We start from the raw sequence: 57,671 nt of genomic DNA, 5'->3' as shown, positions 1-57,671 counted from the left end.
AGCAATTTTAATTAATTTATCTGAAGTATTTGCTGGAAATCCTTTAGCTGCAGGACCAATAATAAAAGCAATTTCTTCTATTTTCTGATTCACAACAGAGGTAATATCCTCGACTAAACGCTGTACAATTGGTTTCCCTGCAATTACTGTTAAAGGTTTAGGAACTGTTAAAGTATGTGGTCTTAAACGAGACCCAATCCCTGCCATTGGCACTATTATTTTCATAAGTTTTTTTATCTATAAATATATAATACGCAATATAGTATTAAATAAGAATACCAAGAAATTAGAACATAATAAAAAATAATTCACACCTCACTGAAAACAGTGAGACTTCTAACCATTTTCAGTGATACAAAAATTTCACTGTTTTCAGTGATTGCGATATTGATAATAAAAACATATTTTTGTAAAGAATAATTCACTCAATTAACATTATTTAACTTTAAAATAAAATATTTTATAATTATAACCTTAAAATTATCAAGCAATTTATTGGTTCTAAATTATAACTCACACATCATTTAAGTCTCATCGTTTTGACTTTTCAAAAAAAAATCGATAAAAAATAATTCAAATAATCAATAATTAAAAACCACAAAAAAAATGAAAAAAAGTTACCTCAACAAACTTCTTATTATAGGAGTTTTTTTCGCATTCAACTTTAACTTACATGCCCAAAAGAAAACCGAGTTAAAAAAAATTCGTGGCAAGTACAATCAAGAAAAATTAACTACTTTAAAGAAGAATTTCAAAGAAAAAGCTTCATTTGAAAAACTAAATGCAACCAATATTGCAAAAGAAAAAGGATGGAAGGTTAAATTCACAAACAAAAAAGGACAATTACTAGAACTACAGAAAGTAGTAAACGGAAAACCAATTTATTATACAACATTTAATGTTGCTGCTGCAAAATCTACTAGAGTAGATCATGTAAACTCTGGTGGCTCTCTAGGTTTAAACTTAGATGGACAAAATATGACTGCTTATGTTTGGGATGGAGGAATTGCAAGAGCATCTCATCAAGAATATGATGGAGCTGGAGGAAATAATAGGTTTTCTTCTGGAGATTCAGGTTCTTTAAATTACCACTCTGCTCATGTAACAGGAACAATTATAGCTTCTGGAGTAGTTGCCAATGCAAAAGGTATGGCTTCTCACGCTCAAGCAATAGGATATGACTGGAACAGTGACCTTGCTGAAGCTACTACAGCTGCTGCAAATGGTATGCTAATTTCCAATCACTCTTATGGTTATGCCGCAAGAAACAGTGCTGGTCAAGTACAATTACCTCAATATTATTTTGGTGGTTACATAGAAGACTCTAGAGACTGGGACGAAATTATGTTTAATGCACCAAATTATTTAATGGTAGTTGCAGCTGGTAATGACGGTACAGATGACACAGCGAATACAAACCCAACAGGAGGTTCTGGATTTGATAAATTAACAGGTCATTCAACATCAAAAAATAACTTAGTAGTTGCAGCAGCAAATGATGCAAATGTAGATGCAAATGGAAACTTAATAAGCACTACAATTGCTACTTTTAGTAGTGAAGGACCAACTGATGACTTCCGTATTAAGCCAGATATTGCTGGTAATGGCGTTTCTGTATATTCTACATATGAGTCTAGTAACACCGAATACGCTTCAATTTCAGGTACATCAATGGCTTCTCCAAATGTAGCTGGATCATTAATATTATTGCAACAACACGCTAATAATATAAATGGCTCTTTTATGAAAGCAGCAACTTTAAAAGGATTAGCACTTCACACTGCTGATGACTCTGGAGTTTCTGGCCCTGATGCAGTCTTTGGATGGGGATTAATGAATACTAAAGCTGCAGCTGAAGCAATTACCCAAAATGGAAATGAAGCTAAAATTGAAGAATTAACATTAACATCAGGTCAAACTTATACAATTACTGTAGATTCTGATGGTGTTAATGATTTATTAGCATCTATTTCTTGGACAGATAGAGCTGGAACAGCTAATACAGGAACTGTAAATTTAACAACACCTGTTTTAGTAAATGATTTAGATATAAGAGTTTCTAAAGGTAGTTCAACATATTTCCCTTATAGATTAACAGGAGCTACAACAAGTGCTCAACAAGACAATGAAGTAGATCCTTATGAAAGAGTAGATATCTCTGGAGCTTCAGGAACATATACAATTACCGTAACTCACAAAGGAACTTTAACCGGAGGAAGTCAAAACTTTTCTTTAATAGTAACTGGTTTGTCATCAACTCCTGTAGTTTGTAACGCTACAACTCCAACAAATTTAGTGGCTACTAATGTATCTGATACAGAAGCGACTATTTCTTGGGATACTGTTCCTGCTGCAACTTATGACGTGAGATATAGGGTTTCAGGAACAACTTCTTGGACAACTAATACTGTTACTGGAAGTTCTACTGTTTTAAGTGGATTATCGCTAACTACTTCATACGAAGTTCAAGTTCGTAGTAAATGTACCTCAAGCAACTCTGCTTATAGTTCTACTGCAAACTTTACAACTACAGAACTTCAATTAAACTATTGTGATTCTAATAGCAATAGTGTTGCTGATGAATATATTAGTAATGTAACAATGGGAAGTATTAACAATACAACAGGTGCATCTAGCAGTGGATATGCAGATTACACATCTCAATCTACAAATCTTACAAAAGGTGTTTCAGAAACTATTATAATTACTCCAACTTGGACAGGAACTCAATATGATGAAGGATATGCTGTGTTTATTGATTATAATAAAGATGGAGATTTTGCTGATAGTGGAGAAACTGTTTGGACAAATACAGCTTCACAAACTACACCAGTAAGTGGAACTTTTACTGTACCTACTTCTGCAATTTCAGGAGCAACCACAATGCGTGTTGTTATGCAATACAATACAATACCTTCTTCATGTGGCTCATATGATTATGGAGAAACAGAAGATTATACAGTTGTAATTGCATCTTCAGGACCAGATACAATAGCACCAGTAATCACATTAAATGGAGCGTCAATAATAAATTTAAATGTTGGTGATACATACAATGAATTAGGAGCAACTGCAACTGATAATGTAGATGGAAATTTAACTTCAAGTATTGTTATAACAGGATCTGTAAACACAACTTTAGCAGGAACATATGTTATAAACTACAATGTAAGTGATACTGCAGGAAACCCAGCAACCCAAGTTTCAAGAACTGTAAATGTAAATAATGTTAGTACAAGTGGCTGTACAAATGGTGTTTCAACTTTTCCTTATAATGAAGGTTTTGAAAATACTTTAGGAGCATGGACTCAATCAGCAGCAGATGATATTGATTGGACAATAAATTCAGGTACAACCCCTTCTAGTAGTACTGGACCTAGTTCTGCAAACCAAGGCACTTATTATATTTTTGTAGAAGCTTCTGGAGATGGAACAGGTTACCCTACAAAACAAGCAATTATTAATTCTCCTTGTTATGATTTATCTAACGAAACAGAAGCTACTTTTTCTTTCAACTATCATATGTACGGGGCTACAGACATGGGAACTATTGCCTTAGAAATCAGTTCAGATAATGGTACTTCTTGGGCTAGCATCTGGAATGAATCTGGAAATAAAGGTAATTCTTGGTTAACTGCAAGTGTTAATTTAAATGCATATGTTGGAGGTAGCATACAATTACGTTTTAATAGAGTTACTGGAAGCACTTGGCAAGCAGATATTGCTTTAGACAATATTCAAATTACAAACGGAGGTAGCACAGGAAATGGATGTACAGCAGAAATAACTTCATTCCCTTATACACAAGGTTTTGAAAACACATTTGGTTCTTGGAGTCAATCTTCATCAGATGATATTGATTGGTCTGTAAACTCAAGTGGAACTCCTTCTAGCAATACTGGTCCTGATTCTGCTAATCAAGGAACTTACTACATTTTTGTTGAAGCTTCTGGAAACGGAACAGGTTATCCTACAAAACAAGCCATTATTAACTCTCCTTGTTTTGATTTATCTGGATTAACAGTAGCATCTTTTAATTTTGATTATCATATGTATGGAGCTACAGACATGGGAACTATAGCTTTAGAAGCTAGTAATGATAATGGAGCAACATGGACAAGTATATGGAGTCAATCTGGAAACCTAGGAAACTCTTGGTTATCTGCAAGTGTAGATCTTTCTTCATACTTAGGTAGCACTGTTCAGTTAAGATTTAATAGAGTTACAGGAAGTACTTGGCAAGCAGATATTGCATTAGATAACATTAGTCTTACAAATACGGTTGCAAATAACACTAATTTATATACTACTTATTCTGTTAATACTATTAACACTTTTAAAATGTATCCTAATCCTGCTAAAGACTTATTAAATGTAAGATTAGCTACAGAAGGAGATAATAGTTTTAGAATTATAGATATTACAGGTAAAACTATAAAATCTGGTAGTATTTCTAAACAATCTATTAATATTGCTAATTTAAAAACAGGAATTTATTTGATAGAAATTAATGATGGAGAAGAAATTATTATAGAAAAATTTGTAAAACTATAAAATTATTTAAATTACTCAACATTAAAACCCAAGCTTTTGCTTGGGTTTTTTCATTTTTAATCACTGTTTTCAGTGAATATTCTCACGGTTTTCAGTGAGGTAAAAATTTCACTGTTTTCAGGGATTGACTAGTATTTGTATTTGTAGTATTTTTACAACATCATAGTAAGGTTTAATTTAAATCCCCCTTAGAATTTATTCTAATTAAATTAAATACCATCAAAAACCCAAGTTAACACTTGGGTTTTTTGTTTCTTTGCAAAAACTAAAATTATTTCTGTGAATTACTTATCAGTAGAAAATATTTCTAAAGCTTATGGAGAACGCATCTTATTTGAAGATATCTCTTTTGGAATTAATAAAGATCAAAAAGTTGCTTTTGTAGCTAAAAACGGAAGTGGAAAAACTTCTATCTTAAATATTATTGCAGGTTTAGATGTCCCTGATTCTGGACAAGTAGTTAGTAGAAAAGATATTTCTATTGCTTATTTAGCTCAAAAAGATAATATTGACTCGAATTTAACTATCGAAGAAACCATTTTTGCTACTGATAACAAAATTTTATCAATTGTTAATCAATATGAAAATGCGTTAAAAAACCCTGATGATTCAGATGCTTATCAAACTGCTTTTGATTTAATGGACCAATACAATGCATGGGATTTTGAAACACAATACAAACAAATTTTATCAAAATTAAAATTAGACGATTTAACATTAAAAGTTGGATCTCTTTCTGGTGGACAAAGAAAACGTCTTTCTTTAGCAATTGTTTTAATTAATAAACCAGATTTATTAATTTTAGATGAACCAACTAATCATTTAGATTTAGAAATGATTGAATGGCTAGAAGCTTTCTTTGCAAAAGAAAAAATTACCTTATTTATGGTTACTCACGATCGTTATTTCTTAGAACGTGTTTGTAATGAGATTTTAGAATTAGATGAAGGAAAAATTTATAAATACAAAGGCAATTACTCTTATTATTTACAAAATAAAGAAGAACGCTTAGCATTAGAAGCAACTAACTTAAGTAAGGCAAAAAGTTTATTTAAAAAGGAACTAGATTGGATGCGTAAGCAACCAAAAGCAAGAACTACAAAGTCTAAATCTAGAACCGATGATTTTTATAAGATTAAAGAAAAAGCACATCAACGTAGAAAAGACCATCAAGTTCAATTAGAAATTAATATGGAGCGTTTAGGAAGTAAAATTCTTGAACTACATAAAGTGTACAAATCATTTGGAAATAAAAAGATTTTAGACGGATTTGACTATGTGTTTAAACGTGGTGAACGTGTTGGTATTATTGGTAAAAACGGAACAGGAAAATCTTCTTTTTTAAATATTATTACACAAACTGCACCAGTAGATGCTGGTAAAGTTATTCTTGGTGAAACTGTAAAATATGGATACTACACACAGGCTGGAATTAATATTAAAGAAGGACAAAAAGTAATTGAAGTTGTAAAAGAATTTGGAGAAGAAATACCTTTAACAAAAGGGCGAAGAATTTCTGCATCACAACTTTTAGAACGTTTTTTGTTTGACAAAAAGAAACAATATGATTTTATTGAAAAACTTTCTGGAGGAGAACAAAAACGTTTGTATTTATGTGCCGTTTTAATTCAGAATCCAAATTTTTTAATTCTTGATGAGCCAACAAACGATCTAGATGTAGTTACTTTAAATGTCTTAGAAAACTTCTTACTAGATTACCCTGGAAACCTTTTAGTTGTTTCTCATGACAGGTATTTTATGGATAAAATTGTAGATGCTTTATTTGTTTTTAGAGGAGAAGGTGTTGTAGAAAACTTTCCAGGAAATTACTCAGACTTTAGAGCTTATGATGCTTCTGCTTTAAAAGAAACTAAACAAGAAAAGACAATAGAAAAAGTAATTACAAAAAACACTAAAAATGCTCTGAGTTTTAATGAAAAAAGAGAATTTGGTGCATTAGAAGCAGATATAGAAAGGTTACAAAGAAGAAAAGAGATTATTGAAAAACAATTTTTAAATGTAGAAATTGCACCAGAAGATATTGCAAAAAAATCTGAAGAGTTGCAAGAAATTATTTCTTCTCTAGAGCAAAAAGAAGAGCGTTGGTTAGAACTTTCTATGAAATTAGAAGATTAATCTATACTTACAATATTTTCCCTTTTTAATAACTCTTGATTATTAAAACGTAATAAAATTTGAGCCACAGCTATGGTGTCTTTTTCACAATAATCTACAATTCTTTGTATATTTTTTTCTTTGTAATAAACATTAGCAACTTCACTGCCATCAATATCATCTTTTGGAGATGGAATGCCTAATATAGATGTTAAGAGTTTTAATGATGTGTAATGTTTATAGTCTCCAAACTTCCACAATTCTAAAGTATCAAGATGTGGAACTTCCCATGGTTTTTTTCCAAATAAATTGAGTTTTTTAGGCAATTCTATTTGATGAACAATCATTCTTCTTGCAATAAAAGGAAAATCGAATTCTTTACCATTATGAGCACACAAAATATTATTCTTTTTAACAAAATGTGTATCTAATAAAACTTTAAAATCAGTTAAAAGTTGATGCTCATCATCACCAAAAAAAGAGGTTAAACGCAATTGTTTACTTTTATCTACATCAACAAAATAACCAACAGAAATACATATTATTTTACCAAACTCTGCCCAAATTCCTGCTCGTTCGTAAAAGGCTGAGGCAGTAAATTCTTCTTTACGTTGATATTTTGTTTTTTTTTGATAAAGTTCTTGAGTTTCTTTAGAAAGTTGATTCCAACTTTCTTTTTGAGGCACAGTTTCAATATCCAGAAATAGGATATCATTTAATTTGATAGTCAAATTCATAGCAAAATACTTTTCTTTTTCTTGACTAAAGATAGTAAAAATAAAAAACTCCGAAATAAATTCGGAGCTTTTCTAAAAATTTTTAATCTGACAAAACTATCTGATAACTAATTTTTTTGTTGCTGTTTTTCCTGCTTCTATTACTTTTAATATATATACTCCAGAAGTTATAGTAGATACATCAATATCTTTCTTTAAACCAGAAAAACTAGTTGAAAACACTTTTTTTCCAAGTACATTAAAAATAGCTAATTGCTTGCTTTCTGAACTAGCAGTAGATATTGTAAATCTTTTATTTGTAATTGGGTTTGGATATGTTGCAAAACCTGCAACTTCTGTATTTCCAACTGATAAAGTTGTTTCTGAAAAAGTAGTTCCAATTCTCAGGTTATCAACCAATATACCTTCATTTAAGTTAGAATCTGATTGTCTAAGTGCAAAAGATACAATAGAACGACCTGGATCATCAAGGTCCGCTCCTGTAATTGAAGTCTCAGTTTCTAGAGTTGCATCTATCCATAGTTGAGCAATATTTTTATCTTGGTCATATTTAACTGTTGCTCTGTACTTAACATCATATGAAAGATCTGTTGCCCATACTGAGTCTGCAGTAGATGCATCTGTAGCGATACCAACTGAAAAATCTCCTGTATTCGTTGGAGGAACAATGTCTAAACGTCCTGTAAATCCGAAACCACTATCTTTAAACATTGCAAAATATTCATTATCTGTACCCGGTATTGGGCTCTTTGGATCTACTACTGTAAAGTCAATAGCATAATAAATACTTCCAGAAACTGCTGTAAATTGTATTTGTGCATCTTCACTAGGTGTACCATGTTGAACTAAAACCTGATTAGAAGACACCATTAAATCTCCAGACGTTCCGCTAAAATTATTCCATAATGGGTTATTTATTAGACTTCCATCTGTATATGTAAAATCTTCAGATATAGGTAAAGGGTAACATGCAGGGCTATATAAAGTTCTTGTTAAATCACATGAACTATTTGCACCTCCAACAATTTTAATTTCCGCATTTGTCCCTTCAGTCATTCCTGAAAAAGTAATAGTTCCTGTAGCCATAGAATCTGGGTTATCACCCCCAATAGTGACTCCTGCTGGTACAGTAATTGTATAAGTAGTTCCTGTATCTCCACCTGTAAAAGCTATTGTTCCTGTATAACCATCCAAACCACTAGTTGAAGCATTACATGTAGTAGAAATACTGCCTAATTCTAAATCACATGGATGTGATACAGAAAATGTTACAGTTTCACTAACTACAGTACTTAAAGATGCTCCAGCATTATCAACTAATTCTAAAGTTAATGTATAAGTATTCCCAGGAGCAACAGTAATAGCAGGTAAAGTAGTACTAAAGAAGTCAGCGTTTTCTGTTGAACCGCCTTGAGTTTCAAAAGTAGATTTAATATATCCATCTCCTGCATTATCACTCGCTCCAGAACCATTGTCACCTGAAAGTGTAAAGTTTTCTATTGTAATTGTAGGAGTTACAGAAGTTGTACTTGCTAAATCTCCTGCATTAGGTGAGTTAATTGTTAAAGTAGTAGTAGTTGAAGCTGCAACTGTATATGTTCCAACTCCTCCAATTAATGTTTCAAAACTATCTGAACCTCCTTGACATACACCTAAAGTATTTAAAGCACTTACACCTCCAAAAGTCCAATTAGATTCATTAAATCCAGCATCAGGTCCTGTTCCATTTTTCCTTTTTGCATAAGAATCTTTATATTCCCATGTAGAACCATCTCCATCAGTTCCTTCGACACCATATTGATCAATAACCGATGAATCAGACGAAAGAATGATTCTAATCCTATCATCACCATTAAGATTCATTGTACCAGTTTCCAATACAGATTTTATAGAAGGAAAATCTGAAGCTAGCCCAACTGAACTACCTGAAGTTGAAACATAAACAAAAGCATCTGTAACTGTACCAAAAGAAGACAAATCTTGTGTATTGCCCCAAGTTGTATTAGCATTTGTTTGATTTTCTAAAGAGTATAATGTAAAATCTACAGTACCTTTAGCATAAATTTCTAATAATTTTGGGTTTCCCCCTGTACAATCACCATCCACAATAGCTGTGATAATTGGGGATTGTCCAAACCCTAAACCAGTAAACAGCAAGGTCAATAATAAAGTAAAAAAGTAATTTTTTTTCATAAAATAAATATTAAGTGAATTAATTACGTAAATATAAGAAATTATTAGGTGGCTAATTAACTAACTCAGCATTAAGAAATTGTTAAAATCGAAAAACTTTGATTTTACTTTAAGTTATTTTAATGTTAACTATTGATAAAAACATTAAATGATTGTTAAGTGTTTGTCATTCTAGTATAATAATCACTATTTTTGATACTCAAAAGTACTTAAATCTATTATGAATAAAAGTGATATTAAGATTTTATTGGTTGATGATGAACCAGATATTTTAGAAATTGTAGGATATAATTTAAAAAATGAAGGATATCAAATATTTACAGCTTCTAACGGGCAAGAAGCCATTAAATCTGCTAAAAAAAATGTACCGCAATTAATTCTCTTAGATATAATGATGCCAGAAATGGATGGTATTGAGGCTTGTGAAAAAATTAGAAAAATAAAATCTTTAGAAAATGTAATTGTCTCATTTTTATCTGCAAGAGGAGAAGATTATTCTCAGGTTGCAGGTTTTGAAGCAGGAGCAGATGATTATATTACTAAACCAATAAAACCTAAAGTACTAATTAGCAAAGTAAAATCTTTACTAAGAAGATTAAAAACTGAGCAAGAAAGTGAAGAAACCTTTAAAATTGGTGATATTGTTATTGATAGAGATGAATATGTAGTTTATAAAGCTGGTAAAAAAATAGCACTTCCCAGAAAAGAATTTGAATTGTTTTCTTTACTAACATCTAAATCAGGTAAAGTCTTTAAAAGAGACGTTATTTTAGACACTGTTTGGGGTAATGAAGTTGTAGTTGGCGGAAGAACAATAGATGTTCATATTAGAAAATTAAGAGAAAAAATAGGTGACCATCATTTTAAAACAGTAAAGGGAGTAGGTTATAAATTTGTTTTGGAAGATTCAGATAAATAAATTTTCCGAAATGAAAATTAAAAAAACATATTCTTATGCACTTTGGTCTGCATTATTTTTAACAACACTTTCTGCTATCATTTTTATAGCAGCCTATTTTATTTTAGTTAAACATATAGGCATCTTAGCTATTGTTTTATCATTTATTTTATTTTTTGGCCTATCATTTTTAATTATACAGTACAGAACTGAACACTTTATATACAGACGTCTTAAAAAACTTTACGAAGAAATTTCTGTTTTGAATGTAGACAATTTGCGTATAAAAACTGCTACAACAGATATAGACAAAATATCTGAAAGCATGAGAAAGTTTGTAGAAGGAAAAAGACTAGAGATCAAGAATTTAACAGAAATAGATTCTTTTAGAAGAGATTTTTTAGGAAATGTTGCTCATGAATTAAAAACACCATTATTTACGGTTCAGGGTTATATTTTAACTCTCTTAGAAGGTGCTGTAAATGATAAACAAATTAGAACCAAATATTTAGAAAGAGCAAATAAAGGCGTAGAAAGATTAGTTGCAGTTACAAAAGACTTAGACATGATTGCCAAGTTAGAAAATGATGGTTTAAAACTAGATTTTAAAGTTTTTAACATTATAGAGTTAGTGCAAAATGTCTTTGATTTGTTAGAAATGAAAGCTAAAAAAAGAAACATTACACTTAAACTAGACAAAGTATATAAATCTCCTGTTTTTGTTAGAGGAGATATAGAAAAAATTGAGCAAGTTTTAATAAACCTCATTGTAAATTCTATTAAATACGGTAAACCAAATGGTGCTACTACAATTGCCATTAATAATTACAATGGCAAATACATGATAAAAGTTATTGATGATGGAGAAGGAATACAACAACAACATTTATCTCGACTTTTTGAGCGATTTTACAGAGTAGATCAAAGTAGATCTAGAGAGCAAGGTGGCTCTGGCTTAGGTTTATCTATTGTAAAACATATTGTTGAAGCTCATAATGAAACTATTCATTTAAAAAGCACTTATAGAGAAGGTTCAGAATTTTCTTTTACCATGGAAAAGGCTAAATAATTTTGAATTTAACTTAGTTTCTTTTACACTTAAGCCTTTAGATATTGCTATTGTTGATAATTTATCAGCCTTAAAATCTTCTAATTTACAAGAAGGAGCAATATTACTTTCTTTTAAAAATTTTGCCAAATATTCTTGTTCTGGTTGATCTTTTGTAGGTATAAAAAATGCTTTTTTATTTAAAACAGCTAAATCCATAATTGACGAATAACCAGACCTACAAACAACAATTTTACTGGAATTTATTATTTTTTGAAGCTCATGAGACAATAAATAATTATAAAAAATAATATTTTCTGATTTCCATTCTTTTTGCTCATCTTCAACTTTTCCTAAAACAAAAACTATTTTTCTAACATCGTTTTTAAACGCTGTAATTAGCTTTTCTTGCAAAAAAGTTCTATTAGGTTCTACACCCGAAATGATGACTAAAACATCTATATTTTCTGGGAATATCTCTTTTTTAAACCTACTTAAAACTCCAATAAATTTTGCAGTTATTTTTGTTTTGGAAATTGATAATTTTCCTGAAAACTCAGAATGTTTAGTGTCAGGAATCCAACATTCATCAAAATTTTTGATAATTTTTTGATGAAAAAAAGTAGTTAAAAAAGTAGTTAAACCAGATAAAACATTTATTTGATGTGTTATATAAACTGATGGAACTAAACTACTACTAACACCAAATCTGTTATCTGATATTACACCTACAATCTCTTTATTCTTTTTAATAAAACTGTTGATTAGCTTTTTCTCTTCTTTTACAGCTTTTAAAATTTTAGGAAACTGCAAAAATAATCCCAACTGTAAATTTCTATGATAAGAAATATTATAAGCTGGGAGTTTTATGTATTCTAAATTTGGAAATTCTATTCTTAAAAAATTGAAAGCATTTCCATCTGAAGCTATAATTGGTGTAAAGTTATTGTCTAACAACGCATTTATAATAGGCACACAACGTGTTGCATGACCTAAACCCCAATTTAAGGGTGCAATTATTATTTTTTTATTAGTAGTCTTCATTTTTAATTCAATTTAAATCTACCAATTTTTTAAACAATAATTGAAATTTCTGGCTAAAAAATATGTTTTTAAGTGAGTGCGTTAAGGATTGAGCGCGTGTTTGAGCTCTTTTTGTTTTTTCAACAAAAAAGCGAGTAGCGAAAGCCTGTTAAAACGCCCAAAAAAAATATGCTTACACTAAATCGAAACCAATATCTTTTCTGTAATTGATTTTATTGAAATGAATCTTGTTGATGCTTTTATAGCTTTTTTCTAGAGCTTCTTCAATGGTGTTTCCGAAAGAAGTTACCGCAATAACTCTACCTCCACTTGTTACCACTTTGTTATCTTTAATGGTTGTACCTGCATGAAAAACAATAGATTCATCTACAGTATCAAAACCTGTAATTTCTTTTCCTTTTTCATACGCTTCTGGATATCCGCCAGAAACCAACATTACAGTTGTTGCTGTTTTATCGGTTACAGAAAAAGATTTTTTACCTAAATTTTGATTGGCAACACCCTCAAACAAATCAAATAAATCTGACTCGATTCTTGGTAAAACAACCTCTGTTTCTGGATCTCCCATTCTTACATTATACTCAACTACAGATGGATTTCCATTATCATTCATCAATCCAATAAAGATAAAACCTCTGTAATCAATTCCGTCTTTTTGCAAACCATTAATTGTTGGTTTTACTACTAACTCTTCAACCTTATCTAAAAATGCTTTATCTGCAAAAGGCACAGGAGAAATTGCGCCCATTCCGCCAGTATTTAAACCTGTATCACCTTCGCCAATTCTTTTATAATCTTTTGCCGAAGGTAAAATTTTATAATTTTTTCCGTCTGTTAACACAAAAACAGATAATTCTATTCCTTTTAAAAACTCTTCAATTACAACTGTTGATGACGCTTCGCCGAATTTATTATTAGAAACCATTTCTTCTAACTCAGCTTTAGCTTCTTCTAAAGAATTTAAAATTAACACTCCTTTACCTGCTGCTAAACCATCTGCTTTTAAAACAAAAGGTGGTTCTAAGGTCTCTAAGAAAGTAAAACCTTCATGTAAATTTTCTTTTGTAAATGATTTGTAACGTGCTGTAGGAACTCCATGTTTTTGCATGAATTGCTTTGAGAAATCTTTAGATCCTTCTAACAATGCTCCGTCTTTTTTAGGACCAATTACTGGGATATTTTTCAATTCTTGATCAGCCAAAAAGAAATCATGAACGCCTTCTACTAAAGGAGCTTCTGGACCAACTACTACCATTTTAATGTCATTTTCTAAAACAGTTTTTTTCACTGCTTCAAAATCTGTTGGATTGATTGCTATGTTTTTAGCAATTTTATCGGTTCCTGCGTTTCCTGGAGCTACAAAAAGTTGATTAATTTTTTTGCTTTCTTTTAATTTTAAAGCAAAAGCATGTTCTCTTCCTCCAGAACCTAAAATAAGTACATTCATGTTTGTTGTGTTGTTGTGTTGTCTTTGCAAATATATTTTAAAAAATTAAGGTAATTAGATTCCCCACTTAAAAAAATATTTTATAGCAGACGTAGTATGTTTAAAAAATAGATTTAAGTCTTTAGAAGAACCTTGTTTTAAAACATGAGTAATTTCTTCTTTAGGATAATATAGCTTCTGCTTATCTGAAGAACTTATCTTTTTACAGATATCTACATCCTCCATATATAAAAAATATCGGTCATCAAACCCCTTCAACTCAACAAAATCTTTAGTTTTATATAGATGAAAACATCCAGCTATGTACTCTGCAAAAAAAGAAGAATTTAGGTTCTTATCTTTATATTCTCCTTTAAATATTATAGATTTAAATATAGGTGCTATAAAAGTAAACCTTCTTGCCAACAACTCAGAAACTCTTGGATATCTTCTACATGAATATTGGTGTTTACCATTTGGAAATAATACTTTTGGAGCTATCATCGAAACAATTTCATGCCTTTTTAATTTTGCTATTAAATTAGGTATTACTGTTGAATTAAAGCTAACATCTGGGTTTAGAACTAAGTGATAATTTGAAAAATTTTTAATTTTATTTAAAATAATATTATGGCCTGCTCCAAAGCCAATATTTTTACCTACTGCAATATATTCAACATCTTTTTGATCGAATACACCTTCAAACTGCTTATTTAACGTATTGTCAATTAAAAACAACCGTTTGTTTATAGGCGTATTTAAAAAACATTGTATCGTTTTAGATAGTTCATCTATTTCTTCTTTGTAAACAACGATAGATGCTGATATGTCTATTTTTTCTTTCATTATTAACTAATAAGCACTTTCTTGTCCTTTAATTATATTTAATGCAGTTTGCGAAATAATTTTAACATCTAAAAAGAAAGACCAATTTTCGATATAAAAAATATCTAAACGTACCCTATTTTCAATATCAGATTTCTTTTTCACTTCACCTCTATAACCGGAAACCTGAGCCAAACCGGTAATTCCAGGTTTCACAGAATTTCTCATCAAATAGTTATCAATTTCCTTTAAGTATTTTTCAGTTTGAATATTCATATGTGGTCTAGGACCAACTACGCTCATGTTTCCTATTAAAACATTAAAAAACTGAGGTAATTCATCTAAACTTGTTTTTCTTAAAAACATTCCAACCGAGGTAACTCTATCATCATTTTTTGAAGCTGAAACTAAATCTGACAAATGATTTGCTTTCATCGATCTAATTTTATAACAATAAAATTGTTGCCCATTTATTCCATCTCTTTTTTGCTTAAAGAAAAAATCACCTTTTGAGTTGACTTTAACGATTACCCATAATATAGGCAACAACCATGATAACAAAAAAATGCATACAAACAAAGAAAACAATACATCAAAAGACCGTTTCAATATATGGGTTTCAATTCTCTCAAAAGGTAATTGTTTGGGTTTTAATACAGGTATTGTTCCATAATGCTCAAGAATGAAGTCTTTGCTATAAATTGCTTTATTTTCTGGAATTAAGCTAAACTCAATCTTATTTTCATTACAAAACTTTCTTATTTCTTTTAATTTTAAACTTAAGACAGAATTAATCTCGCAATAAATTTCATCTATATTTTCTTTTTTTGTGTACTCTAAACCATCTTTTATAGAACCCAAGAAACTTTTAGAACTACTTTGTTTATCTGAAAAAAAGCCACAGAATCGATACCCTAAATCTTTCCTTTTCAAAAATAATGCCGCAACATTTTGAGCAGACTTACTTCCACCAAAAACAACAACATTTCTATAATTATTACCTTTTAACCTATATTTTTTTAACAGAAAAAAGAAAAAAAACTTAAAAGAAGTAATTGTTGCCATAAAAGAAAAAACAACATTAGATTGCTTACTAACAATTACTCCCTCCTCAAAAATGGTGAAATATGCAAAGAAAGCTAACAAAAAGACAAAAAACTGAGAGAATAGTAATGTTATTAATTTTAAAACATGAGTATATCTATAAACATTATAAAACTTTGTATAATACGCTATTGACAGCCAAAAGAAAATTATATAAAAAATAAATTGCATATTCCAATAATTGCTATCGGAGAGAGAGAAAATAATACTATTTATGATTAATAAATCAAATAATATTATTAATGGTCTAATTAATTTTGAATATTTTTTAATTTTTAATATCACTATTTAAATTAATTTTTCAAATGTGTCCATAAATTGATTCAAAATTTTGGTTTTAGAGAAGTTTTCTTTAACATATTTTCTAGCATTAGTTCCATATTCTAAACATAGAGTCTGGTTTTCTTTTAATTCTAAAATAAATTCTAAAATTTCTTCAATATTTTTTGTTTCAAAATATTTACCACTTTTAGAGTTATTAATAATAGAGGCAACTTCTGATTTTAAATTCCCTGTAATTAAGGATGGTCTTTGACTAGACATCATTGCTAATATTTTAGATGGCATTACTGTATCTATTACATCAATTTTTTGAAACAATACATGTAAATTTGCACTACACAATAAGTTAGATAATTCCAAATATTCTACAGGGCTGTAAAACATTATATTATCAAAATCTAGTAGTTTTTCCTCTAACCACACTCTTTTACTACCATTACCAACAACCACAATTTCAATATCTTTATATTTTTTTAGTGCTTCAACTAATTTAATAAAAAAATCCCAATCTTGTTTCTCTCCTATATTACCAGAATATAATATTTTAAAACTAGTATTAGTTAAATATTTATGAGTTTTGTAATTGTCTGGCTTTATAAAATTTGAATCTACCCAATTTGGTAAAAGAACTCTCTCTTTTTCTAAATCAACTTTTTTATCTAATTTTAAAATCATTAACGAACTTATAGTACTAATTATATCTGCAGAATTTAAAAACTTTTTTTCTACCCAAAATAAGATTCTAAAAACAAAACTTTTATTACTTTTAGCCCCAACTATTTTAGAGTCTGTAACTGCATCAAATTCAAAGTCTTGTATATGAACCCAAAGTTTTGCCTTTTTAATTTTTGATAAAATTTTACCTAAATAAACAGATCCTATAAATGGAACAATACATAGCACTACATCTGTATTTTTTACTTTAAAGATATTAATAAAGGTTCCAAAAGAAAAATCAATTAAATGTAAAATTCTCTTAAAAAAAGTTGGATTTTTAGGCACATATTGTTTGTATCTATAAACAGTAACATCATTTATTATCTCTTTATAAAAAGTTTTTTTGAGCCTATAATTTTTAGATATTCTCCAAGCAGGGTAATAAGGAAAACCAGTTAGAACTTCTACCTCTATTTCTTGGTCTTTATAAAATTCTGCCAACTGAGAAGTATACAAACCAATGGCAGTATCTTCTGGATAATAGTTAACACCTATAATAGTAATTGTTTTAGTCAATTCTTTTCTTTAGTGGTTTTGCAGGGTTTCCATAACATACCCAACCTTTTGGCATATCTTTATATACACTACTTCTTGCTCCAACAACAACTCCTTTTCCAATAGTAACCCCTGGTGCAATATAAACATCAGTGGCTAACCAGCAATCATCTTCTATTATATTTCTTTTAGAAAAAATTGGAAAATCTACTTTTGTGTAATCATGTGATGCTGAACAAATATAAGATTTCTGAGAAATAACAACATTATTTCCGATATCAATTTCACCTAAAGAATACAAAACTACATCATCTCCAATCCAAGAATAATCCCCAATAGAAATTTTCCAAGGATAAGTGACTTTCACAGAGGGTCTAATGATAACCTTTTTACCAATTTTTGCACCAAATATTCTTAACAAAAATCTTCTAAAACCATATAAAAACTGAGGAGAAGTATTAAAAAATATAGCCTGTACAAACCACCATAATTGTACAATAAAAGCATTTCTACCTCTAAAGTTTTCTGGCAATTTAAATTTATTTAATTGTTGATTATGCATTAATTATATTTTTTAATTCTCTGCCAAATTTATCAATAGTAAAGTTATTTATAAAGTACTTTTTGTTTCTATTTGCAAAAGTTTCAATTTCATCTAAATTATCATTCAAATATTTTAAATTTTCGAATATGCTATTTGAATTTTTTGGTTTGACTAAAAATCCATTTAATCCGTTTTCTATAATATCTGGAATACCTGCATGATTTGTTGTGATAATGATATTATTAGTAGCTAAAGCTTCAATAATAGAAATTGGCTGACCTTCCATTTTATAAAACGTTGGTAAAATAAATATATTACTCCATTCTAAAAGTTGTTTTTTATCCTGACCTTTAACAACTCCTAAATAATTAGTATTATCTAGTTTATTTAATTTATTATATATTTTTTCCTTTAAGCTTTCATCTATATTGCCTGCAATTTTAGCTTCATAAGTAATGTTTTGCATTTCTAGAATAGCAAGTGCATCTAACAAAAATAGAATACCTTTTTCTTCCATTAAATTGCTTAAGTATGTTATTTTGAGTGATGAGTTATCAACATCTACATTTTCTTCAAACAAATAATCTTCAGCAAAATTATATAGAATATATATTTTCTCTTGGGGTAGAAATGGTGTTAAATTACTTTTTAATGATTCTGACAACACAATACCTTTATTGAATTTAGAAACCAAATAATGAAATATTCTTTTTTTAAATCCTTTTAAAATTGAATATTCTTTCCCTAAATGATTACCATGAACGTGTATTATTAACTCCTTTTTAAATATAGAACCTATGAAGATAAAAAGAGCATATTTTAAAATACCAAAAAAGGTTTGACCAGTGGTAAAATATATAACATCATTCTTTAAAATTTCATAAAACTTAAAATTCAATCCTAAGAAAAATAAAAATTTTTTAAATGAAAAAGCACCTATATCTTCTTGAAAAACTGGATATGAAGTATCAATTTTACTAACCTTAAACTTTTTACTTTGAGAAAGTATATTATAAGCAACTTCATTGGCTAATGAAACTCCTGAAATAGGGTTTGGAAATGGACCAATGATTAATACATTTTTTATCATTATTCTTGTGCTTTTTTTAAACTAAAAAAAATAATAAAAAAAGCAAAAAATATTACTCCATTTTCTCTTTCCAAAATATTTTCGAACAACATAGCTACTCCATAAAAAACGATTACTGTAAGTAATAAATAGTTATTCATTAACAAAGCATTTGCAATTTTAGTATAATAAAAATATAGAAACAAACAAATAAGAGGTAAACCTCCAATTAATAAAAAACTTAAATATTGATTGTGTGTATTATAGTTTTTGCCAATAAAAAATTTATCTCTAGACTCTGATTTATTTTTCAATTCATCATTATAATCACCTATTCCATAGCCAAATATTGGAGATTCTTTAAACAACTCAAAACCATCAAATAATAACGTGAATCTTATATTTGAAGAAGTTGTTACAGTACCTTTTTCTATTTTTTTAAGCGTTAACAATTCTTTGAATTTATTTTTAGTTTTAGGTAGCACAACTAAAAAAGAAATTGACAATAAAATGACTAAAAAGTTTTTGAAATAGTTTTTTGACTTAATAAAAGACCAAATTGTTAATGCAATTAATAGCGCTATCATTGGACCTTTTTTTGCAAGAATAATCAGAAAAAAAGCTAATAAAATAGTTAAAATTACAAGTACAAACTTGTTAAATTTTAGTTTTTCATCAATAAAGAGTTTAATTGCAAAAATTATTCCTATACAGATATGCATTGACAGATATATAGGGTGAATACTGTATTTTCCATAATCTATCATAATAGATCTTGGATAATTTCTTATCATTTCTGAAATGGTATCTTGAGTAATTAGATACCATAAAAAAGGAATTAAATTAAATAATGAAACACCAAAAATAAAAATCCAGAGATATAATTTTTCAAATTTAAATATGCTTGTAATATTCTTTTTACTTAAAAATGAAAAGACAAAAGGCATTACAAATAGTGAAGCCATTGTAAAAAGTTTGGCTACACCAAAATTCACATTTTCAGAATAAAAAAGTGTAACTATAATATATAAGAAAAAAAATGTACTAGTTAATATAAATTTATAATTTATCTTGTTTTTTTTTAATATACTGTATGTAATAATTGATAATGAAGCTAAAGCTAATAGTATAGACTTCAATACTGAAGGCACCAAAATCAATAAAAATAAAACTGCAATAATTACTTCTAAAATTCCTATTTTTTTTCTTTCAATTACTTTCATTTATGACTTGGCTTAGTTAAACTTCTTATAAAAGAATTTATAAATTTTGGAAGATAAATAATTGCTAATAATGGCCCAATGAAATATGCAAAACCATTTGTAAAATCTCCTCTAAGCAAAAACAATAAATGCATTGCAAAATAGAATGCAACAACTTTTTTTAATGAATTATTTTGAAGCAACCATTTATACATTACAATACTTGTATAAGCTAAAATTATAGGAAATATAATAACTCCAAGAATTCCAAAATTTAGAAAACCTTCAGAAATTAATGGATTAGATAAGTTCGTAAAATTAAAATTATAATCATTTACTAAATGCTCACCAACAAGTTGACCTGATGAAATAGGTTTACTTGTCCAAAAACTTCTTGGTACAAAAAACAATAACCCACCTAATAATTGATATCCATAAGAAAATCCGTAGTTTCTGACCCAATCTATACTTACAGAAATATTTGAAAAAGCATCATAATTTAAAGTATTGAAAGCGTTTGTTATTCCACCGCCTTTTATCTCTTTTATCAAAATTAATGGTGAATTATAGATCTCTAAAAGAGTAGCATCACTATGTGTAATCATAGCCATTAATGGAAATGCTATAATCATAGCAAAAAACAAAAACGATAATGTTTTTAAATTACTACTAATTAATTTAGGAGAAAATAAAAATAGTAAGGATAAATAAATTGGTCCTAAAGCATTACGTTTTTCTGTTAATGGATTTTTAAACCAAAATAGAAAAAACAAGAAAAATATAAAGGCTACACAAATAATTTGAAAATTAAACCTCCTTTTCTTAGCATTATTTAAATAGTTATAGCAAATTATAATACCAGTTAATGGTATCATAAACAAAAATTTTTTCCAAATTAATAGCATTGATTTTGATGTTTCTCCTGATTTTAACCAATTAGGGTTAATAAATTCTTCTTTTATAAAAGAAAAACTTATAGAAAAAACCATAAATACAATAAGTAAAAGTATAATTATAACTATAGGTTCATATTTATGTGCCTTATAAATTTTAACAATGTTATTACTACGTTTTACTCGTTTTTTTAATAGAATATAACTTATAATAAAAATAACATTAAATACTAAAATTAAAATATTCGTATAAATTGTTAAACTTTCATCAAAAGGAAAATTATTAACGAATTTAGGTTTTACAACTTCATCAAAACTATTGATTTGAGTTATTGGAGCAGCTAATAAAAACAAATAATTAAATACTATATAGGAAGATAAAAAAGGTGAATATTTTTTCTCATAATACAGATGATAAATAGTTATACCTAAAACAACAATTGCATTTACAAAAAAGGAAGTCCAAACTAGAGCACTAACTTTAAAAGTTAAGAATAGTAAAAAAGATAAGGTTAAATAAATAACGATAAAAAAACTTTTGAAACTAACCATACATCTATATTTATCTCATTAATTTTATTTGTGCATATACATAAAGAGATACGCATTTAAAAAAGTATAAAAAAACTAGAAACCAAATATAGTTTTTCAAATCTAAATAGGTTAGCACCAAAATAAATGAACCCCACAATAAATGTGAGACAATATTAATTCTGTTAAAAACTCCAAATTTATCGTTTGCTAAATAAAATGGATGAATAACATAATAAAATGCGCTAATTAAAAATATGAGAATTGTATAAGGTAAAACAGAATAAACCTCATCAACTTTGCTATAACTTTCTAATATACCTGTAAAATTGATTGCATAATAAGCACACAATACAAGAAACGAAACTGCTATATAAATTAACAATACATTGTTTTTTGAAGCTTTAGCTTTTATAAATTTATCTTGTAAAATATATTTTTTGATTAATGGATTGTAAACAGAGTTAATACCTGTACTAATTAATAAAAAAAAATTCCAAATATTTAATATATAACCAATGGTTACCAAATTTTCTGGATCAGCATATAGTTTTGCTAAGTTCATAAAACCTAAGCCAGAAAGCCACCCTAAAACACTTACCGAAAATAGATTTATAATCTTTTTCCATTCTTCAAGATCTAAATAAATTGGTTTAAATTTTATAATATCGAGTTTAAAAATTTTTACTAAAATAAGCATTAATATTAACCCAACACTTTTACCTAAAAAGAAAGCTAAAATTTTATTTTCGAAAATAAAAACAGCAGTAATAATTACTATGAATGATATAAAATATAAAAACTGAATTAGTAATGCCTTGTTATGTTCTTCTATTAGTTTATAGTAATTGGTTAAATAAACCATGTAAGCATTTATGAGAATGCTTATAAAAATACAAAGGAAAATTAAGCTATTTTCAGTATTATAATAGTTGTAAAAATTTTGTTTAAACACTAAAAAAAATAGTAGATAAACTGTTATAATTAGAAAGGAAGAGCTTATAAGCTTATTTGTAATTTTATCATAAGTTAAAATATTTTTTGAATAAATAATGTTAGAATTATTAAGAGGTAATAATAAACTTAATAACTGCTCTAAAGAAAGTAACAAAAGAATAGTTACATATTGCTCTGAGTATATACCAACAGCAAAATACAAAAGAATCAGGTAATTAAAGCCTTTAGAAAAACCTGAAACAAAAATATATTTTAAAGAGTTAAAAAAGAATTTCTTTTCACGCATTAAAGATGTTTTAAAATTCCATCAACAATTCTTAGAGATGCTTTACCATCTACTTTAGCCACATGTTCATCAAGGTAAGCTTTAACATTTTCTAGATTAACTTCTACATCATCAAATGTATTTTTAAACTTTTCTCTATCATAAAAATACTCTACAATAGTTTTAGGATACTTTTCTTCTAAATTTTCAGACAAATCCCATCTTGGAGATTTAATTTTTTTATTTAAAAGTAAAGCATATACTAGTACGGAAGAAAAATGACTAACAACAAATTTAGAGTGATATATAAAGTTTTTAAAATCTACATCTGTGATAATTTTAATTTGGTGCTCTTTGAAAAAATCTACACAAGTACTAATGTCTCTTCTTGGATGTAATTTAATTATTAATTTATGATTTTTTTCATTTGTAATAGCTACTATATCTTTTAAGAAAAGTAACCATTTTTGAGAATCCCAACCATGTACTTCTTCACTTAATCCATCATCAAAATAAGCTATATAATTATGGTTTGATAAATTTAATTCTTCTGAACAAAATTTCGCTTTAGGATGAATTTCGCTAATGTAAAATGCATCTAATTCTGGATTACCAACAACTTCAATTTTTTCTTTAGGAAACCCAAAATTCTCAACCATAACCTTTAAATCCGAAGGGTAAAAAACAAAAGATTTGTTAACTTCTAACTCAGAGGAATATTTTGGAAATTGTGTGAATTTTGTATGATCTACAATTGCTGTTTTAAAGAAATTAAAAGCTTTTGAAACGCTGTTAACTTCTACTAAATAATTATATAAAGCGTATTTATTTTTCTTGTTTAATTTAGAACGTAATTTATTTCCTCCAGATTTTTTTATATGATTTTTTACTACTTGTATACTTTCTGAAGGTATTAACATACCATGACTTAGATGAAATATTTTAATATTTAAATCTTTACAAATTTGTACAATAGCCCTATCAATCATAAAAGATAAATTTAACATAACAATTGCACTAGGATTTTCTTTTAAAATGATATTTCTAATTTTATTAGTTTTGTAATAAGAAATATCTCTTAAATTCATTCCTTCAATTGCTGTTTCAATTTCATCAATTTTATGGATAAATGAAGTTGTATGTAGCAGAAGTGTTTCAAATCCTTTTACTTTAAATATTGGATCTAATCTTAGAAAATTTCTATATCCTTTATCCCAATTATCATAGTAAAGAATTTTTTTCATAAAATTTATGCATTTAAAATTTTAGAAACAAATTCTCTAAAAACACCTTCTCCACCTTTTTTTTCTAGATGAACAATGTTGTTTATGTTTTTAATTTTAGAAAGTGCATTACTTGGGCAAGCTGCAAAGCCAACAGCAGATAATAATTCAAAACAATTAATATCGTCTCCAATATATGCTACTTCACCTAAAGTTATATTTTCAGTTTCGCACATTAATTTTACAACCTCTAGTTTTCCTCCATGTTTTTTACCTTGATATAGGTAATCAACTTTTAGTTTTTTTGCCCTATTAGCTACAATATTTGTATTTTCAGAGGTTACAATACCTGTTTTAATACCATGTTCTCTTAAAAGCTGAAAAGCCATACCATCATGCGTATTAAACTTTTTTAATTCATCTCCATTTTCAGAGTAATACATACCTGCATCTGTAAGTACACCATCTACATCAGTAACAACTAGTTTTATAGTTTTTACAGAATTCTTGTTCTTTAAAACAAATCTTTTCATTAAAGATTCTGCAACTATCCAATCTTCTATTTCATCAATTTCTACAGCAGTATATTCTGGCATTATAGAAATACCTATATTACCAGAAAGTCTATTTTTATTTTCTACAATATTTTTAACTTTATTGATATAAAAAGCACCATTTTCTAAAATAAAACCATCAAAATCTTGTCTTCTTGGTCTATTTTTATAATCGTAATTCTCTGACTCACCTTTAGAGGACCAAATAAATCTTTTACTTTTTACACATGATAAAACCGAATCATAATTGTTAAAAATTTTTAATCCATTTTCTAAATCTGCATTTGTTAATAATGGTGATGTAGCCTGAATTAAAATAAAATTTGTATCAGCAGAAATATTTTTATTAGAAATGTATTCTAACAACACACTTTCTGTAGACGAAGTATCTTCTGCATTCGCTTTATCTCTCTGATAAATTTTTACTTTATCAAAGTTAAAAGACTTTACAGTTTCTTCAATTTGTTTACTATCTGTTGCTATAACTACTTCATTAATAACTTTAGTTTCTACAGCAGCTTTTATAGACCAATAAACTAGTGGTTTACCACAAAAAAATTTTATGTTTTTAAGTGGAATAGATTTACTTCCTCCACGTACAGGAATAAAAGCTACAGTTTTCATTATTTCCTATACTTTAGTTTATCTCTTTGAACTTTTTCTATATCTAAAATTTCAGCATCTTTATAGGTGAGAGATTGGTAAGTTGCATTTAAATCTCTACATAATTTCCTTAAACCTGTTGGTTCTAAAGAAGCTGCATGATCTGTACCTTTCCAAGTTCTATCTTTCGTAAAATGTCTTTCTACCCAAGTTGCACCTAATGCATAAGCTGCATTATCAATTGCAATTCCTAAATGATGACCAGAAAAACCAATATCTTTTACTCTGTCTTTATATTCGCTTATTAACCGTTCAATTTCTAATAAACAAACATTATTAAAGGGAACAGGATAACCTGATGTACAAGAATAAATCACCAATCTATTTTTTGCTTGATCTGTTTCTTCAAAAAACTCTACAATTTTCTTTTCCTCATCTTGAGTTGTCATTCCAAAAGATAAATGAACTTCACCATTAAAATCATCTCTAAGTACTTTTAACATATCAAAATGATTATTACATGCAGAAGGCACTTTTAATAAGCATGGATTAAAGGTTATCATTTCTTTTGCAGAGGTAACATCCCAAACAGAAGTTGAATATTCTAAATCAATAGAGTCACAATATTCTTTTAGTTTTTGGTGTTGATCTACTGAAAACTCTAGGAATTCCCTATGTTCTCCATAAGTATCACCATAAGAATTGGATTGATTTGGATGAGGTGCATTATATTGATCTTCAGTTAATAATTCTTTATTATTTCTTTTTTGAAATTTAGCCACGTCTGCTCCACAATCTTTTGCTAACTTTAAAAGTTCTAAAGCAATTAAAAAATCTCCTTTATGATTACAACCAATTTCGGCTATAACTTTAGGTCTCTTATATTCCATAGTTTTAATAATTCTTTTTTTTATTAATAATGTAAAGTTAAATGCAAATATCAGAAAACTTCTTCAATAGTTAAGCTTGAAGGGATGATATATATATCATTTTCTTTTGTTACATTTCCTTCCCAACTTAATATTTTATTTTCTTTTGACGTTGGTCCCAAAATTATTCTTAAATCTTCAGAATCAACCTCTACTGCTAACGAAATATTATACCAATTATTTTCTAATTCTTTAATTGCATAGTTTTCAACTTTAAATCCATTTAAAGCATCAATACCATAAACAACACCTTCCTCTAAATTAAAAACTGCATCCACTCTTTGTGGATATTTTCCTTGGATTCTTATACCAAAAAAAAGTCCATAATTTCCTTTCTTAACTTTTATATTCACTAAATATTTTTTCACTCCATTTACTTCAATAGGTTTTGTGTGAATAAATGAAGATTCTGAATAAGAGGTTCTCTTTAAATTAAAGATTTCATTATCACCTGTAGAAAGTAGCTCTTTTTCTAATACAATTCTAACTTTACCCCACGTTTTATGGTTGCCCAATAGCTTAACTTGACTTTTTTTTCGATATATATTTTTGAATTTTTTAGTCTTATTACTTATTTCAACTACACTTCCTTTCTCTAAAATACTTGCAATATAAGGAGCAATCTTCCTACTACCACGAGCGTTTAAATGAGAATAGTCACTGAAATCATCAAAAGATAAATTCATTTGATTAAAAGATTCATTTAAGTCAAAATAATTAGCTTTATGCTTAGCAAGCAAATTTTTTATATACTTAATAATTCCTTGCCCATGTTTGTTATAAATATTTTCTATTGATGGTGGTGTAATAAATAAAAGGTTTATTTTATGCTCTTTACTTTTATTTATAATATTTAAGATACTTTCTTCTTCTTTTAAATCTAATCTAACTTCATTAGATTTTAAAATTTTTTCAGAATAATCAGTTGCTTGTTGCCTTAAATCTTTTTTAGAGTTCCTTTCCTTAATGCTCAATTCATCACTAATATTTAAAGTAAATCCTTTAGGGTTTACTTTTTTAAAATTCTCAATTCTTGCATTGGTCTCAATTATTTCTTTGGATAAATCACTATGAAATCTAACTGTTTCACTCATTACTTTTGGATAGTCATTAATACTATAAAAAGTATTAAGTAAACTAAAATAATTTCTTGAATAACTCAATTCGTCTAAAGAAGCCATCTGCAAAAACAACCACCATTTTTCTTTTATTTCACTAAATTGCCAAGGAGAAATGGTAACAATTAAAGTCTTTTTGGGACGTAATTCTTTTTTAATTATATATTCATTAAATATTGCATTAGTTATTAAAAAATGCTGTGCTTCACTTCCAATATTAATACTTTTTGTGTTAAGAGTTCTGTCTATATAATTTACATCATAAGACCTTCGAGAAAGTGAATTTCCCATATATATATAATCATTTTTTGCCTTTTTTAAATTAGTTAAAGTTGTATGTAAAAGTTCATCATGTAAAATTAAAGAGTCTAAGCATTTTAACACCCCAATTGTCAACAAAGTAAAAATCACACATTTTATATAAAACTTACGCATCTTCTTTAAGCAAATTTAAAATTGAAAATAAATAAATTGAGATGTATCGCTATCTCCATAAACTCCATAAAAAATTAAAATAAATACAATTAACAAATATGCAATCCATCTAAAAAAAAGAGGTTGTCTACTTAATATTTTTTCTATATTTTTTCTATTATTTATAATTTCAAAAAACAACAAACTAAAAATTGCTACAATTAAAATCACAAAATCATTTCTTACCAATCCAAGTTTATATAAGTCTTTTGTAAAAAGCTTTATATAATTATTATCTGTAAGACCACTTAAAATGATAACTGCATCGTTATAATTATTAGCTCTAAAAAAAATCCATGCAAAACATACTATACAAAAAGTTATAAAAGAAAATAATAATTTATATGATGCTGTATTCTTTTGTAATCCTATTCTATTATAAAGGTTTATTCTCACTTTATTTGTACTTTTTTCTAAAACGATTATTAACCCATGAATAACACCCCAGATCAAAAAAGTTATTGCTGCTCCATGCCATAAACCACTAATAACAAAAACAATAAATAAATTTACATAAGTTCTATATTTCCCGTTTTTATTACCTCCTAAAGGTATATAAACATAATCTCTAAACCAAGTAGAAAGAGAGATATGCCAGCGTTTCCAGAACTCTGTTATTGATTTAGAAAAATATGGTGATTTAAAATTTTTCATTAAATCAAACCCCATAGTTCTTGCTACTCCAATTGCAATATCTGAATATGCTGAAAAATCACAATAAATTTGAAATGCAAACAAAATGGTTGCAATAATTGTTTCTACACCAGAATATTCGCTAGGATTATTATAAACTTGGTTTACCAAAATCGCAGCTCTATCTGCAATAACCATTTTTTTAAATAAACCAAATGCAACTAAAAAAAATCCTGATTTGACTACATTATAATCAAACTTATATGTTTTATAAAATTGAGGCAGTAAATGTGATGCTCTTTCTATTGGACCTGCAACTAATTGCGGGAAAAAGGAGACAAAAGAAAAGAATGCTAACCAATTATTGGTAGGCTTTAACTTATCTCTATAAATATCAATTGTGTAACTTAATGTCTGAAAAGTATAGAAACTTATTCCAACAGGAAGTATAATATTTAAAGTTGAAATTTCAATTTTCTTTCCAATAAAAGTAAATGTATCTACAAAGCTTTCTATAAAAAAATTAGTGTACTTAAAGTAAAATAGGAAACCTAAATTTACTAAAAGACTTATTCCTAAAAGGCTTTTTTTATTATGCTTATTTTTAAAAATTTGTTTTCCTACAATAAAATCTACAAAGGAGCTAAGAATTATTAAAAGTAAAAAACGCACATCCCACCAACCATAAAAAATATAACTAGCAAATAAAATTAACACATTTCTTAATGTTAAATTTTTTGCAACTATCCAATATAACACAAAAACAATAGGAAAAAAAAATGCAAAATCTATAGAGTTAAATAGCATCTATATTATATTTAATATTATTATTTTAATTACCAATTATATATTAATTGTATGTTTAATTTCTAACACTATTAAATCTTTCTAATTAGACTAATCAATTTAGATATATCATTACTTAAATTATTAGTGTCGTCATCTAGTATTTATAAATTATAAAAAAAACTTTATTGTATCAATATTTATAGACATCCCTCGTACTTATTTTTCATCAAAAAATAAATTTTAGAAGAATGCTTTTTCCATAACAAATAAACTAGTATATTCTCAGTCTTGATAATACAAATATTTTCATATTGGCTCTGATTTTATAAATTCTTAAACATTTGCAACTTCATATCTTTGTCAGACAAAATAATCTCTTTTTTTTCTAACCCCCAATCAATATTTAAATTTTCATCATTATAAATTACACCATCTTCTGATTCTGGATAATAATAGTTATCACATTTATAAGACACAATTGTACCGTCTTCTAAAACAGAAAAACCATGTAAAAACCCTCTAGGAACAAATAGTTGTTTATTATTATCACCAGATAATTCTATTGAAAATACTTTTCCAAAAGTTTCAGATTCTTTTCTTGCATCTACTGCAACATCCAAAATTTTACCTTTAACAACTCTCACTAATTTTGCTTGTGCAAATTCTCCTTTTTGTAGATGTAAACCTCTTACAACTCCATATTGTGAAGTAGATTGGTTCCCCAAAACAAAATCTCCTGTAAAACCTGTTTTTTCTTGAAATTCCTTTTTATTATATTCTAATAAAAAACAACCTCTATTATCTTTAAAAAAAGTAGGTTCTATTACAAAACAATCCTTTAATCCTGTTTCTTTTACAATCATTATATTTTTAATAAATTATTTGAATAACCACTTTTTAATAGTGGCTTTGATATTTCTATCATTTGTTCTTTTGTTATAAAGCCAGCACTATAGGCAGCTTCTTCAATAGATCCAATTTTTAAACCTTGTCTTTCTTCTATCACTTGTACAAATTGAGATGCTTGCATTAAAGAATTAAAAGTACCTGTATCTAACCAAGCAGTTCCTCTATCTAAAATTTCTACAGATAGTTTCCCTTTTTTTAAATACACGTTGTTAACTTCTGTTATTTCTAACTCGCCTCTTTTACTTGGCTTTATATTTTTAGCAATTTCTACAACATCATTATCATAAAAATAAATGCCAGGAACCGCATAATTAGATTTTGGTTTTATTGGTTTCTCTTCTATAGATATTGCTTTTAAATTTTCATCAAATTCTACAACTCCATATCTTTCTGGGTCATTAACATGGTATGCATATACAATACCTCCTTCTGGATTATTATTTGCTTTTAATAAAGAAGACAACCCAGAACCATAAAAGATATTATCTCCTAAAATTAAAGCTACTTTATCATTACCAATAAATTTTTCTCCAATAATAAAAGCCTCTGCCAAACCATTTGGATGTTCTTGAACTTCATACTCAAAACTACATCCTATTTTACTTCCATCTCCTAAAAGTTTTTTAAACAATGGTAAATCTTGTGGTGTAGAAATGATTAATATTTCTCTAATTCCTGCAGATATTAATGTAGAAATAGGGTAATATATCATGGGCTTATCATACACTGGCATTAATTGTTTACTTACAGCTAATGTAAGGGGGTGTAATCTTGTACCAGAACCTCCTGCTAAAACTATTCCTTTCATAAGTAACTATATTTTTCTAAATACCATTGGATGGTTTTTTTTATTCCTGATTCAAAATTTTCATGCGCCTTCCAACCTAATTCTGTTTCAAGTTTATTTGCATCAATAGCGTATCTAAAATCATGACCAGGTCTATCTTTAACAAAACTAATTTGTTCTTTATATGATTTTTTTTGCGGTATAATTTCATCTAGAATACTACATATTGCATCAACAATATATAAGTTATCTCGTTCGTTTTTGCCTCCAATATTATAGGTTTCTCCTGTTTTACCAGTATTAAACACCAATTCAATTCCTTTACAATGATCTAAAACATAGAGCCAATCTCTAATATTTTTTCCATCACCATAAATAGGGATTTTTTCTCCAGAAATTGCTTTTCTTATAATTGTTGGAATCAACTTTTCATCATGTTGTTTTGGTCCATAATTATTAGAACAATTTGTAGTAACAACATTCATCCCATAGGTATGAAAATAACTTCTCACCATAAAATCTGATGAAGCTTTAGATGCACTATAAGGGCTATTTGGCGCATAAGGTGTTTTTTCTGTAAACAAACCTGTTTCTCCTAAGGTTCCATATACCTCATCAGTAGAAATATGTAAAAATCTTGCTTGTTCAAAACCTTCTTTAAATACATTTGGACTTTCCATCCAATATTCTTTTGAGACATCTAAAAGATTAAATGTTCCAAAAACATTGGTTCTAACAAACTCATCAGGGTTTTTAATAGAATTATCTACATGAGATTCTGCAGCAAAGTGAATTACTCCAATAAAATTATGTTCTTTAAATAAACTTTCTACTAGCGTTCTATCACAGATATCACCTTTTACAAATGTATATCTAGGATGATTATCTATTTCTGATAAATTAGCAACATCACCTGCATAAGTAAGTAAATCTAGATTTACCACATGAATTTCTTTATTATTCTCTATAAAGTAAGGAATAAAATTGGAGCCAATAAATCCGGCTCCACCAGTAATTAAAATTGTTTGCATTCTTACTTTGTATAATTATTTAAATAAGAGTTGAGTTTTAGTAGTAATAGTATGAAAATCATACCAATAGATCCTAAAAGAGCTAACTGAAAAGCTTTGTTTTTAGTTACTCCTTTTATTTCTGAACCAATAGGTTGAAAATTAGAAATCACATTAATGACTTCGTATTTTTCAGATTTATCTTCTGCTATTTCTTTTAAGAGTAAATTTATTTTTCTGTTAGATTCGAATAACTCCAACTCCTTTGTTGTTCTTTTTTCGCCACCTAAATCTATACTGGTTCCTGTAGATTGCTTCTTAGCTTCCGCTATCATTACTTGCATATATACTTTTCGCAAAGAATCTAACTGAGCTAAGTTTTGACGATAAATTGAGTCTGTTCTATTTAAATCTTCGTTAGTTAGTACTTTTACTCTTTTAAAGTATTTGTTATTTATCACAGAAGAAATAATAACTTCATCCAATTTAGAAAATACATTATTTTTTTTAGCAACAACTTTAATTTTATGTATTTTGTAGTCTAAATCTTTAAAAGATGCTTTAAATTCATCAAAAGTGTAACTTTTTACAGTGGTTGTATCTACTTCTAAAATAAAATCGTTGTAGGAGTTTATAATATCATTTTCATTTACAATGGGTTCTATTGTAAATTTTCTAAGTGATGCTGCTTCTGGTTTACTTAATTTAAACGTATTTTGAATACCTGAAGTATCTTTTTGCTTTACCAAATCGTTATAATAATTAATGTTATTATACAACTGATTTGCACTTTCGAAATTTGGTTTTACCAACATTTCAGACTCGTATTTATCTGAAGATTTCACCTGAATAAAAACACCACTTGCAAAACCGATAATAGCAGCAATTCCTATTTTAATAATATTCTTTTTTATAAAGAGTAGAATAGTAATTAAAAAATGAAAAACACCTTTAAAAATACTTCCAATAAAATTAAAAAACTTAGAAAATCCTTTTCCTATAATTACAAATAAAGAACCTAAATCTACTTCTTCTTCGTTGTTTGGTTGGTTTGTTGACATTGTTTGGTTTTAATAAAAACAGTTAAACTGTTAAAAAATTTGTTCTAATATTTTTTGAGTGATTGCATAGGTTGGTGTAACACCAGTCATCCCTAAACCTCCTGAAGCTAATGTTGCCCCTGTTTCTAAAGGATTATCAGATGCATAATATGCATATCTTACTTTTACTTTTTTTGAGATATTACCTCTAATTCTAGATGCAGATTGAATTGCTTTTTGGTAATGAGCTCCTTCCATTTCTAAGCCTATTACATTCCAAGTAGAATCGTGAAAAAACTTTAATAAATCTTTATTTTGTAATGAGGTTCCTAAAACTGAAATCATAGATCCATCAAAAACATCTACCCCAAAACCTTCTAAATCTTCTTTAGATAACTCATTTTTAAAAGGATAATTGTCTGCTGTTCCTTCAAAAATATGTGCTGAAGGAATCATAATATCTCCTTTTCCTCCTTCTAAAATTCCTGCTTTTCCCATAATAGAAATAGACTTCACAACTAAATGATTCTTCTTTTTTGTGTTCTTATATGGTTTTAAAAGTTCATCCATCGTTTCATAAGCCTGTTCTCCAAAAGCATAATCCATAACAATAATAACTGGACTTTTATTTATAGAATTCTCTTTTTTAAACGTTGATACATCGAAGTTTATTTTATCAGTATCTATAACTTGTACATTTATATTTGTACCAGAGGTATCTCTAATATAAATCAATCCATTTTCAGATGCATATTCTTTTACAGTCTTCTGTAAAGGTTTACTATCTGAATTACTTAAAAGTTGGTACAACTCAAAACCCTCTAGTTCTGCTGCTTCTTTTGGCAAAGCACCTTTTGCATAGATAGAGTTTAATACACTGTGCATATTTGCACTTATTATATGAATTGGTCTATTTAAAAGTTGGTTTTCTTTTAATACTTTCTTTATATTATTTGCCCAAACTTCTCCATAAATATGATGTCCTATTTCTTCAATTAAAACAGAGCTAAAAGTAACATTTCTCTTTTTATTATCTAAAACCTCGTTAATTGCTAATTTACCTAACCAATAAATTAAATGAAAAAATCTATCTTGGTAATCTTCTGTTTTTAAAGATTTATGTATTCCTAAAACTTCATCAAAAGTTCTTCCTAAAATATTACCTAAATGAGCTATAGCAACTTCTCTTTCTTGGGGTGTAATTTTCTTGTTATGAATTACAATATCTTCTAGATAGTTCCATTCTCTAATAAAATGATCTCCTTCTCCAATTGTAACTCTTTTCTGAATCTTGTGAGATTCTATAAATAGAAATGTTAGATGTGTAAGAATATCATAAATTTCAGATCTACCTCTGGTAATTTCGATATTCATTTGATCTTTATCTATTCTATAACAATTTCTTCTTCTTTTTGGAGGAATGATTGTTTCAAAATGAGAATCGCTATAACCTTCTTCTGCAGTTAAATTTATAAACTGACATTCTTCAATTCCTTTTGGAAGTCTTTCTATAACATAAATTAACCCATTAAGTTCTACTCTATCTTCTGCAATCGACCCATAAATTTCTGGTCTTAAAGACAGTAAAGACTTTCTTAAAGTTTCTCCAGAAATACCCATTGGTTTATAAAAACCCCTACTAAATAAATGACGCATAGAAATGTATAATTTTTCTATAGCATTTGTAGATTCTTGGGCTCTAGTTCTATCTATTTTTTTTGTTTTCACCATTCTAATTCTTAATCTTCAAAGATAAAATTATTTAGCAGATAATACCTGTTTATAATTATCTTGATTTTTTAATAATTTTACAGCTTTTTTTATAACCAAATCGTTTTGTAGATTATGATTGTAAACTCCTTCTTTATAATAGTACCTTTTTAAGATTTCTTCTTTTAAAACTCTTTTTAAAATATCTTTATTTTTTGAGATTTCTTCAATTTTAGTGTCTAATAATTTTTTTTGAATTTTCCCATATTCGCAAAAAATATTTTTTGATTTTACACTATTAAATGCTTCTTTAAATAAAGACTCTTGCTTAGTTACAAATGTTGTATCTGATTTTAAATAAGATGTAAATTTTTTAAAATCTGAATCTTTAAAAACAAATTCATTAACATTTTTAACTGTTTTGTTTTGATAAAAATAATTAGTAGAAAAATTAAAAATAGCTCTAGAGTTTAATAGTTTTTTGGTTGACTCTGTTTTTTTGGAGGTATTAATTATTACATCTGGTAATACTCCTCCACCATCATAAACAGTTCTTCCATTTGCTGTTTTAAATTCATTTATACCTTTATCAGAAAACTTAGGTACTTTACCATCTTTATCTCTATTTGCATAATCTAGTTCTTGAATACATCTACCACTTGGTGTATAATATTTAGAAATAGTTACTTTTAATTGAGTGCCATAAGTTAACTCTCTATAGCGCTGTACAAGTCCTTTACCAAAAGAGCGTTGGCCCATAATAACTGCTCTATCATAATCTTGTAAAGAACCACTTACAATTTCTGATGCAGATGCAGAACGTTCATTTACTAAAACCACAATAGGAATTTCTAAATCTATAGGATTATTTGTTGTTCTGTAAATATTACTCCATTTTTTAACTTTTGCTTTAGTACTTACTATTTTTTTCCCTTTTGGAAGAAAAAAGTTAGAAATTCTAATAGATTCTAACAAAGAACCTCCTGGATTAGAACGTAAATCAAAAACTAATTTTTGCATTCCTTCTTTTTTTAATTTTCTAAATGCCTTTTTCACTTCAGAAGAAGCCTTGTCATTAAAACGTGTTAAAACTATATAACCCGTTTCTTCATCTATCATTTTTGCAAAAGGAACAGGATTAACTGTTACTTTATCTCTTGTTATTTCTTTAGAAATAATTTGCCCTTGTCTTTCTATTTCTACAAAAAACCTACTATTGGGAGTGCCTTTTAAATACATAGAAAGCTGATCTCTTTTCATGTTTTTAAGAGATTGTCCATTAACAGAAACAATAATATCTCCTACTTTTAAATTTGCCTTATCTGCAGAAAAACCCTTATAAATTTCATTAATTTCTATTCCTTTTTTTGAATAAAATACAGAAACACCAATACCTCCATATTCTCCTTCTCTTCTAATTTTAGCATCTTCTACATCTTGCTCATTATAAAAATTTGTGTAAGGATCTAAATTTTTAAGTGTATTTTTAATTGCTTTATTAGTAAGTTCTGCAGGGTTTATCTCATCTACATAATACATATTTAACTCTTTAAATAATGTATTATAAATTTCTATCTGTTTGGCAACTTCAAAAAATTTAGATTTAAATGAAAACGATATAAAAACGGTTGCAACTAAAAGAAGTACTATCGTTTTTTTTGAAAGGTTAAACTTTATCATTTTTTATTTTTTTTGTTTCGTCTACAAATTTTGTTAATAATTTTTCCATTTTAGAAAAAAGCTCTTCATAAGCCCATTCTTCTTTCCCAATATACGAAATCATAAAAATATAAGATTCATCTAAATTATTATAAACAATTTCTTTTTGTAAACGATAAGTTTCACGCATCAATCTTTTAATTCTATTTCTATCTACTGCTAACTTAAAATTTCTTTTAGCAACAGAAAAACCAACCTGTGCCGGAAAATTTGATGTGTGTTTTGTTTGTAAAAAAATCATCCTAAGAGGAAATGCTTTTACAGAATTTCTTTCTTTATAAAGTTTTTCTATTAGTTTTTTACTTTTTAAGCGTTCTTCTTTTCCTAATGTGTATTTCATTATTACAAACTTAATAGAAAACTATAACTTTTAATAGTTTATGCCCGTTAAGTTTAAAAAGTTACCTATTTTTAGATACCATTATCTATTGATTAATTGTTTTATTTTAAACATTAATCAATAATTTTGTTTAAATTTATATCAACCAATATTTATGAAAACAGATTTATTTCAAGCTCCAGATTATTATAATTTAGATGATTTAATAACTGAAGAACACAAGTTAATTAGAAGTACTGCTAGAGATTGGGTAAAACGTGATGTTTCTCCTATAATTGAAGAATACGCACAAAAAGCAGAATTTCCTTCTCAAATTATTAAAGGGTTATCAGAAATTGGTGCGTTTGGACCTTACATTCCTTCAGCATATGGAGGTGCTGGTTTAGATCAAATTTCATACGGGTTGATTATGCAAGAAATAGAACGTGGTGATTCTGGTGTTCGTTCTACAGCTTCAGTACAATCTTCTTTAGTAATGTATCCTATTTACGAATACGGAAATGAAGAACAACGTAAAAAATATTTACCAAAATTAGCTTCTGGTGAGTGGATGGGGTGTTTTGGTTTAACAGAACCAAATCATGGTTCTAATCCAAGTGAAATGGAAACCAAGTTTAAAGATATGGGTAATCATTATCTTTTAAATGGCGCAAAGATGTGGATCTCTAATGCACCTTTTGCACAAGTTGCAGTTGTTTGGGCTAAAAATGAAGAAGGTAGAATTCATGGATTAATTGTAGAACGTGGAATGGAAGGTTTTACAACCCCTACAACGCATAACAAATGGTCTTTACGTACTTCTGCAACTGGAGAATTAATTTTTGATAATGTAAAAATACCAAAAGAAAACTTATTACCTAATAAATCTGGTCTTGGCGCTCCTTTGGGTTGCTTAGATTCTGCAAGATTTGGTATTGCATGGGGAGCAATTGGTGCTGCAATGGATTGTTATGATACTGCTTTACGTTACTGTAAAGAAAGAGTACAATTTAAAAAACCTATTGGTCAATTTCAATTACAACAAAAAAAATTAGCAGAAATGATTACTGAAATTACTAAAGCACAATTATTAGCTTGGAGATTAGGTACCTTAAAAAATGATGGAAAAGCAACTTCTGCTCAAATTTCTATGGCAAAACGTAATAATGTAGACATGGCAATTAAAATTGCTAGAGAAGCAAGACAAATGTTAGGAGGAATGGGTATTACAGGAGAATATTCTATAATGCGCCATATGATGAATTTAGAAAGTGTAATTACTTATGAAGGCACACATGACATCCATTTATTAATAACTGGCTTAGATGTAACAGGCTTAAACGCATTTAAATAAATTGTGTTTTCCCTAAATCGTATTCGTTAAATTTTAACATAAACATGATATTTATTAGGTTTTAAAAAGAATCTATGTTTTAATTTTGGCATGGAATTTAACATAATCAAGCGAAACACCATGCAAGAAAACAGAAAAGACATTGTTCAGTTTATTAACTTACGTTTAGCATCTTTAGGGCAACCAACTTTTAAAGATAAACCAGATAGTACTGAAAAATTTTTAGATCCTAAATTTGAAGAACTAACAAGTGGACTTATTAGAAGTTTACAAGAAAAATCAAGATTATTATCTAATCATCATTCTCCTGTAGATGCTAGAATTCAACAATTTATAAACGATTACCTAAAAGAAGTTTCTATAGATAAGCCAATTATAGTACCTAATGATACTTTAATCTTATCTAAAAAAGGACAAGCAAGAGAAATAAGTTTACCTCCAGACGGAGATTCTTTTAAAAGTGATTTAGTTACCACAAATAGAGTAAAACAAGGTATTTTAAATAACCCTTTACACGATAAAAGAACAACTAAAGGTACTTTTCATATTGTAGAAGGAGATTTACCTGTACCTTTAGATAAATTTGAAGTACCCAAAATAGTATTTGCCCATTTCTTAAATGCTGCATTTAATCCTTCTGATGAATTAAAAAACCTACCTTTTACATCAAACCAAAAAGACCAAGCCAAAGTAATGGTTTCTATGCTATTAAGACCAATAGTTTGTCCTGAAGTTAAAGGAGTTATTTCTGAAAAATCTTTAGAAGTTAGATTTTTTGTACCAGGAAACTTAGTAAGCAATTTAGATTTTGTTGAATCTATTTTTGGAAATGCAGGTGATCCTAATTTAGCACATAATGATGCTGCCTTAGATACTGAACATTGGACAGGACATACTGGTTGTATCGTATTAGCTCCACAATTACTTAAACTTAAAAAGAAAGAAGTAGGTTTACCTCATTTTGATGACGCTACTGAACGTCAGAAAAAAGACGGAATGTGTTGGAAAGATGAAAACGAACTTTATAATAATGGAGGCGCATTTAAAATTACTTGTAGAGATGATAGAGGCGTTGTAATTACTTTAATTGCAGACAATTATTATGGGTATTCTAAAAAAGAAATTAAAACTCAAATTAGTTACTCTGCTAACTTATTTGGTTTAGTTGAAGAAGAACATGCTGGGGGTGCAATTGCTTTTGCAAGAAGAGTAATGGGAGACACTTTAGATGGTAAAGACTATTCTGAGTTTCATAATTTTAAACATACTTTTGAGGGTGTTAAACAACTTTTAGGTGATACCATTAAAGTAATGCCAGAAAATTACGCTATCGATAAAAAGTACCCTAACATTATTTATATTCCAGAGTTTTCTTATGTAAATACCAACACAAATAGTATTACATGGACACACAATAGTAAAGAGCAAAAATTAACTTTATCTCCATATAAAACATACGTTCACCCAACAGGAAATAAGTTTAAATTAGAAAAACATAAATCAATTGATTTATGGAGAATTGTAGATACGTTTGCAGAAGGTGTTTTCTGTCATAAACCATGTACTGTTTCTGGTGGAGGAAAATCTGAAATTTCTAAATCGATGCAAAATGCAATTACATATAGTAATTTTAACATCCAAAACATAGAAGAAGATTTCAAAAAAGCAGATGAAATTATAGAATTCGTTTATTCAAATCGTTGGAAAATAAAAGATCCTAACAGACCTATTTCTAGATCATTTTTAAGTGAAGAAAGATCTTTAAGTTCTGCAGTAAGATTATTAACACCATCAGATCAAAATTCAGATGAATATAATGAAATGTTAAAAAACATTCCTGTTCATATTCGTTCTTTAGTTTTATTTGTAAAGCGTTTATATAGACAAGCACATGGAGGTTTAAACTGGAAAAAGTACATGTCTGTAGAAGTAATTAACGGACAAAAAGGTACTGGTCTATTATACAACAATACTCCTGTAGTTGGTAGTTATGTTCGTATTGGTTTTAACCCAGAAGGAAACTGGATGTTAAATAAATTACGCTCTGATTTTTCTCCAAGTGAAAAAATTCAAACAGAAGATGACATTACAGCATCTATAACTGTACCAAGACATAGATTAGATAATTTAAACCCAGAGTTTAAAAATAAAAGCTTAAAGGTTCTTACAAACTGTGAAGCTCATTTATTTCAAAGACCAGATGAGGCAGTAGTAAGAGGTTATGATAAAGGTGCAGAATTAGATTTAGTTACAGATGGACGTTTTTTAACTAATTATGAATTACTTAAAAAAGAAGATGCAATTGCTTTATACGAAGACACTATTAATTTTGATAAATACACACAACCTGTACAAGATTTTATTGAAGGAATTGTAAAAAGCGATAAACCTGAAGAATATTTTGTAGTACCTTCTCATACAAGAATTGTAAATGGAGAACCTACTAAAAACCCACGTTATCTAGAACCTAATAAGTTTATTAACGAAACTGAAGCTACTTATTTAGCAGATATTGGAGTTCGTTTAGTAAGACAAATGTCTCTTAAAGACCCATTAAATAATGTTGTAAATGCTGTTTTACCAGGTAGAAGAAACAATCCTGTAGATAAAGCAAATGGTATTAGACCTTTAGCAGTTTACAACCCTATACATTACCAAGAAACTCCAGAGTTATTTATGGACTTTATCTGTAGTTTAACAGGTAAATCTCCATCTACAACAGGAGCTGGTTCTGAAGGCGCTTTAACAAAAGCACCATTTAACATGTTAACACCAACAACAGATTTAAATAATGCTTTATTATCACACATATTAACAGAATCTCACGGATTTAGTACTGCTGCAGGTTATATAGGTGCAGAAAACAAAATAGACCATGATGTTAGTTTATTAATTCCAGAAATTTGGGCAAGATTAGAGCCTAAAGATAGAGACCCTAATTTCTTAATTAGAAAAGGAGCGCTAGAAAAAATAGAAGATTTTGAATACGAAGGTGAAACTATTTTAGCTAGCAGATTAGGATACAGAATTACTAAAAAATTCTCTTATAGATGTATGAGTAGAATTTTTGATGAACCTACTGCTGTATTTAGCGAAAGAATGTTAAAACCAGAATTACAAGGTTTAGAAGACTATGTAGACGGAATTAAAAACATTACTGAAGCTCAACAAAAAGTTGCATTAAACTATTTTGAAGACGGAAGTATTGAAGCTGCAACCCCTCCTTTAAAAATTCTTTTAAACATTATGGCTTATGGAAACTATGAAGGTAAAGACATCAGTGATCCTGAGTTAAGAAAATACTTTAATAGAGATTATGTTGTAAATAGTGATTGGTACAAAGAAAGATTAGAATTAAAACAACAAAAAGACGTTGCTTTTTACACAAAACAAATTCAATATTTAGAAGATTTTATTTCATACTCAAGCAATGATAAATTAGTAGTAGAAATGAATATTAAAGAACGTTTAGAACAAGTTAAACAACGTTTAGAACAAGTTAAATCTCCTAAATATATAGAACAATTAAACGGAACTATTGGTTTAGATCCTTTATGTAGAAAGTGATTTTTTAGCAATAAATTAGGGCATCACTTACTATAGATGCCCTTTTTTGTTACTCTTTTTTTTTAATCAAAAAAATATAACTATAAATGATTTATAATTCTTAAAAAAGGGCACTTCTTAACAGATGTCAGCCTCTTTTTTTTGTAAATGGTTAATAAAACTGTACTTTAACAAGAAGAACAAGAACCTCCTTCTTTTTTAACACCAAATTTCACTAAAATAGTTTCTAATAAACACCATTTTGTAAATGCAGATTGAATCATATTTAAACCAATAAAAACTCCAAACCACAACCAGTTTATACTAATATAATAAGTTAACGCAACCATTAACAAAACCATTACACCAACTATTACTCTAAAATATTTATTTAACATATTTTCTATATTTTTATTAATTATATAAATCTTTCTACAGGAACAACAATCGCTTTTAAAGGGTTATTGGTTTCTAAATTGTTATTAAACTCTTCTATCAAAATAAATAAATCGTCTATTTTCTCTTTATTAGTGAAAGAAAAAAACATTGTTGATTCATTACCACTTTTTTCACCAGAAAACCAACTAGAAGCCATTAATAATGCAGGTGAATTTTTATACCCATCAATATCAGAGCTACTAAAATTTTCAATATTTGCTTTTTTGAAGATTTTTAAAACTTCTTTTTCAAATTCTTCTACGGCTGTAACTAATACTAATTTCATGATTTTTTATTTTAATGTTTGTTCGAGAGCAGTCTATAACTATTTATAATTCTTTTTTTCTATCATATAATACACCAATGGCACCACCAATAAGGTTAACACTGTTGAAACAATAGTTCCGCCCATTAAAGAAATTGCCAACCCTTGAAAAATTGGATCAAAAAGAATTACAAATGCTCCTATTACTACAGTTCCTGCAGTCAATAAAATAGGCGTTGTTCTAACTGCTCCTGCTTCTATTGCTGCCTGTTTTAATGGCACTCCTTCTTCTAATCTTAAGTTGATAAAATCAATTAATAAAACAGAATTTCTTACCATAATTCCTGCCAAAGCAATCATCCCGATAAAAGAAGTTGCAGTAAAAAAGGCGCCCATAATCCAGTGGCCTAAAATAATTCCGATTAATGATAATGGAATGGCAACCATCATTACAACTGGTGCTTTAAAGTTCTGAAACCAACCAACAATTAAAATATAAATTAAGATGATTGCGCCTAAAAATGCGATTCCTAAATCTCTAAAAACTTCTAAGGTAATTTGCCATTCTCCATCCCATTTTACCGTATAATTGTCTTCATATTCTGGCTGACCTAAATACATTTCATCCAACTTATATCCTTCTGGAAGCTTTATTTCTTTCAATTTCTTCTCCATTCCTAAAATTGCATATGCAGGACTTTCTAATTCGCCAGCCATATCTGCCATTACATAAACCACACGTTTTTGATTTTTTCTAAAAATGCTTTTTTCAGCAATCGTTTCTTTAATTTCAACCAAATCTGCAATCGGAACCATATTTCCTTGTTTTGATTTTACTCTTAACTGAGAAATATCCGAAATGGTAGACTTTTCTTTTTCATCTAAACTCAACACCAAACCTATTTGATTTACGGCATCTTCATCATACAAATTTGTAATTGATCTGTTAGACAAAGCCATATTCATTGTGTAAGCAATTTGTTGTGGTGCAACTCCATACAACATTGCTTTTTCTTTGTTAATTTCAAATTGATACTCAGTTTGATTACCTTCAACCATCCAATCAATATCAACAACATCATCAGTATTTTTTAAGATATTCTGAACATCATTTGCAATTCTTATTTGCTCGTTGTAATCTGGTCCATAAACTTCTGCAACAATTGTAGATAAAACTGGTGGTCCTGGTGGCACTTCTACCAACTTTACATTCGCATTGTATTTTGCAGCAATCTTCTGAATATCTGCTCTTAATATTTTTGCAACTCCATGACTTTGAATATCTCGTTCTTCTTTATCAACCAAATTCACCTGAATATCTGCCATATTAGATCCCCCACGTAAATCGTAATGACGCACCAAACCGTTAAAAGTAATGGGTGCAGAAGTACCAACATAGTTTTGATAATTTACAACTTCTGGTCTTGTAGATAAATACTGAGCAATTTCTTGTGTAACAACTGCTGTTCTTTCTAAAGTTGTACCTTCTGGCATATCAATTACTACCTGAAACTCGTTTTTATTATCAAAAGGCAACATTTTTACAGCAACAGAATTGGTAAAAAACAAGCCCATTGTAGCTAATAAAACTACAAATGTTCCGCCTAAAAACAACCATCTTTTCATTCCATTTTCTAATAATGGTCTTTCTAATTTGTTGTAAACTCTATAAATTAGAGTATCTTCTAAAGGCTTTTCTTTTTTCTCTTCAGATCCTTTTTTCTCTTTTTCTCTTAAGAAAATATATCCTAAATAAGGTGTAATTGTTAAGGCTACAAATAATGATAAAATCATTGCAATTGAAGCTCCAATTGGCATTGGTGCCATATAAGGTCCCATTAAACCAGATACAAAAGCCATTGGTAAAACAGAAGCTATTACCGTAAATGTTGCTAATATGGTTGGATTCCCAACTTCGTTAATTGCATATAAAGCGGCTTGTTTAAAAGGCAAGCGTTTCATTTTAAAATGCCTATGCATGTTTTCTGCAATAATAATGGAATCATCCACCACAATACCTGTAACAAAAACCAATGCGAAAAGCGTAATTCTATTCAGCGTATAATCTAACATGTAATAGCTTAGCAAGGTTAAAGCAAACGTAATTGGCACCGATAAAAACACGACCAAACCACCTCTCCAACCCATAGCAAGCATTACCACAAGTGTTACTGCAAAAATAGACCCTATAAGGTGTAATAATAATTCTGATACTTTATGAGAAGCAGTTTCACCGTAATTTCTGGTTACTTCTACGTGTACATCATCAGGAATTAAAGTAGTTCTTAAATGCTCTACTTTGTCAATAACAATCTCAGCAATTTTCATCGCATCTGCTCCTTTTCTTTTGGCTACAGAAATAGTTACTGCTGGATATTCTGATTTGTATTCAGTCGATTTTTCACTCGCTTTTCCAAAACCTAGAGAAACGTAATTTTGTGGAATTTCTGGTCCATCAACAATCGCTGCAATTTGTTTTAAATAAATTGGTTGATTCTGTTGAACACCAACTACCAAATTTTCTACATCTGTTACAGAAGTTAAAAACTTACCTGTATTTACTAAAAATTCTGTATCATTTTTATCAAAACTACCCGATGTTAATTGTGTATTATTGGCTTTTATCATTTCAGAAACCGATAAAAAATCCAATCCGCTTGCGGCTAACTTGTCTTTATCTAAAACAACTCTTAACTGACGGTTTCTTCCACCAATTTTATGCGTAATAGAAACATCATTTACTTTTTTAATTTCGGTTTCTAATTCTTGTGCCATTTGACTCAACTGAAAATCGTCATAATTTTCACTCCACAATGTTAAACCCAACATTGGCACATCATCAATAGCACGTGTTTTTACCAAAGGAAACGTAACTCCTTTTGGCATTTGATCCATGTGTTTGTTAATTTCGTTATACAACTTTACAAACGAACGCTCAATATCTTCGCCCACATAAAATTGCACAATTACCATTGCTTTTTCATTCATAGCAGTAGCATACACATACTCTACACCTTTAATATTCGAAATTAATTTCTCTAAAGGTTTTACCACTCTAGACTCAACTTCTGTAGGACTTGCTCCTGGATATCCAACAAAAATATCTGCCATTGGCACATCAATTTGTGGCTCTTCTTCTCTAGGAATTAAAAAAGAACTGTACACACCAATCACCATAAAAACGATCATTAGCAACACTGTCAATTTCGATCCGATAAAGACTTTTGCAATTTTTCCAGCTAAACCTTCTTTCATATCTTTTATATTTTTGGGCGTTTTAACAGGCTTTCCGTTTCAATCTTTTTTTGCCATAAACGGCAGCAAAAAAAGGATTTCCACTTCTATCCTTAACGCAACGAATTAGTTATTGAATTGTAATTTTAGCACCATTATATAATTTCCCTTCAGCAGAAAATATATAAGCTTCATCAGTATTTAAACCAGATAAAACCTCTACTTTATCACCATAAGTTCTTCCTAAACGCAACCAACGTAACATTGCTGTATTCGTTTGACTTACCGTATAAACACCAGACAATTGTCCGTTTTTAACAATTGCTTCTGTAGGAATTAAAACCATAGAAGAACACGAAGTTTTTCTTTCCACAGGAAACTGAACCGTAGCAAACATCCCTGATAAAATGGAAGCATCTGTTTTAGCTAAAGTTATTTTCACTAAAAACTGTCCTCCAGTATTTTTAGCAGAACTACTTACTTCACTTACTTTACCTTTTAAAGTTTTATTTATCGATTTCACCAATACTTTAACCTCTGATCTTTTTTTAATATTAGAAATTTCTGATTCTGGAACCATAGCAATCACTTCAAATTCTTTTGGAGCTTCTAAACTAATTAAAGGCATCCCTGGGTTTGCCATATCTCCATTATCTATATTTTTACTTGTAATTACACCACTAAAAGGAGCAGTTATATTACTATATGTAAATTGTGCATTTATTTCGTTTTTCATTTGTTTTGCAGATTCTAATCCTGCCTTTGCCATTTCGAAATTAACAGTCATATCATCCATTTCTTTTTGAGAAACACTACTGCTTGCAAACAAATTTTTAAAACGATTATAATTTTTTTCTGCGTTATTAAAAGCCGCTTGAGCTTGTGCAATTCCTGCATTTACTTGTGCTTTTTTAGCTTCTAAATCGCTATTATTAATAGAAACTAATATTTGACCTTTTTTAACTTTATCACCAACATTTACGTGTACTTTTTTAACAAAGCCCATCATTCTTGTACTTAAATCTGCACTATTTGTAGCTTGTATTTTTCCGCTTACAGACAAAAATGGATTGTTACTATTTTCTGTAATTTTATTTACCACAACTTTAATTGCTGGCGAATTATCTGTAACTGCTTTTTTATCTTCACTACCACAACTTGTTAGAAATATTGAAGCTGAAAATAACGCGATTATGTAAATATATTTTCTCATTTGTATGGATTTTATTTTTTAGGTTTCGACTGCTCTCCACTAGACAAAATGATGTCTCCTCGAGCGCAATCGAGAGGTTTTATTTCTTTGTTAAAAATTCTAAATAAGTTTGTGTAAAATTATACTCAAAAATTGTTTGATTATATTCTAATTGTTTTTGTAAAAACTGAGTTTCTGCTTGTAATAAATCTGAAGTTTTTTCTAAACCTTCTTTAAATCTATTTTTTCTTATTCTTAATGATTCTTTAGATTGCTCTACAGCTAAACTTGTTAAGTCTAATTTGTTTTTTACATCAATTAACTGACGTTTTACTTTGTTTAATTCTAAATTACTTTTAGACACATATTGGTTGTATTCTAACTTCGATTTTTCTAATTCAGCTTTACTTTTTTGTGCTTTTCCAAAACGTTTAGAGCCTTGAAAAATATCCCAACTTAATTGTGCACCAATTAAATAACCATTTGCATCACCTTGAAAGACTTTATTGTCATACATTTCATAACTACCAAAAGCATTTAACCTTGGTAAAAAAGCCATTTTATCTGCTTTATTCATTGCTTCAAAACCTTTTAAAGCAAGTTCCATTGCTTTAATGTCACTTCTATTTTCAGAAATATTTTTGTCTGCAATATTTAAACTTGCAACCGATAAATTTTCTGTTGGTTTGTATACAACATAGGTTTTATCATTCATCAAAAAAGACAAATAATTAGAAGCATTTTGCACATTACTTTTGGCGGTTTGCAATTGGTTTTTAACTTCTGTAACTCGCACCTCAACATTTAAAACATCAGCTCGCTGTAAAAAACCTTCGTTAAAACTATTATCTGCCATTTTTTTATTGGCATTTGCAGTTTCTAACGCTTTTTCTAAAACTTCAACAGCTTTGTATGCTAATTGTAATTGCATATAAGCTTTATCAACTTCAAAAACCATATAATCTCTTGTTCTTTCTGTCTTTAAAGACATTGCTTCCATTTTAGATTTAGCTGCTTTTCGTTGATAAAAACCATCCAAATTGATAAGTGGCTGCTGAACCTCAATCTTTGTTGCAAAACTTCTAGTAACTGATGGATCATTTAACAATGATGGATTAAAATCATTTTGTGTTAATATTTCCTGATTTAATTTAGATCCAAAAGCCATTAAAGGATTTGTGGTAGAAATACCTGTGTGACTTGCAGTAATGTTTGGCAAAAACACCGCATTAGTCTGTCTGTAATCTGCTTTTGCTGCATTAAACTCTTCCTCAGAAATTTGAATCGTTGCATTGTTTTCTGAAACTTTAGCTAAAACTTCTGCTTTAGTAATTGGTTTAATTTCTTGTGCTTGTAAAGACAAAGTTCTTGCAAACAAAAGAAATATAAATATGTATATTGTATTTTTCATCTATCTTATAATTATCTGGTACAAAAGTATGGTGAGAATAAATTGTAGTCTGTAACCTATGTTACATGTTAAAAATAAAAAAGAGAGCAATAAGCTCTCTTTTTTTTAAGATGTTAAACCGTAAACACCTTAACCGACCAAAACTGACAACCACATCAGTTTACTTTTCTAGTTCCACCATGTCCTCCAGCAACAACAATCATTATTTTTATACTTAAATAAATGAATTTGAAGAACTGAATGATAGGATTCATCATTTTAAATCTTTGATATTTTGATATTCTTTGAGTCATAATTTTATGTTTTTTATTCAGGAATTAACCACCAAAATGGACGCATTTTAGCTTTGTAAATAAATGCATAATGCAATGCTAGTTTTAACCAATGACCAGCTAAACCAATTTCACCAAAGGTTTTTCCTAATTTTCTACCTTGCGTATTTGGGTATTTCTCATAATCTGGTACAATAGGAAATGTTGTAATACTTACTCCACTTCCAGAAGTTAAGCCATAACCTGCAGATGCAATACATGCTGCTCCCATATTCCCCATAGATCCTTTATGATGCAATGATTCTTTTCCTTTTTTAATAGAATCTATAATATTATCTGCCACTAATTTTGCTGTAATTCCAGAAGGCATTCCTGTTCTTGGTGGAGCAGGAGAAATTGCGGTTCCGTTTTTACTTTTTCTAGGTTTTGATATTGCATGAGGAGGTGCAAAAGCAATTCCTGGTGCAAAAATGTTTTTATAACTTGGATTTTGATACGTTTCTGGCCAATCTTTAACAGACCATTCTTTATAAGGTTTTGATGTATAATCTGCATCAACAAGCATAAAACCTTTAAATAGTTTTTCTGTTATGTCTTTTTCATTCTTATCATATGCTTTAAATCCGTGACCAGAAAAAGCCGGAATTAACATCGCAAAATCATAGGTTTCTGTTTTATGTTCTCCTTCTAAGTTTTCATAATAAGCTAACCCATCTTCAATTTTATTAACTCCTGCTCCAAGTATCCATTTAATGCCTCTGTCTTCAAAAATCATTTCGACCATTTCATTCGATTTCATAGTCATAGAACCATAACTTAGAAGCATTCCATCCATACCAAAATCACCTAATTGATATTCGTTAGAAATCCATGTGATTTCTGCCATATCACGTACATTATGTTTGTGTAATTCTTGTTCTACATTTAAAATATACTCAAAAGCTGCACCTTGACAAGTAGATTTTGCATGACCTGTACCAATTAAAATTTTGGCTTTTTTACCATTTTTCATTTCTTGGATTAGGTTTTTTAATCCATCCCAAGCATGATCTGCATGTGTATAAGTACAAACTGAATAAGTTTTGTTTTCTCCAGGAATTAATCCTTTAGTTGCTTCAAAATTTAATTTTGGACCTGTAGCATTTATCAAGTAATCGTAGGTTACTTTTTCTTGAGTTCCTTTGTTTTCTCCAACTACATATTCAGCCAAAACATAAGGTTTTACTTCCTTTTTATCACCTTCAGGAAAAAAGGAAATTGCTTTAGCTTGTTTGTAACCAATACCTTTCTTTTTATATAAAGGCGCTAAGGGAAATAAGATTTTTTCTGATTTCATTCTACCAATTCCTACCCAAATATTAGATGGAATCCATTGATAATTACTATTTGGAGAAACCACAACAACTTCGTGTTTTTTAGACAACTTTCTCCTTAAATGAGAAGCTGCTACATGACCAGAAATTCCCGCTCCTAAAATGACTACTTTAGACATTTAATTTAATTTTACATTAACAAAATTACTTTAGAAAGCATAATATAAAATGACTTAGATCACCTTACAATTACTCTGTAAAGATTCTATTTTTAATATAAACTTACAGTAACTTTAGTTACACAGCACTAGTTAGTTTTCTTATAACTCCATACAGCTAATCCATTCATAATAACAGCATATATTAATGTTTTTAATAACTGTGGAAGAATATCTATAAGACCAGAACCTTTCAACATTACCATTCGCATCACCTCAACAAAATATTTGATTGGATTAAAATCGGTTATCGTTTGTGCCCATTTAGGCATACTTTCAATTGGTGTAAATAATCCGCTCATTAAAATGAAAATCACCATAAAAAACCAGGCAATAAACATTGCTTGTTGCTGTGTATCTGTAAAGTTAGAAATGAATAAACCAATACCCAAAACAACCAAAATATAAATAGTTGTATATAAATACATCAATAGTAAACTACCAACCATTGGTACATTAAAAACAACTTTTGCTATTATTAATCCAATACTTAAAATAGCTAAACCCAAAACTAAAAAGGGGAATAATTTTCCGATTATAAATTGACTTTTCTTAATTGGCGTTACATTAATTTGCTCTAATGTTCCTATTTCTTTTTCTCTTACAATATTCATCCCAGAAAGGAAAAGCGTAATCATTGTAACCAACAAAACTAAAATCCCAGGAACCATAAATGTTTTATAATTCAGCGTTTTATTGTACCAAAAGGAAGGAATTGTAGTAATTTGTATTGGTTGATTTTGAATTTGACCAAATTGAGAAACATCAATTTTTAACTCTTTATTAAAACGTTGAATAATCTGAGTTAGATACACATTTTCAATACCTGCTGCAGTACCATCAATTGCATTAATAGTAACACCTAAAGCTGCTTTTTTTTCTTTTAAAAAATCTTGTTCAAAAGATAATGGAACTTCTAAAATAACATCAACTTCTCCATTTAACATTGCTTGACTCGCTAATTTTTCTGAAGAAAAATCTGTTAAAACATTAAAGTAAGTTGAAGCATTAAATTTTTCGATTAACGCTCTAGATGTTGATGTATGATCATTATCTACATACCCAAACTTTATGTTTTTAACATCAAAAGTTGCAGCATTTGATAAAATCATCAGCTGAATTAAAGGCATTACAAAAATGATTGGCAACATTCCTTTATTTCTAAAGATTTGTTTAAACTCTTTTTGTATAATGTATAGAATTGTTTTCATATTATTTCCCACGATAGTGGAAATCTATTTTAAATTTATAATCACTATTTCTTTATTAATTACCTAGTTTTCTGCCCACTGCAGACTGAAAACTGCTCACTTTTTTATTCCAGTCTAATTTTATATTTCTTAACACTCAACCCAATAAAAAACACTGTCATTCCAATTAAAATTAAAGTCTCTTTCCACACAAATTGAAGTCCAACTCCTTTTAACATTATGGCTTTAATTATAATGATAAACCATTTGGCCGGTATAATATTACTAATCACTTGCAATGGTAAAGGCATACTTGTAATCGGGAAAATAAATCCAGAAAGTAATATTACTGGTAGCATTAATCCCATTAAAGAAATCATCATTGCTGTTTGTTGTGTTGCAGAAATTGTTGAGATTAAAATACCCAATGCCAAAGCTGTTATAATGAACAAAACACTTTCCATTCCTAATAAAAATAGACTTCCTTGAACTGGCATTTTAAAAATAAATATACTCAGAACAATGATAACAATAGCATTAATTATAGAGAGAAAAATATAAGGAAACACTTTCCCTACAATTACTTGAAACGGTTTTAATGGTGATACTAATAAAATTTCCATCGTACCTAATTCTTTTTCTTTGGTGATGGAAATAGAAGTCATCATTGCAGAAACAAGCATTAAAATAATTGTCATAACACCAGGAACAAACATATACACACTTTTTAATTCTGGATTGTAAACCATATGTGTTTGTGGTACAATTTGATAAACTTGCGAGACACTTTTATTCTGTTCCTTTAAATAACTTTGAAGAATCGCATTTACATAATTAGTTATCGTATTTGCAGTATTTGGATCTGTAGCATCTGTAATTACTTGTATGCTTGCATTATTTTCTTTGATAAGACTCTTACTAAAATCTTTTTCAAAATTTAAAACTGCTTTTACTTTTCCTTTCTTAAAAACAACTTCGATATCAGATTCTTTCTCAATAAATTGATTGATGCTAAAGTATTTTGAAGCAGCTATTTTATTGATAATTTCTTTTGTTGTTGCATCCTTAGAATGATCTAAAATAGCAATATCAACATTATTAATTTCATTTGTAATGGCAAAACCAAACAATAAAATTTGGGCAATTGGCATTCCAAATAGAATAAACAATGAACGTCTATCTCTAAATATATGGTAGAATTCCTTTTTTATGAAGCCAATAAATCTTTTCATTTTGTATTTTTTCTCCTGTGGATTTGTTTTTTTCTCTCGCAGATTTCACAGATTCTCGCAGATTTTTATTCAGTGTGTCTCTTAATTGCTTCTTTTCTGCGAACATCTGCATAATCTCCGGGAAACATTTTATAATCCGTTTACTTTTCTAAAAATGCCTTTTGTGATTTCATCTACATTAAAATTCACTAAAATACCTAACTTCATTTCTGAAATTTTTAAATAAGTTAGCACCTGTTTATGATGTACTTTAGATAACGTCTCTACCGACTTGATTTCGATAATTACTTTATTATTTACTAATAAATCTAATCTAAAGCCTATTTCTAATTCAATACCATCATAAAATACTGGAAGTGTCACTTGCTTTTTAACTGATAATCCTTGTTTCTGCAATTCATACATTAAAACAGTTTCATATACAGATTCTAACAAACCTGGACCTAATTCATTGTAAACATTAAAAATTGCTCCTCTGATTAAGTATGATATTTCGTTTTCTGTTTTTTCTTCCATAATTTCTCTTTTTATTTCTCCCGAGAATTGCACAGATTATCGCAGATTTTTTAAAACTTTTTCCGCGGAAATCGGCGTAATCTGCGGGACACTTTTTTACCTTAGTTCCAGTTCTAAGGGGTATTTTATTATCCTCTAGCTAATTTTAAAAACACATCATTCATATTATCAACATTAAACTGTTCTTTTAATTTTTTTGGCGTGTCTAAAGCTTCTATTTTTCCATTTACCATTATAGAAACACGATCGCAATATTCTGCTTCGTCCATATAATGTGTAGTTACAAAAACGGTGGTTCCTTGGTGAGCTGCTTTATAAATTAACTCCCAAAACTGACGCCTTGTAATAGGATCTACTCCACCAGTTGGTTCGTCTAAAAAAACAATCTTTGGATTGTGAATTAAAGACACAGAAAACGATAATTTTTGTTTCCATCCCAAAGGTAAAGAGCCTACTAATTTATTTGCAACATCTTGCAAGCCTAACTCTTCTATTAAACTGGCTGCTTTTTCTTTGATTCGTTTTCTTGACAAACCATAAATCCCTCCAAAAAAAGTAATATTTTCTTTCACGGTTAAATCATCATAAAGCGCAAACTTCTGACTCATATAACCAATGTTTTTCTTAATAGCTTCTGCTTGTGTATACACATCAAAACCTGCAACATTTGCTTTACCTGATGAAGGAGTAGAAATACCTATTAACATTTTCATTGCAGTTGTTTTACCTGCCCCATTGGCTCCTAAAAAGCCAAAAATTTCTCCTTTTTCAACCTCAAACGTAATCGCGTTTACAGCCGTAAAATCACCAAACATTTTGGTTAATCCTTCTACTTGTATGACTTTATTAATATTTTTCATATTATATTATTGTCTCATCGAGCTCAGTCGAGATGTCTTTATAGTTCTCGATTGCGCTAGAACTGACATCTATTTTGCTAATTCCATAAAGGTATCCTCAATCGTTGCTACTGTTCTTTCTATTTTAATATTAGATAGATTTTTAGATTCTAAATAGGTTTCCAACTCCGTTGGATTAAAATCAGACCTACTATCTGTATAATGTACAAATTCACCAAAAGGATACACACTGTGATTCGGTTCAAAATCATTTAAACAATTTATTAACTGGTACATATTATTTGCACTTACGTTATAAATTGGTTGTGGATAATGTTTTACAATAGCTTCTGGCGTATCAATTTCAAGGATTTCTCCATCTTGAATTAATGCAATTCTATCACATAAAGCAGCTTCATCCATATATGGTGTAGAAACCAAAATTGTAATATATTTTTTCTGTAAACGCTTCAACATTTCCCAAAACTCTTTTCTAGAAACAGGATCAACTCCTGTTGTTGGTTCATCTAAAAACAACACTTTTGGTTTATGAATTAACGCACAACATAAAGCCAATTTCTGCTTCATTCCACCAGAAAGTTTTCCTGCTCTACGATCTTTAAAAGGTTCTATTTGAATATAAATATCTTTTATTAAATCGTAATTTTCTTCAATAGTTGTTCCAAAAATAGTTGCAAAAAAATCTAAATTCTCTTCAACCGTTAAATCTTGATACAATGAAAATTTCCCAGGCATATAACCAACATTCTTTCTTATACTTTTATAATCTTTAATTACATCAAAACCAGCAACACTTGCTGTTCCTTCATTTGCAATTAAAAGCGTGGTTAAAATTCTAAAAAGCGTTGTTTTACCTGCTCCATCAGGACCAATTAGACCAAAAAGCTCACCAGGTTTCACCTCAAAAGAAATGTTTTCTAAAGCATTTACTTTTTTATAAGATTTTGATATGTTTGTTATTTTAATACTCATTCTGCAGCTGTTATCCACATTTCTGCAGGCATCCCTATTTTTAAACTTCCATCGTTTACAACATTAATTTTTGCCGCATACACCAACGCAACTCTTTCTTCTTTTGTTTGAATAATTTTTGGTGTAAATTCTGCTTCAGAAGAAACCCAACTAACAACTCCTTTATAAGATTTCATTGCATCAACTCCATCAATTTTAACGCTAACTTCTTGTCCTATTTTAATATCTGATAATTGCGTTTCACTTACATAAACACGTAATACCATATTACTTAGATCTGCAATTTTATATAAAGGTTTTCCAAAAGCAGTAATTTCATTTGGCTCTGCGTATTTGGTTAAAACTGTTCCACTAACAGGATTAATAATCTTACTTTTTTTAATTTGATCATCAATTTGTTTTAATTGAACATCAATATTTTTTAATTCGTTGACAACAGGAGCGTTCTGAATTTCGACACTTCTAATTTGACTTTTTATAACATCCATTTCTCCAGAAACATCATCTAATTGTTTTTGAGTACCTGCGTTATCTCTAATTAAATTTTCTATTCTAATTTTATTAATTTTAGCAGTCTTTAATTTTGATTTTAGCACAGAAATCTGTGATAAAACTCCTTTAGATTTCGAACTAACTACAGATTTAGAAACGACTAATTGTTCGCGTTTTAAAGCCAATTGTACTGTATCTATAAAACCTACAAATTGATCTTTTTTAAGTTTATCACCTTCATCAATAGAAAACTGAATTAATTTCCCGTTATTTTCTGCTGAAATAGTTATTTCTGTCGCTTCAAAATTCCCATAACCATCTGATTTTCCATTGTCTTTTCCGCAAGAAAACAAGCTGAAAATTATAATGCCTACTCCTAATATATATTGGTAATTTTTCATTTTTAAATATTTATTATCCTTTTATAGTATTGTAATTTGCTTTTGCTAATTCTATTTGTATTCTGTGTTTTAACAAGGTGTTTTCTGCTTCAAATAAATTAGTGAATTCAGTAACATATACAGAAGAAGTAATCACTCCATTTTTAAGTTGAGACTCTAAAGTATTCAATACCTTTTTACGAAGTTTTATAATCTCTATATCAGAATTTATAAACGCTGAAATCTTTTCAATTTCCTTTTGCTGTTTATTCAATTCTATATTGGTATTTAGTTTAAAAACTTCAGTTTCGTTTTCTATAAAATCTTTATTTATTGCAACTACTTCTTTCTTTTTTTTATTGGTATTCCAATCAAAAACATTCCAATGTAATTTAACGCCAACTGTATAAAATGTTTGAAAAGAATTATCAAGCATATTTAATCCTGGGTTTCCATAACCACCTGTTGCAAAACCATTTAATTTCGGTAAGTTTTTCTTATAAATAAGTGATTCATAGTTATTCACCTCTTCTTTCTTCAATTGAAATAATTCTAATTCTGGTCTGTTTATTTCGTTTTGTAATTGCGCTCTAATTAAAGGTTTTTCAAATTTTGTTAAACTGTTAAAAGGTTTCCCTATCAAACTTGATAACGTTTCTATTAAAGATGATTTTCTACTTTCAACTTCAATAAATTGTTGTTTAATTTTCAACAATTCAGCTTCTAAAACACTATCTGAAGCAGGTAATAATGTTCCGTATTTAATACCAGATTTCACTTCCTTTAGCTTAGATTGTAATTGAAGTTCTTTTGCTTCTAATAATTTGAAAGATTCTTGCGTTAAAAGAATTGAAAAATACAGCTGATTAATTTGTGTTTTTAATTGATAGATATTTGCATCAATCTGTTTTTGCTTCGTTTTTAACTGCCCTTGTTTTATTTTTAAATTAGCATCCGTTAAACCACCATTATAAATAAGCTGGTTTATTGAAAACGTTGCACGATATTGATCTTTATTTTGCGGTTCAATGCTAGACATTGCTGCAGGAAGTTCAATAACATCTGATTGATACGTTACTTGTGCATCAATATTAAATTGAGGCAATTTTGAATTCGAAATAATTTCTGTACCTATTTGATGCTGATTTTCTAATAATTGATGTTGTTTTATCAAAGGATAGTTCTTTTCTACCAATTGATAACACTCATTAAGTGTTACGTTTTCTTGCGAAAATGCAGAAAAACTAAGTGTTACTATTAAAATGAATACTATTTTTTTCATCTTATTTTTTTATTGAATTAATAATAAAATCTGCAACTTCAGTTTTACGTTCTTCTACTATTTGTTCAAACTCTTCATCTTCAACATCAATTAAAGTTTGAATTAATGGTTTTGCTACAAAAGGAAATACATTTAACGCCATTATATTTATAAATAACTGCTCACCTTTTATGGGTTTTATAATTCCTTTTTCTATTTCTAAAACAACCTGTTTTTTAAACTTCTCTGTATTAGGAAAACCAATATTATCTTTCATTTTTAGGATAAAATTTGGATTTCTATTCAATTCTTGAATTATAAAATTTGGTAAATAAGGATGCTTTATGATAAACGAAATGTAATTAGAACAAAAGTTCCTAACCTTCTCTTCTATCGAAGAATCATCATTTAAAATCGTGTTTAATTGAGGTGCTAATAAGGAAAATGCATTTTTAAAAACCGCTTCAAAAAGCAATTGTTTACTTCTATAATAATAATGCAACATTGCTTTATTTATGCTTGCTTTATTTGCAATTTCTTGCATACGAGCACCGTTCATTCCTTTTGTTTGAAAAATGGATTTTGCAGCTTCTAAAATTAGACTTTCAGTGTTTTCGTTTTTCTTATTTTTCATTATTAACTAATTAGTTCAACCAATTGGTTAACAAATGTACAAAAAATAATCAAACCCACTAATGTTTGATTATTTATAAACTTATTTATTCATTTTAGAAATCATCTTTTTTGTAAAAATCAATCCTAATACACCTCCAAAAAAGGACACCAACATATTAATAGAAAACAAAACT

46 protein-coding genes (1 of these 46 running past the window's edge) are annotated in these 57,671 nt (G+C 28.6%); 6 read left to right on the top strand and 40 right to left on the bottom strand.

The annotated features are described in order from the left end of the window. On the bottom strand, nt 1–225 hold the 5' portion of the coding sequence (locus tag ABJG40_RS11350; protein WP_348024696.1) for a sugar phosphate nucleotidyltransferase. 792 nt of this gene lie to the left of the window's left edge; only the first 225 of its 1,017 coding nucleotides appear in the window; its start codon is at nt 223–225; the stop codon falls past the left edge of the window. A 381-nt stretch (nt 226–606) separates the two neighbouring features. Here ABJG40_RS11350 and ABJG40_RS11345 point away from each other — a divergent pair, with 381 nt between their 5' ends. Both ABJG40_RS11345 and ABJG40_RS11340 read left to right on the top strand, forming a co-directional pair. After that, nucleotides 607–4,554, top strand: a complete 3,948-nt coding sequence (locus tag ABJG40_RS11345) for a S8 family serine peptidase (RefSeq protein ID WP_348024695.1) — start codon at nt 607–609, stop codon at nt 4,552–4,554. 279 nt (nt 4,555–4,833) lie between these two features. Then, nucleotides 4,834–6,690 (top strand): ABC-F family ATP-binding cassette domain-containing protein, encoded by a 1,857-nt coding sequence (locus ABJG40_RS11340; RefSeq protein ID WP_348024694.1) that lies wholly within the window; start codon nt 4,834–4,836, stop codon nt 6,688–6,690. Here the strand turns inward: ABJG40_RS11340 and ABJG40_RS11335 are convergent. Next, nucleotides 6,687–7,406, bottom strand: a complete 720-nt coding sequence (locus ABJG40_RS11335) for a 3'-5' exonuclease (RefSeq protein WP_348024693.1) — start codon at nt 7,404–7,406, stop codon at nt 6,687–6,689. The genes ABJG40_RS11340 and ABJG40_RS11335 overlap by 4 nt on opposite strands. Nucleotides 7,407–7,502: 96 nt before the next feature. After that, a complete protein-coding gene (locus ABJG40_RS11330) occupies nt 7,503–9,599 on the bottom strand; it encodes a T9SS type A sorting domain-containing protein (protein WP_348024692.1) in 2,097 nt (698 codons plus the stop codon). Between the two features lie 220 nt (nt 9,600–9,819). Between ABJG40_RS11330 and ABJG40_RS11325 the strand changes: the two genes are divergently transcribed. Together ABJG40_RS11325 and ABJG40_RS11320 are read left to right on the top strand one after the other, a co-directional pair. Further along, entirely contained in the window at nt 9,820–10,518 is a 699-nt protein-coding gene (locus ABJG40_RS11325) for a response regulator transcription factor (RefSeq protein WP_348024691.1), read from the top strand. Between the two features lie 10 nt (nt 10,519–10,528). After that, complete coding sequence (locus ABJG40_RS11320; RefSeq protein WP_348024690.1) at nt 10,529–11,566, top strand: ATP-binding protein; 1,038 nt, start codon at nt 10,529–10,531, stop codon at nt 11,564–11,566. On the opposite strand, the gene ABJG40_RS11315 is transcribed toward ABJG40_RS11320, so the two are convergent. The 22 genes from ABJG40_RS11315 to rnpA form a co-directional block, all read right to left on the bottom strand. Next, nucleotides 11,531–12,589 carry a glycosyltransferase gene (locus ABJG40_RS11315; RefSeq protein WP_348024689.1) on the bottom strand — a complete coding sequence of 353 codons (1,059 nt, stop codon included), beginning with the start codon at nt 12,587–12,589 and terminating at the stop codon, nt 11,531–11,533. The two genes, ABJG40_RS11320 and ABJG40_RS11315, sit on opposite strands and share 36 nt — an antisense overlap. A gap of 172 nt (nt 12,590–12,761) precedes the next feature. After that, nucleotides 12,762–14,036, bottom strand: a complete 1,275-nt coding sequence (gene purD, locus ABJG40_RS11310; protein ID WP_348024688.1) for a phosphoribosylamine--glycine ligase — start codon at nt 14,034–14,036, stop codon at nt 12,762–12,764. A gap of 54 nt (nt 14,037–14,090) precedes the next feature. Beyond that, a complete protein-coding gene (locus tag ABJG40_RS11305; protein WP_348024687.1) occupies nt 14,091–14,861 on the bottom strand; it encodes a glycosyl transferase family 2 in 771 nt (256 codons plus the stop codon). A 6-nt stretch (nt 14,862–14,867) separates the two neighbouring features. Beyond that, entirely contained in the window at nt 14,868–16,229 is a 1,362-nt protein-coding gene (locus ABJG40_RS11300; protein ID WP_348024686.1) for an exopolysaccharide biosynthesis polyprenyl glycosylphosphotransferase, read from the bottom strand. Between the two features lie 3 nt (nt 16,230–16,232). Next, nucleotides 16,233–17,459: a WcaI family glycosyltransferase gene (locus ABJG40_RS11295; protein WP_348024685.1), complete on the bottom strand. Its 1,227-nt coding sequence runs from the start codon at nt 17,457–17,459 to the stop codon at nt 16,233–16,235. Continuing rightward, complete coding sequence (locus tag ABJG40_RS11290; RefSeq protein ID WP_348024684.1) at nt 17,452–18,000, bottom strand: putative colanic acid biosynthesis acetyltransferase; 549 nt, start codon at nt 17,998–18,000, stop codon at nt 17,452–17,454. The genes ABJG40_RS11295 and ABJG40_RS11290 overlap by 8 nt, the downstream gene beginning before the upstream one ends. Then, the gene (locus ABJG40_RS11285) at nt 17,993–19,072 is read right to left on the bottom strand and encodes a glycosyltransferase family 4 protein (protein WP_348024683.1); all 1,080 of its coding nucleotides are present in this window, start codon (nt 19,070–19,072) and stop codon (nt 17,993–17,995) included. The genes ABJG40_RS11290 and ABJG40_RS11285 overlap by 8 nt, the downstream gene beginning before the upstream one ends. Beyond that, nucleotides 19,072–20,274: an O-antigen ligase family protein gene (locus ABJG40_RS11280; RefSeq protein ID WP_348024682.1), complete on the bottom strand. Its 1,203-nt coding sequence runs from the start codon at nt 20,272–20,274 to the stop codon at nt 19,072–19,074. Before ABJG40_RS11280 ends, ABJG40_RS11285 begins: the two co-directional genes overlap by 1 nt. Next, complete coding sequence (locus ABJG40_RS11275) at nt 20,271–21,698, bottom strand: O-antigen polymerase (protein WP_348024681.1); 1,428 nt, start codon at nt 21,696–21,698, stop codon at nt 20,271–20,273. Before ABJG40_RS11275 ends, ABJG40_RS11280 begins: the two co-directional genes overlap by 4 nt. A gap of 10 nt (nt 21,699–21,708) precedes the next feature. After that, nucleotides 21,709–22,542, bottom strand: a complete 834-nt coding sequence (locus ABJG40_RS11270) for a hypothetical protein (protein ID WP_348024680.1) — start codon at nt 22,540–22,542, stop codon at nt 21,709–21,711. Nucleotides 22,543–22,919: 377 nt separating this feature from the next. Further along, on the bottom strand, nt 22,920–24,143 hold the full coding sequence (locus tag ABJG40_RS11265) for a hypothetical protein (RefSeq protein ID WP_348024679.1): 1,224 nt from the start codon (nt 24,141–24,143) through the stop codon (nt 22,920–22,922). Between the two features lie 5 nt (nt 24,144–24,148). Beyond that, a complete protein-coding gene (locus ABJG40_RS11260; RefSeq protein ID WP_348024678.1) occupies nt 24,149–25,300 on the bottom strand; it encodes an HAD-IIIA family hydrolase in 1,152 nt (383 codons plus the stop codon). Continuing rightward, nucleotides 25,300–26,169: an N-acetylneuraminate synthase family protein gene (locus tag ABJG40_RS11255; RefSeq protein ID WP_348024677.1), complete on the bottom strand. Its 870-nt coding sequence runs from the start codon at nt 26,167–26,169 to the stop codon at nt 25,300–25,302. The genes ABJG40_RS11260 and ABJG40_RS11255 overlap by 1 nt, the downstream gene beginning before the upstream one ends. Before the next feature lie 50 nt (nt 26,170–26,219). Continuing rightward, nucleotides 26,220–27,617 carry a hypothetical protein gene (locus ABJG40_RS11250; RefSeq protein ID WP_348024676.1) on the bottom strand — a complete coding sequence of 466 codons (1,398 nt, stop codon included), beginning with the start codon at nt 27,615–27,617 and terminating at the stop codon, nt 26,220–26,222. Between the two features lie 159 nt (nt 27,618–27,776). Then, nucleotides 27,777–29,240, bottom strand: a complete 1,464-nt coding sequence (locus ABJG40_RS11245; RefSeq protein ID WP_348024675.1) for an MBOAT family O-acyltransferase — start codon at nt 29,238–29,240, stop codon at nt 27,777–27,779. Between the two features lie 305 nt (nt 29,241–29,545). Continuing rightward, nucleotides 29,546–30,085 carry a dTDP-4-dehydrorhamnose 3,5-epimerase gene (gene rfbC / locus ABJG40_RS11240; protein ID WP_348024674.1) on the bottom strand — a complete coding sequence of 180 codons (540 nt, stop codon included), beginning with the start codon at nt 30,083–30,085 and terminating at the stop codon, nt 29,546–29,548. Further along, nucleotides 30,085–30,939, bottom strand: coding sequence for a glucose-1-phosphate thymidylyltransferase RfbA (gene rfbA / locus ABJG40_RS11235; protein ID WP_348024673.1), 855 nt, complete (start codon nt 30,937–30,939; stop codon nt 30,085–30,087). The genes rfbC and rfbA overlap by 1 nt, the downstream gene beginning before the upstream one ends. Then, on the bottom strand, nt 30,936–31,949 hold the full coding sequence (rfbB, locus tag ABJG40_RS11230) for a dTDP-glucose 4,6-dehydratase (protein WP_348024672.1): 1,014 nt from the start codon (nt 31,947–31,949) through the stop codon (nt 30,936–30,938). The genes rfbA and rfbB overlap by 4 nt, the downstream gene beginning before the upstream one ends. 2 nt (nt 31,950–31,951) lie before the next feature. Then, on the bottom strand, nt 31,952–32,989 hold the full coding sequence (locus tag ABJG40_RS11225; RefSeq protein ID WP_348024671.1) for a hypothetical protein: 1,038 nt from the start codon (nt 32,987–32,989) through the stop codon (nt 31,952–31,954). Nucleotides 32,990–33,019: 30 nt separating this feature from the next. After that, nucleotides 33,020–34,699 carry a hypothetical protein gene (locus ABJG40_RS11220; protein WP_348024670.1) on the bottom strand — a complete coding sequence of 560 codons (1,680 nt, stop codon included), beginning with the start codon at nt 34,697–34,699 and terminating at the stop codon, nt 33,020–33,022. Between the two features lie 27 nt (nt 34,700–34,726). After that, nucleotides 34,727–36,358 carry a S41 family peptidase gene (locus tag ABJG40_RS11215; RefSeq protein WP_348024669.1) on the bottom strand — a complete coding sequence of 544 codons (1,632 nt, stop codon included), beginning with the start codon at nt 36,356–36,358 and terminating at the stop codon, nt 34,727–34,729. Next, on the bottom strand, nt 36,345–36,737 hold the full coding sequence (rnpA, locus tag ABJG40_RS11210; RefSeq protein ID WP_348024668.1) for a ribonuclease P protein component: 393 nt from the start codon (nt 36,735–36,737) through the stop codon (nt 36,345–36,347). The genes ABJG40_RS11215 and rnpA overlap by 14 nt, the downstream gene beginning before the upstream one ends. Nucleotides 36,738–36,891: 154 nt before the next feature. Here rnpA and ABJG40_RS11205 point away from each other — a divergent pair, with 154 nt between their 5' ends. Together ABJG40_RS11205 and ABJG40_RS11200 are read left to right on the top strand one after the other, a co-directional pair. Beyond that, nucleotides 36,892–38,070, top strand: coding sequence for an acyl-CoA dehydrogenase family protein (locus tag ABJG40_RS11205; protein WP_348024667.1), 1,179 nt, complete (start codon nt 36,892–36,894; stop codon nt 38,068–38,070). A 90-nt stretch (nt 38,071–38,160) separates the two neighbouring features. After that, nucleotides 38,161–41,637, top strand: coding sequence for a hypothetical protein (locus tag ABJG40_RS11200; RefSeq protein ID WP_348024666.1), 3,477 nt, complete (start codon nt 38,161–38,163; stop codon nt 41,635–41,637). A gap of 167 nt (nt 41,638–41,804) precedes the next feature. Here ABJG40_RS11200 and ABJG40_RS11195 read toward each other — a convergent pair whose 3' ends face one another. The 15 genes from ABJG40_RS11195 to ABJG40_RS11125 all read right to left on the bottom strand — a co-directional run bounded on the left by ABJG40_RS11195 (nt 41,805) and on the right by ABJG40_RS11125 (nt 57,496). After that, nucleotides 41,805–42,014: a DUF2892 domain-containing protein gene (locus ABJG40_RS11195; protein ID WP_348024665.1), complete on the bottom strand. Its 210-nt coding sequence runs from the start codon at nt 42,012–42,014 to the stop codon at nt 41,805–41,807. Nucleotides 42,015–42,034: 20 nt separating this feature from the next. Further along, nucleotides 42,035–42,340: a hypothetical protein gene (locus ABJG40_RS11190; protein ID WP_348024664.1), complete on the bottom strand. Its 306-nt coding sequence runs from the start codon at nt 42,338–42,340 to the stop codon at nt 42,035–42,037. Nucleotides 42,341–42,379: 39 nt separating this feature from the next. Further along, on the bottom strand, nt 42,380–45,574 hold the full coding sequence (locus tag ABJG40_RS11185; protein ID WP_348024663.1) for an efflux RND transporter permease subunit: 3,195 nt from the start codon (nt 45,572–45,574) through the stop codon (nt 42,380–42,382). A 109-nt stretch (nt 45,575–45,683) separates the two neighbouring features. Next, entirely contained in the window at nt 45,684–46,766 is a 1,083-nt protein-coding gene (locus tag ABJG40_RS11180; RefSeq protein WP_348024662.1) for an efflux RND transporter periplasmic adaptor subunit, read from the bottom strand. 79 nt (nt 46,767–46,845) lie between these two features. Beyond that, nucleotides 46,846–48,156: a TolC family protein gene (locus ABJG40_RS11175; RefSeq protein ID WP_348024661.1), complete on the bottom strand. Its 1,311-nt coding sequence runs from the start codon at nt 48,154–48,156 to the stop codon at nt 46,846–46,848. A gap of 155 nt (nt 48,157–48,311) precedes the next feature. Beyond that, on the bottom strand, nt 48,312–48,449 hold the full coding sequence (locus ABJG40_RS11170) for a hypothetical protein (RefSeq protein ID WP_165353716.1): 138 nt from the start codon (nt 48,447–48,449) through the stop codon (nt 48,312–48,314). 13 nt (nt 48,450–48,462) lie between these two features. Next, nucleotides 48,463–49,920, bottom strand: coding sequence for an FAD/NAD(P)-binding oxidoreductase (locus ABJG40_RS11165; RefSeq protein WP_348024660.1), 1,458 nt, complete (start codon nt 49,918–49,920; stop codon nt 48,463–48,465). Nucleotides 49,921–50,048: 128 nt separating this feature from the next. Then, on the bottom strand, nt 50,049–51,170 hold the full coding sequence (locus tag ABJG40_RS11160; RefSeq protein WP_348024659.1) for an ABC transporter permease: 1,122 nt from the start codon (nt 51,168–51,170) through the stop codon (nt 50,049–50,051). A gap of 104 nt (nt 51,171–51,274) precedes the next feature. After that, complete coding sequence (locus ABJG40_RS11155) at nt 51,275–52,381, bottom strand: ABC transporter permease (RefSeq protein WP_348024658.1); 1,107 nt, start codon at nt 52,379–52,381, stop codon at nt 51,275–51,277. A 129-nt stretch (nt 52,382–52,510) separates the two neighbouring features. Next, nucleotides 52,511–52,897 carry a GxxExxY protein gene (locus ABJG40_RS11150; protein WP_348024657.1) on the bottom strand — a complete coding sequence of 129 codons (387 nt, stop codon included), beginning with the start codon at nt 52,895–52,897 and terminating at the stop codon, nt 52,511–52,513. Between the two features lie 128 nt (nt 52,898–53,025). Further along, nucleotides 53,026–53,757 (bottom strand): ABC transporter ATP-binding protein, encoded by a 732-nt coding sequence (locus ABJG40_RS11145; protein WP_348024656.1) that lies wholly within the window; start codon nt 53,755–53,757, stop codon nt 53,026–53,028. Nucleotides 53,758–53,826: 69 nt separating this feature from the next. Then, entirely contained in the window at nt 53,827–54,729 is a 903-nt protein-coding gene (locus ABJG40_RS11140; RefSeq protein WP_348024655.1) for an ABC transporter ATP-binding protein, read from the bottom strand. Beyond that, on the bottom strand, nt 54,726–55,622 hold the full coding sequence (locus tag ABJG40_RS11135; protein ID WP_348024654.1) for an HlyD family efflux transporter periplasmic adaptor subunit: 897 nt from the start codon (nt 55,620–55,622) through the stop codon (nt 54,726–54,728). Before ABJG40_RS11135 ends, ABJG40_RS11140 begins: the two co-directional genes overlap by 4 nt. Nucleotides 55,623–55,635: 13 nt before the next feature. Next, on the bottom strand, nt 55,636–56,883 hold the full coding sequence (locus ABJG40_RS11130) for a TolC family protein (RefSeq protein ID WP_348024653.1): 1,248 nt from the start codon (nt 56,881–56,883) through the stop codon (nt 55,636–55,638). 1 nt (nt 56,884) lies between these two features. Continuing rightward, a complete protein-coding gene (locus ABJG40_RS11125; protein ID WP_348024652.1) occupies nt 56,885–57,496 on the bottom strand; it encodes a TetR/AcrR family transcriptional regulator in 612 nt (203 codons plus the stop codon). Nucleotides 57,497–57,671: the final 175 nt, after the last annotated feature.

Origin of the sequence: Polaribacter sp. (assembly GCF_039939415.1) — a bacterium.
Lineage (GTDB): Bacteria > Bacteroidota > Bacteroidia > Flavobacteriales > Flavobacteriaceae > Polaribacter.
Note: the sequence above shows the minus strand (reverse complement) of the source record. Positions and strands in the feature narration are given on the sequence as shown.

Excerpts from the sequence above, each read along its gene's own strand:
- ABJG40_RS11220 (WP_348024670.1), bottom strand. The coding sequence starts at position 34,699 with ATGGTGAAAACAAAAAAAATAGATAGAACTAGAGCCCAAGAATCTACA.
- ABJG40_RS11320 (WP_348024690.1), top strand. The coding sequence starts at position 10,529 with ATGAAAATTAAAAAAACATATTCTTATGCACTTTGGTCTGCATTATTT.
- ABJG40_RS11150 (WP_348024657.1), bottom strand. The coding sequence starts at position 52,897 with ATGGAAGAAAAAACAGAAAACGAAATATCATACTTAATCAGAGGAGCA.
- rfbB (WP_348024672.1), bottom strand. The coding sequence starts at position 31,949 with ATGCAAACAATTTTAATTACTGGTGGAGCCGGATTTATTGGCTCCAAT.
- ABJG40_RS11140 (WP_348024655.1), bottom strand. The coding sequence starts at position 54,729 with ATGAGTATTAAAATAACAAACATATCAAAATCTTATAAAAAAGTAAAT.
- ABJG40_RS11130 (WP_348024653.1), bottom strand. The coding sequence starts at position 56,883 with ATGAAAAAAATAGTATTCATTTTAATAGTAACACTTAGTTTTTCTGCA.
- ABJG40_RS11285 (WP_348024683.1), bottom strand. The coding sequence starts at position 19,072 with ATGATAAAAAATGTATTAATCATTGGTCCATTTCCAAACCCTATTTCA.
- ABJG40_RS11345 (WP_348024695.1), top strand. The coding sequence starts at position 607 with ATGAAAAAAAGTTACCTCAACAAACTTCTTATTATAGGAGTTTTTTTC.
- ABJG40_RS11135 (WP_348024654.1), bottom strand. The coding sequence starts at position 55,622 with ATGAAAAATTACCAATATATATTAGGAGTAGGCATTATAATTTTCAGC.
- ABJG40_RS11265 (WP_348024679.1), bottom strand. The coding sequence starts at position 24,143 with ATGAAAAAAATTCTTTACTATGATAATTGGGATAAAGGATATAGAAAT.
- ABJG40_RS11290 (WP_348024684.1), bottom strand. The coding sequence starts at position 18,000 with ATGCATAATCAACAATTAAATAAATTTAAATTGCCAGAAAACTTTAGA.
- ABJG40_RS11225 (WP_348024671.1), bottom strand. The coding sequence starts at position 32,989 with ATGTCAACAAACCAACCAAACAACGAAGAAGAAGTAGATTTAGGTTCT.
- ABJG40_RS11190 (WP_348024664.1), bottom strand. The coding sequence starts at position 42,340 with ATGAAATTAGTATTAGTTACAGCCGTAGAAGAATTTGAAAAAGAAGTT.
- ABJG40_RS11335 (WP_348024693.1), bottom strand. The coding sequence starts at position 7,406 with ATGAATTTGACTATCAAATTAAATGATATCCTATTTCTGGATATTGAA.
- ABJG40_RS11155 (WP_348024658.1), bottom strand. The coding sequence starts at position 52,381 with ATGAAAAGATTTATTGGCTTCATAAAAAAGGAATTCTACCATATATTT.
- ABJG40_RS11170 (WP_165353716.1), bottom strand. The coding sequence starts at position 48,449 with ATGACTCAAAGAATATCAAAATATCAAAGATTTAAAATGATGAATCCT.
- ABJG40_RS11125 (WP_348024652.1), bottom strand. The coding sequence starts at position 57,496 with ATGAAAAATAAGAAAAACGAAAACACTGAAAGTCTAATTTTAGAAGCT.
- ABJG40_RS11175 (WP_348024661.1), bottom strand. The coding sequence starts at position 48,156 with ATGAAAAATACAATATACATATTTATATTTCTTTTGTTTGCAAGAACT.
- ABJG40_RS11145 (WP_348024656.1), bottom strand. The coding sequence starts at position 53,757 with ATGAAAAATATTAATAAAGTCATACAAGTAGAAGGATTAACCAAAATG.
- ABJG40_RS11185 (WP_348024663.1), bottom strand. The coding sequence starts at position 45,574 with ATGAAAGAAGGTTTAGCTGGAAAAATTGCAAAAGTCTTTATCGGATCG.
- ABJG40_RS11180 (WP_348024662.1), bottom strand. The coding sequence starts at position 46,766 with ATGAGAAAATATATTTACATAATCGCGTTATTTTCAGCTTCAATATTT.
- ABJG40_RS11215 (WP_348024669.1), bottom strand. The coding sequence starts at position 36,358 with ATGATAAAGTTTAACCTTTCAAAAAAAACGATAGTACTTCTTTTAGTT.
- ABJG40_RS11205 (WP_348024667.1), top strand. The coding sequence starts at position 36,892 with ATGAAAACAGATTTATTTCAAGCTCCAGATTATTATAATTTAGATGAT.
- ABJG40_RS11195 (WP_348024665.1), bottom strand. The coding sequence starts at position 42,014 with ATGTTAAATAAATATTTTAGAGTAATAGTTGGTGTAATGGTTTTGTTA.
- ABJG40_RS11200 (WP_348024666.1), top strand. The coding sequence starts at position 38,161 with ATGGAATTTAACATAATCAAGCGAAACACCATGCAAGAAAACAGAAAA.
- ABJG40_RS11160 (WP_348024659.1), bottom strand. The coding sequence starts at position 51,170 with ATGAAAACAATTCTATACATTATACAAAAAGAGTTTAAACAAATCTTT.
- ABJG40_RS11245 (WP_348024675.1), bottom strand. The coding sequence starts at position 29,240 with ATGCTATTTAACTCTATAGATTTTGCATTTTTTTTTCCTATTGTTTTT.
- ABJG40_RS11165 (WP_348024660.1), bottom strand. The coding sequence starts at position 49,920 with ATGTCTAAAGTAGTCATTTTAGGAGCGGGAATTTCTGGTCATGTAGCA.
- ABJG40_RS11325 (WP_348024691.1), top strand. The coding sequence starts at position 9,820 with ATGAATAAAAGTGATATTAAGATTTTATTGGTTGATGATGAACCAGAT.
- rfbA (WP_348024673.1), bottom strand. The coding sequence starts at position 30,939 with ATGAAAGGAATAGTTTTAGCAGGAGGTTCTGGTACAAGATTACACCCC.
- ABJG40_RS11260 (WP_348024678.1), bottom strand. The coding sequence starts at position 25,300 with ATGAAAACTGTAGCTTTTATTCCTGTACGTGGAGGAAGTAAATCTATT.
- ABJG40_RS11250 (WP_348024676.1), bottom strand. The coding sequence starts at position 27,617 with ATGGGAAATTCACTTTCTCGAAGGTCTTATGATGTAAATTATATAGAC.
- rfbC (WP_348024674.1), bottom strand. The coding sequence starts at position 30,085 with ATGATTGTAAAAGAAACAGGATTAAAGGATTGTTTTGTAATAGAACCT.
- ABJG40_RS11305 (WP_348024687.1), bottom strand. The coding sequence starts at position 14,861 with ATGAAAGAAAAAATAGACATATCAGCATCTATCGTTGTTTACAAAGAA.
- ABJG40_RS11315 (WP_348024689.1), bottom strand. The coding sequence starts at position 12,589 with ATGAAGACTACTAATAAAAAAATAATAATTGCACCCTTAAATTGGGGT.
- ABJG40_RS11330 (WP_348024692.1), bottom strand. The coding sequence starts at position 9,599 with ATGAAAAAAAATTACTTTTTTACTTTATTATTGACCTTGCTGTTTACT.
- purD (WP_348024688.1), bottom strand. The coding sequence starts at position 14,036 with ATGAATGTACTTATTTTAGGTTCTGGAGGAAGAGAACATGCTTTTGCT.
- ABJG40_RS11255 (WP_348024677.1), bottom strand. The coding sequence starts at position 26,169 with ATGGAATATAAGAGACCTAAAGTTATAGCCGAAATTGGTTGTAATCAT.
- ABJG40_RS11270 (WP_348024680.1), bottom strand. The coding sequence starts at position 22,542 with ATGGTTTATTTAACCAATTACTATAAACTAATAGAAGAACATAACAAG.
- ABJG40_RS11275 (WP_348024681.1), bottom strand. The coding sequence starts at position 21,698 with ATGGTTAGTTTCAAAAGTTTTTTTATCGTTATTTATTTAACCTTATCT.
- ABJG40_RS11280 (WP_348024682.1), bottom strand. The coding sequence starts at position 20,274 with ATGAAAGTAATTGAAAGAAAAAAAATAGGAATTTTAGAAGTAATTATT.
- rnpA (WP_348024668.1), bottom strand. The coding sequence starts at position 36,737 with ATGAAATACACATTAGGAAAAGAAGAACGCTTAAAAAGTAAAAAACTA.